We start from the raw sequence: 56,188 nt of genomic DNA, 5'->3' as shown, positions 1-56,188 counted from the left end.
CGCCAGCAGCCGCGACCGGGCGGCCGGATCAGGCCAGTGCGGTGTCGATCGCGGCCAGCATGGCCCGGCGCCGCAGCAGGAAATCCCACAGGCTGCCGCCCAGTTGCCGCCACAGCACCGCCGAGCGCAAGGCGGCCAGCAGCACCGCGCGGATTTCGGCGACCACCCCCGGCTGGCCCAGGTAATGCGGATTGCCCTGGACCATCACCCGCGGCCGCAGCTGGCTGACGGTATCGGCGTAGAGGCTGCCGAGCGCGGCCAGCACCTCCGGGTGCGTGCTGTCCAGGCGCCGGGCGTCGGGCGCCAGTGCGAGCAGGCCATCGTGCACGCGCCGGGCCATCGGGTCGCGGGAGAACCGGCGCTCCAGCTGCAGCACCGCCAGCGCCAGGCGCGGCAGCAGCGGGTCGCGGGCCTCGTTGCGAAAGTAGCTGCGCAGCAGCAGCAGCCCCGGACGCAGCGCGGCCTGCCCGCCATAGACGGCGGCCGGCGACTCGGCGTCGATCCGGAACACGCTGTCCAGCGCGGTGGCCAGGATGCCGGCATCGGCCTGGCCGGTGTCGGCGATCCGGCGCACCTGCGCCAGCGCCTGCACCAGGCCGGCCAGCGCCAGCATGCGGTGTTCGAGTGCGCTCATGCCTGTCCTGCGCGAAGTTGCATGGGAGTCCTCTCGTGGAGTCGGGTTTCCAGGGCCGCATCGGTGGCGGCGATGACTGCGCCGCCCAGGCAGCGTTCGCCGGCGTACAGCACCAGCGACTGTCCCGGCGTGACCGCGCGCTGGGGGCGGGCGAAGCGGACCGCGAGGCTGCCGTCGTCGCGCACCTGCACCCGGCAGGGCTCGTCGCGCTGCCGGTAGCGCACCTGCGCGGTGCAGGCCAGGGACGCCGTCGGGGGACACCCGGCGATCCAGTGCGCCGGCTCGGTCCACAGCGCGCTGGATTGCAGCCACGGACTGTCGTGCCCCTGGTCGACGTACAGCACGTTGGCCGCCACGTCCTTGCCGACGACGTACCACGGCGCCGCCTCGCGCCCGCGGATACCGCCCAACTGCAGGCCCTCGCGCTGACCCAGGGTGAAATAGAACACGCCCGCATGGGTGCCCAGCACGCGCCCCTGCGGGTCGCGGATCTCGCCCGGGCGAGCGGGCAGGTAGCGGGCGAGGAACGTGCGGAAATCGCGTTCGCCGATGAAGCAGATCCCAGTCGAATCCTTCTTGGCCGCGGTCGGCAGGCCGGCCTCGGCGGCCAGCCGGCGCACCTGGGGCTTGGCCAGCTCGCCGAGCGGGAAACGCGTGCCCGCCAGCTGCGCCTGGCCGAGCTGGTGCAGGAAATAGCTCTGGTCCTTGCCGCGATCCAGCGCCCGCAGCAGCTGCCAGCCGCCGTCGGCGTGCGTCACCCGGGCGTAGTGGCCGGTGGCGATGCCCTCCGCGCCCAGGGCGCGGGCGGCGTCGAGGAAATGCCGGAACTTGATCTCGCGGTTGCACAGCACGTCCGGGTTCGGGGTACGCCCGGCGGCGTATTCGGCGATGAAATGGGCGAACACGCCCTCCCAGTATTCCGCGGAAAAATCGCGGAAGTGCAACGGAATGCCGAGCTGCCCGCAGACCGCGACCGCGTCGCGGCGGTCGTCCCGGGCGCGGCAGTCGCCGCTGCCGTCGTCGGCCCAGTTGTCCATGAACAGCCCGGCGATCGGCTCGCCGGCGCGCTGCAGCAGCAGGGCCGCAACCGAGGAGTCGACCCCGCCCGACATGCCGACGATGGTGCGCGGCCCGCTCACGGCACCTGCCGCAGCAGCGACAGCGGCTGCCGGCGCCCGCCCAGGCAGTCGGCGACCGCCTGCCAGACCAGCGGGCTGCGGTGCCGCTCGCGCGCCGCCAGCAGGTCCGCCGGCGTCAGCCACAGCGCGCGCACGATGCCGGTGTCCAGCGGGCGGGTCGGGTCGTGCCGCAGCGGCTCGGCGGCGAAAGCAAAGCGCAGGTACTGGCGCTGCGTCTCCGGGGCCGTCCACTGGTAGGCGCCGACGAAGGCGGTCAGGCGCACGTCCCAGCCGGTCTCCTCGCGGGTCTCGCGCAGCGCCGCCTCGGCCAGGCTCTCGTCGGGTTCCAGGTGCCCGGCGGGCTGGTTGAGCACCAGCGCGCCGTCGCGCGCCCGTTCCTCCACGCACAACAGGCGGCCGTCGCGGACCACCACCGTGGCCACGGTCACGTCCGGCTGCCAGTAACGGCCTTCGCGATAGGTCATGCGGGCATTGTCCGTCGGCGGCCGCCGCGGCGTCCACGCCCCGTTCGTATAATCGACGCATGGGCACCCAACCAGGCAACGAACGCGACCACGGGGTGGTGGTCGAGACCAGCAAGCCGGAGGTGGCGCGGCCGCCGCTGTACTCGGTCCTGCTGCTGAACGACGACTACACGCCGATGGAATTCGTGGTCGACGTGCTGGTGCGCTTTTTCGGCATGAATCTCGACAAGGCGACCCAGATCATGCTCCACGTGCATACCCGCGGCCGCGGGGTGTGCGGGGTCTTCACCCGCGAGGTGGCCGAGTCCAAGGTGGCGCAGGTGAACGAATATTCAAGACTCAACCAGCATCCGTTGCTGTGCACGATGGAGAAGGCGTAGAAGGGCTTGAGCGGGGCCGTCGGCCGCCCCACATCAGCAGCAGTGCTTTCGGAGGCTCCCGCCCCATGTTCAGCAAGGATCTCGAATACAGCATCGGCCAGTGCTACAAGCGCGCCCGCGAGGCGCGCCACGAGTACATGACGGTCGAACACCTGCTGCTGGCGCTGCTCGACAACCCGTCCGCCGAGGCCGTGCTCAAGGCCAGCGGCGCCGATTTCCCGCGGCTGCGCGCCGATCTGGAGCAGGCGATCGACCGCTCGGTGGTCAAGCTCGACGCCGAGGACGGCCGCGACACCCAGCCCACGCTCGGTTTCCAGCGCGTGCTGCAGCGCGCGGTCTACCACGTGCAGTCCTCCGGCAAGAAGGAAGTCACCGGCGCCAACGTGCTGGTGGCGATCTTCGGCGAGAAGGACTCGCACGCGGTGTACTTCCTCAACCAGCAGGACGTGACCCGGCTGGACGCGGTCAACTACCTGTCGCACGGCATCGCCAAGCAGGGCGGCGAGGAGCCGCACGGCGCCGAGGACGGGGCGCACGCGGAAGGCGCGGAAGGCGAGGCCAAGGCCGACGCGCTGACCGAGTTCGCCAACGATCTCAACGCGCTGGCGCGCGAGGGCCGGATCGACCCGCTGGTCGGCCGCGTCGAAGAGATCGAGCGCACCATCCAGGTACTGTGCCGCCGGCGCAAGAACAATCCGCTGTACGTCGGCGAGGCCGGCGTCGGCAAGACCGCGCTGGCCGAGGGCCTGGCCAAGCGCATCGTCGAGGGCGATGTGCCCGAGGTGCTGGCCGATGCCACCATCTACGCGCTGGACCTGGGCGCGCTGGTCGCCGGCACCAAGTACCGCGGCGACTTCGAAAAGCGCCTGAAAGGCGTGCTGGCGGCGTTGAAGAAGATGCCCGGCGCGATCCTGTTCATCGACGAGATCCACACCATCATCGGCGCCGGTTCGGCCTCGGGCGGGACCATGGACGCGTCCAACCTGATCAAGCCGATGCTGGCGTCGGGCGAGCTGCGCTGCATCGGCTCGACCACCTACCAGGAATACCGCGGCATCTTCGAGAAGGACCGCGCGCTGGCGCGGCGCTTCCAGAAGATCGACATCGTCGAGCCGACCGTCGGCGAGACGGTGGAGATCCTGCACGGGCTCAAGCCCCGGTACGAGTCGCACCACGGCGTGACCTACGCCGACGAGGCGCTGCAGGCCGCGGTCGACCTGTCGGTCAAGCACATCGGCGACCGCCTGCTGCCGGACAAGGCGATCGACGTCATCGACGAGGCCGGCGCGCGGCAGCGGTTGTTGCCGCTGGATGTGCGCAAGAGCCTGATCGACGTCGAGGAAATCGAGATGATCGTGGCCAGGATGGCGCGGATCCCGGCCAAGCAGGTCAGCGCCTCCGACAAGGACGTGCTCGAGCACCTGGAGCGCAACCTGAAGATGGTGATCTTCGGCCAGGACCAGGCGATCGAGACCCTGACCGGCGCGATCAAGCTGGCGCGCTCGGGGTTGGCGAACCCGGAAAAGCCGATCGGCAACTTCCTGTTCGCCGGCCCCACCGGCGTCGGCAAGACCGAGGTCACCCGGCAGCTGGCGCTGCAGCTCGGCATCGAGCTGGTGCGCTTCGACATGAGCGAGTACATGGAGCCGCATTCGGTGTCGCGCCTGATCGGCGCGCCCCCGGGTTACGTCGGCTTCGACCAGGGCGGCCTGCTGACCGAGAAGATCGTCAAGACCCCGCACTGCGTGCTGCTGCTGGACGAGGTCGAGAAGGCGCACCCGGACATCTTCAACATCCTGCTGCAGGTGATGGACCGCGGCATCCTGACCGACACCAACGGCCGCGAGGCGAACTTCAAGAACGTGATCCTGGTGATGACCACCAACGCCGGCGCGGCGCAGGCGGCGCGGCGCTCGATCGGCTTCACCCAGCAGGACCATTCCAGCGACGCGATGGAGGTGATCCGTCGCGGCTTCAGCCCGGAGTTCCGCAACCGGCTGGATGCGGTGGTGCAGTTCCAGGCGCTGGGCATGGAACACATCCTGCGCGTGGTCGACAAGTTCCTGATCGAGCTGGAAGCGCAGCTGCACGAAAAGGGCGTGAGCCTGTCGGCGACGCCGGCGGCGCGCGACTGGCTGGCGCAGCACGGGTTCGACCCGCTGATGGGCGCGCGGCCGATGGCGCGGGTGATCCAGGACAAGGTCAAGCGCCCGCTGGCCGACGAGCTGCTGTTCGGCAAGCTGGTCGGCGGCGGCCGCGTCGGCATTGACGTCAAGGACGGCGAACTGGTGGTGGACGCCCAGGCCGAGCCGGAGAAGCTGTTGCCGGCGGTGGTGTGATCCGGACGCGGCTGCAGCCGTGCCCGGCGGACGAATGCCCCGGGCGCGCGGTGTCCGGTCGGGTGGCGGAGACGAAAAAAGGCGGCCACTGGCCGCCTTCTTTTCACGATCGCGCCCGCGCGTTCACTTCATGCGGTAGGTGATGCGTCCCTTGGTCAGGTCGTAGGGGGTCATCTCGACCTTGACCTTGTCGCCGGTCAGGATGCGGATGTAGTTCTTGCGCATCCGCCCGGAGATGTGGGCAATGATTTCGTGACCGTTCTCCAGTTTCACCCGGAACATGGTGTTCGGGAGGGTTTCGGAGACCGTGCCTTCGAATTCGATGACGTCGTCTTTCGCCATGTGTTTCCTGGGTGCCCGCGCGGGCTTGCAGGACGGGCCTGCGGGGTGGCTGGCGGGCGGATTGGCGCCCGAAAGTCCAACATTCTGACACGCGCGGGGGGCGCGCGCAAAACCGGACGTCAGCGGGCGAGCGCGGCGGCGGGCAGCTCGGCGAAGCGCCGGGTCCAGGGGCCGGGCGCTTCGGGCATCGCCACCAGGTCCGCGACCCGGCGCAGGAACCGCGCCCGCGCCCAGGCCTCCGCGCCCAGGCTGAGCAGGTGCGGGCTCTCGATCTGGGCATCGATCAACGGCCAGCCCCAGGCATGCAGGCACCGCCCCAGCGCGGCCAATGCCACCTTGGAGCCGCCGGAGCGCGCGCTGAACATGCTTTCGGCGAAAAACATGCGTCCGCAGGCGACTCCGTAGAGGCCGCCGACCAGGCGGGCGTCGTCGAACACCTCGATCGAATGCGCATGGCCGCGCCGGTGCAACTCGCAATAGGCCGCGCGCATCTCCCCCGTGATCCAGCTGCCGTGCTGGCCGCGGCGGGGCAGGTGCGCGCAGGCATCGATCACCGCCTCGAAGCCGGTGTCGGCGCGCACCACCCAGGACGAATGCCGCAGCGACCGCCGGAAGCGCGAGGACAGACGCACGCCGTCGCTGCGGAACACCAGGCGCGGGTCCGGCGTCCACCACAGGATCGGCTGTCCGTCCTCATACCAGGGAAAGATCCCGTGACGGTAGGCCTGCAGCAGGCGTGCGGGCGACAGGTCGCCGCCGACGGCGAGCAGCCCTGCGGGCGCGCGCAGGGCGCTTTCGGCGGGCGGGAACGGCGCCAGCGGGTCTGCGGGCAAGGTCGGCAGGCGGATGGCCATGGCGCGGATTGTAGGAGCGTGCCGCGGGCGGGCCGGTCCACGGGCTCAAGGGCCCGAGGTGGCCGGGTCGTCGTCTGCGCAAGGGCCGCGGCAACGATCCTAAGCCTCCATGCCGCTGCGGAACGGCGAATGCGCGGTCAGGGCCGCGGCATAGCGCCGCACCTCCCGCGCCTCCTGCGCGCACCAGGGCGCCAGCGCCGCGGCGAACGCCGGGTCGGCGATCCAGTGGCGGCTGCGCACCAGCGCCGGCAGGAAGCCGCGCGCCAGCTTGTGCTCGCCCTGCGCCCCCGGTTCGAAGCGCGTCAGCCCCTCGCGCAGGCAATAGTCGATGCCCTGGTAATAGCAAGTCTCGAAGTGCAGTCCGGGCACCCGGGCGCCGCCCGGAGCGTCGTCGTCCGCGCCCCAGTAGCGTCCGTACAGCGTGTCGCCGCCGCGCAGGCACAGCGCACCGGCGATGTCGCGGCCGTGGCGCGAGGCCAGCACCAGCACCAGCTGCCGCGGCAGCGCCCGCGCCAGATGCCGCAGGAACTCCAGCGTCAGGGTCGGCGTATTGCCGTATTCGGCGAAGGTGCGCAGGTAGAAGCGGTGCATGCCGGCCAGTTCGGCGTCGCTGGCGTCGCCGCCGTGGACGATGCGCAGGGCCACGCCGGCGCGCGCGACCCGGGCGCGCTCCTGGCGGATGTTCTTGCGATGCTTGTGGTCCAGCGCGGCCAGGAAATCGTCGAAATCGCGCCAACCGGCGGCGTTGCGCCAGTGGTATTGCACGTCGATCCGCGGCAGCCAGGCGGCGTCGAAGAGCGCGTCCTCGGACTCGTCGTGGAAGTTGACGTGCGCCGACGACAGCCCATGGTCGCGCGCGTACCCGGCCAGCGCCTGCAGCAGCGCGCGGCGCGCGGCGGCATCGCGGGCCAGCAGCCGCGGCCCGGTGACCGGGGTGTACGGCACCGCACACAGCAGCTTGGGGAAGTAGTCGCGTCCGTGCTGCGCATAGGCCCGTGCCCAGGCGTGGTCGAACACGAACTCGCCGTGCGAATTGGTTTTCAGGTACGTCGGCGCCGCCGCAAGCAGGCGCCCGCCTTCGCGCAGCACGAGATGACGTGGCGTCCAGCCGAGTCGCGCCTGCAGCACGCCGTACTGCTCCAGGCCGCAGAGGAAGGCGTGGGAGACGAACGGATTGCGGCCGTCGTGCAGCGCGTCCCACTGCGCGGCGGGGACCTGGTCCAGCGAGTCGAGCGTGTGGACGGTGGGCATGGGAGGAAAAACGCGAAAGTCCGCGCTAGTGGGAGGCGCCTGTGTCTGCAGGGCCTGCGTCACGCGCTGCCATCATGCGCTCCCGTCATGCGACCGTTGCCGCCGGTGGCGCGATCTTGCCGGTTACGGATCGTCCGGCATGGAAATCCCGGGTCGGGTGCTTGGGAACAAGGCCGATGCCGGCAGGGCATCGGCCGGGCGCGTTCACTCGCCCTTGTCGAGGAACTTCTCCGCGTCCAGCGCGGCCATGCAGCCGAAGCCGGCCGAGGTGATCGCCTGGCGATAGTGCTGGTCGGCGACGTCGCCGGCCGCGAACACGCCCGGCACCGAGGTCGCGGTGGCATCGCCGGACAGGCCCGAGCGGATCTCGATGTAGCCGTTGTGCATCGCCAGCTGGCCCTCGAACAGCGAGGTGTTGGGGGTGTGGCCGATGGCGACGAAGAACCCCTGGATGGCCAGCTCGCGGGTCGTGCCGTCCAGGGTCGACTTCACCCGCAGCCCGGTGACGCCGCTGTCGTCGCCCAGCACCTCGTCGGCCACGTGGTGCCAGACCGGTTCGATCTTCCCCGCCTGGATCTTGGCCTGCAGCTTGTCCTGCATGATCTTCTCCGCGCGCAGGGTGTCGCGGCGGTGCACCAGGTAGACCTTGCGCGCGATGTTGGCCAGGTACAGCGCTTCCTCCACCGCGGTGTTGCCGCCGCCGATCACGGCCACGTCCTGGTCCTTGAAGAAGAAACCGTCGCAGGTGGCGCAGGCGGAGACGCCGCGGCCCTTGAATTTTTCCTCCGACGGCAGCCCGAGGTACTTGGCGGTCGCGCCGGTGGCGATGATCAACGCGTCGGCGGTGTACTCGCCGCTGTCGCCCTTGAGCCGGAACGGACGTCGCGACAGGTCGGCGGTATGGATGTGGTCGAACACGACCTCGGTGCCGAAACGCTCCGCATGCGCCTGCATCCGCTCCATCAGCGCCGGCCCCATCAGCCCGTGCGCGTCGCCGGGCCAGTTGTCGACTTCGGTGGTGGTCGTCAGCTGCCCGCCCATTTGCAGGCCGGTGACGACGACCGGCTTGAGATTGGCGCGCGCCGCGTAGACGGCGGCGGTCCAGCCGGCGGGGCCGGAACCGAGGATCAGCAGGCTGCAATGCTTGGCGGAACTCATCGTGGATGGGGTCATGGGTATAATCGTCGGGAGAAATCGCGCTGCCGCCACGGGTGCGCGGCCCCCAATAGAGTGGCGGCCCGTGCCCGGCAAAACAAGGCGGGGCATCACGACGACGACACCCATCACACCCCGGCCGGCATGGCCGGCACCTTCATCCTGTTTGAGGCCAACGAAAATGCGGATCGGCGTACCCAAGGAAACCAAGACTCTCGAAGGGCGCGTCGCGCTCGTGCCGGCCGCCGCCGGCGACCTGGTCAAGCGCGGCCACGAGGTCTGGCTGGAATGCGGCGCCGGTGTCAAGAGCGGTTTCGGCGACGAGCAATACACCCGGCTGGGAGTGAAGATCGCCGCCGACGCGGCCGACGTGTACGCCAAAGGCGAGTTGATCGTGAAGGTCAAGGAGCCGATCGCCGGCGACCTGGCGCACCTGCGCCGCGACCACCTGCTGTTCTGCTACCTGCACCTGGCGGCCGAACCGGCCCTGACCCGCAAGCTGCTCGACATCGGCCTGACCGCGATCGCCTTCGAAACCGTGGAACTGCCCAACGGCGACCTGCCGCTGCTGGCGCCGATGTCGATCATCGCCGGCCGCATCGCCACCCAGATCGGCACCACGCTGCTGCACCAGCCGCAAGGCGGCAAGGGCAAGCTGCTCGGCGGCCTGCCGTCGACCGAGCGCGGCAAGGTGGTGGTGTTCGGCGCCGGCAAGGCCGGTGGCGCCGCCGCGGCGCTGGCCGCGGCCGCGGGCGCGAACGTGACCGTGTTCGAGATGCGCCAGGACCGCATGGACGAGATGATGCGGCTGGGCAACAACGTCACCGCGCTGTATCCCTACCACGACGTGGTCGCGCGCGAGGTCGCCGCGGCCGATCTGGTGGTCGGCGCGGTGCTGGTCACCGGCGCCAGGGCGCCGCACGTGCTGACCCGCGACATGCTCAAGGACATGGAGGACGGCAGCGTGGTGGTCGACATCGCCATCGACCAGGGCGGCTGCTTCGAGAGCTCGCGGCCGACCACCTGGAAGGAGCCGACCTTCGTGGAGGAGGGCGTGACCCACTTCTGCGTGACCAACATGCCCGGCGCGGTGCCGCAGACCTCCTCGCAGGCGATCTGCGCGGCGATCCTGCCGTGGGTCAACAAGCTGGCGTCCGGCGGCAACTGGCGCGACAACGCGGCGCTGGTCCGCGGCATCAACGTGGAAGGCGGCAAGCTGGTGCACCCGGCCCTGCAGGGCATGAAACCCTGACCCGCCGCGGCCGGGCACGGCGCTGGCGGCAGTCCCTGACGGCTTGTACCATCAAGCTATTAGGGGATTCTCTTAAGGCCTGATCGCACGTGGCACGCCCGCTCTCCGAACGCAGCAAAGGTACCCGCGCCGGCGCTAGGAAACCGCCGGCCGCGGGCAGCCCGCGCCGCCAGCGGCTGTGGCGCGACATCGCGCTGATCCTGATCGCGCCGCTGCTGCTGTACCTGCTGGCGAGTCTGTTCACGTTTTCGCCGCAGGATCCGGGCTGGTCGCATTCGGGCAGCGTCACCGCGCCGCTGCACAACCTCGGCGGTCGGGTCGGCGCGTGGCTGGCGGACGTGCTGCTGTACCTGACCGGCTACGTCGCCTTCCTGCTGCCGCTGGTACTGGGGCTGGTCGCCTGGATCGCGCTGTTCGGCCTGGACAGCGACGGCGATGGCGACGCCGACCTCGGCCCGGCGTTGCGGCTGGTCGGGATCGTCGGCTTCCTGGTGTCCGCGACCGGCCTGCTGCACCTGCGCCTGGGCGCGGTGGTGGACTTTTCCGCCGGCAGCGGCGGCATCCTCGGGCAGCTGGTGGGCCGCTCGCTGTACCGCGGCTTCGGCCCGGTCGGCGGCAACCTGTTCCTGCTGGCATTGCTGCTGGTGTCGGTCACGCTGGCGACCGGGCTGTCGTGGCTCGGGGTGATGGACCGGATCGGGCGCGCAGTGCTGGCGCTGGGACCGCTGTTCCGGCGCGGCAGCCAGCAGGCCAGCCAGTGGCAGCAGGCGCGGGCGATGCGCGAGGAGCGCGAGGAGGTGCGCAAGTTCGATTCCGAGCTGCGCGCCCGACGCGCGCCGGTGAAGATCGAACCGCCGGCGCCGACCCAGGTGGAAAAAAGCGACCGCGCCAAGCGCGAGCAGCAGATCCCGCTGTTCCACGTCGGCGACGGCTCCGGCATCCCGCCGCTGGCGCTGCTCGACGATCCCAAGCCGCAGGCCAAGGGCTACGACGAGCAGACCCTGGACACGCTGTCGCGGCAGATCGAGTTCAAGCTCAAGGATTTCCGCATCGACGCGCAGGTGGTCGGCGCCTATCCCGGGCCGGTGATCACGCGCTTCGAGGTCGAGCCGGCGCCCGGAGTCAAGGTCAGCCAGATCTCCTCGCTGGACAAGGACATCGCCCGCGGCCTCTCGGTCAAGGCGGTGCGCGTGGTCGACGTGATCCCGGGCAAGTCGGTGGTCGGGCTGGAGATCCCCAACACGCACCGCGAGATGATCTACCTCAGCGAGCTGCTGCGCTCGCGCGAATACGACAAGGCCGCCAGCGTGCTGACCCTGGCGCTGGGCAAGGACATCGGCGGCCGCCCGACCGTGGCCGACCTGGCGCGCATGCCGCATCTGCTGGTCGCCGGCACCACCGGCTCGGGCAAGTCGGTGGCGGTCAACGCGATGGTGCTGTCGCTGCTGTACAAGGCCAGCCCGCAGGACGTGCGGATGCTGATGATCGACCCGAAGATGCTGGAGCTCAGCGTCTATCAGGGCATTCCGCATCTGCTGGCGCCGGTGGTCACCGACATGAAGGAGGCCGCCAACGGCCTGCGCTGGTGCGTGGCGGAGATGGAGCGGCGCTACAAGCTGATGTCGGCGGTCGGCGTGCGCAACCTGTCGGGCTTCAACAAGAAGGTCCGCGACGCACAGGACGCCGGGCAGCCGCTGATGGACCCGCTGTTCAAGCCCAACGCCGAGTTGAACGAGGCGCCGCGGCCGCTGGAGGCGCTGCCGTTCATCGTCATCTTCATCGACGAATTCGCCGACATGATGATGATCGTCGGCAAGAAGGTCGAAGAGCTCATCGCGCGCCTGGCGCAGAAGTCGCGCGCCGCCGGCATCCACCTGATCCTGGCCACGCAGCGGCCGTCGGTGGACGTGATCACCGGCCTGATCAAGGCCAACATTCCCACCCGCATCGCCTTCCAGGTGTCGAGCAAGATCGACTCGCGCACGATCCTCGACCAGTCCGGCGCCGAAACCCTGCTCGGCCACGGCGACATGCTGTACCTGCCGCCGGGCACGGCGATGCCCGAGCGCATCCATGGCGCCTTCGTCAGCGACGACGAGGTGCATCGCGTGGTCGAGCACCTGAAGCAGTCCAGCGACGGCCCGCAGTACATGGACGGCGTGCTGGAGGAGGTGCAGTCGCTCGGCGACGGCGTGGTGGTCGGCGCCACCGGCCTGCCGGAGTCCAGCGGGGCAGGGGACGAGTCCGACCCGCTGTACGACGAGGCGGTGCGCATCGTCACCGAGACCCGGCGCGCCTCGATCTCCGGCGTGCAGCGGCGGCTGAAGATCGGCTACAACCGCGCCGCGCGCCTGATCGAGGCGATGGAGGCGGCCGGCGTCGTCACCCCGCCGGAGCACAACGGCGACCGCAGCGTGCTCGCGCCGCCGCCGCCCAAGTGAGCCTCGCGGCGCGCTTGACCCGTCACTGAACGCATGCCGCGGCCGGTGCGGCCGTGAGGCCGTGAGGCCGTATTCAGCCTGTACGTCGCAGACTCTGCGCCTGTCCTCTTCCCGGAGCTTTCCATGCGCTACGCCCGCCTGCCTGGTTTGGCCCTGGTCCTCGTCGTCGGCCTGGCGGCCGGCAGCGCCGACGCCGGCGCCCGCGACGACCTGGCCGCTTTCACCCGCGGACTGCAGGGCCTCCAGGGCCAGTTCGTGCAGCAGGTCTACGACGCCAACGGCAAACTCAAGGAATCCTCCAGCGGCCGCGTGGCGCTGTCGACGCCGCGGCTGTTCCGCTGGGAATACGTCAAGCCCTACGCGCAGTTGATCGTCGCCGACGGCCAGCGCGTATGGGTGTACGACCCCGACCTGCAGCAGGTCACCCGGCGCGCACAGGGCGCCGCCGAGCAGGACAGCCCGCTGGCCGCGCTGCTGGATCCCTCGCGGCTGGACCGCGACTACCTCGTGCGCGAAACCGGCACCGCCGACGGCCTGGCGTGGCTGTCGCTGCAGCCCAGGCAGCCGGACGGCGCCGGCTTCCAGTCCGCCCGCCTGGGCTTCGGCGCGCACGGCCTGGCCACGATGCAGGTGGTCGATGCGCTGGGACAGAAGACGCAGATCCGCTTCAGCCACTGGCAGCGCAACCCGGACTTCGCCGGCGGCACCTTCCGGTTCAGCCCGCCCAAGGGCGTGGACGTAGTCGGCGAAGGCTGAGCCGCGCAGCCGGGGACCGCGGTGGGCAACGGCAGGCGCGAGCCTGCCGTTTGCGTTGGTGTGGTTACCGGGCGTTCGCCAGTCGTGGTCGCGCCTGCCGGCTGCCGGAAGTCGCCGCCGCGCAAGCCTGCCGCGGCCGCTCTTGCTATCGTGGTGACCCGTCCCGTTTCCCGCTCCCGTGGCCCGGCGCAACGTTCCGCCTCCTGACGCTCCCGATCTGCTGCGCGCCGACCACGACGCCTTGCGGCCGCTGGCCGAGCGCATGCGTCCGCGCAACCTGGACGAGATGGTCGGCCAGCGCCGGTTGCTGGCGCCGGGTTCGGCGCTGCGTCGCGCGGTCGAGTCCGGGCGCGTGCATTCGATGATCCTGTGGGGGCCGCCGGGCTGCGGCAAGACCACGCTGGCGCTGCTGCTGGCCAGGTACGCCGACGCCGAGTTCCGCGCGATCTCGGCGGTGCTGTCGGGCCTGCCGGAAGTGCGGCAGGTGCTGGCCGAAGCCGGGCAGCGTTTTGCGCAAGGCCGGCGCACGGTGCTGTTCGTCGACGAGGTGCATCGCTTCAACAAGGCGCAGCAGGACGCTTTCCTGCCGCACATCGAGCGCGGCAGCATCCTGTTCGTCGGCGCCACCACCGAGAACCCCTCGTTCGAACTGAACTCCGCGCTGCTGTCGCGCTGTCGCGTGCACGTGCTCGAAGCGCTGGCGGTCGAGGACATCGTGCGCGCGCTGCGGCAGGCGCTGGACGACGCCGCACGCGGCCTCGGCGGCCGCGGCCTGCAGGTCGAGGACGCGCAGCTGGCGCTGATCGCGCAGGCCGCCGACGGCGACGTGCGGCGCGCGCTGACCCTGCTGGAAATCGCCGCCGAGCTGGCCGCGGAGGGCGGGGACCGCGGCGCGGCGGAAGCGGGCGGGGCCCGCATCACCGAGGCGACCCTGGCGCAGGTGCTGGCCGACCGCACCCGGCGTTTCGACAAGGGCGGCGAGCAGTTCTACGACCAGATCTCGGCGTTGCACAAATCCGTGCGCAGCACCAATCCCGATGCTGCGCTGTACTGGTTCGCGCGGATGCTCGATGGCGGCGCCGACCCCGCGTACCTGGCGCGGCGGATCACGCGGATGGCGGTCGAGGACATCGGCCTGGCCGATCCGCGCGCGCTGCCGATGGCGCTCGCGGCCTGGGACGCGTTCGAGCGCCTCGGCCGCCCGGAGGGCGACCTGGCACTGGCGCAGGTGGTGCTGTACCTGGCCAGCACCGCGAAATCGAACGCGGCCTACATGGCCCTGGGCGCCGCGCGCCGCGATGTCGAGCAATACGGCAGCCAGGACGTGCCGCTGCACATCCGCAACGCGCCGACGCAATTGCTCAAGCAGCTCGGCTACGGCAAGGGCTACCAGTACGACCACGACGCCGAGGGCGGCATCGCCCTGGACCAGACCGGGTTTCCCGACGCCATGGGCGAACGCGTGTACTACCGGCCGGTGGAACGCGGCCTGGAGCTGCGGCTCAAGGAAAAACTGGACGCGCTGCGGGCCGCCCGCGAGCGCGCACGGGCGGCCCGCGACGACGCGACCGGGGCGTGACCGGCGATCGGCGCGCCCCGGCCGCAGCCGTCAGAACGGCACCGACATGTACGACGCCGTCTGCACCTCGGTGTCGCCCGGCTGCGCGGCGAACTGCTTGCCGACCCAGCCGGCGAGCAGGACGGCGAAGACGGCGATGGCGATGACCGTGCCGGGCCGGTGGCGGGGTGCTTTCATCGTGGACTCCTGGATCTGCAGAGGGGGGAGGGTGCGAGCGGCGCGCAGTCTCGCCGTCGCGGTCATGCGGGGAAATGACCTGAATCAAGCGCTTGCGGGGCGCGCGGCCCGGATCGCCGCGGCGATGCGGAGAGATGATCTGGGTCAAGCGGCGGCCCGGAAAACCGCAATGCTCGCGGACGCGCCGGGCTGGCGGCGGTGAGTCCCAGGGGCGATCATCGGCCGATGAACGCAGCGGACGTGAACTGGGGTGGCTTCCTGGCGGTGGGCGTCGGCGCCGCCGTCGGGGCCTGGGCGCGCTGGGGGCTCGGGCACTGGTTCAACGCGACGTTGCCGCAATTGCCGCTGGGGACGCTGGCCGCCAACCTGATCGGCGGCTACCTGGTCGGCCTCGCGCTGGGCTGGTTCGCGCTCAACGAGGGCCTGCCGCCGGAACTGCGGCTGCTGCTGATCACCGGTTTTCTGGGCGGACTGACCACCTTCTCCACGTTTTCCGCCGAGGCCGTCGGCCTGCTGGCGCGGCAGCAGTACGCGTGGGCCATCGCCCATGTCGGCCTGCATCTGGGCGGCTCGCTGCTGGCGACGGCGCTGGGTTTCGCCAGCTGGCGGCTGATGAGGGCATAGCGATGCAGGACTGCGTGCGGTTGACGTTCTTCGTCGCCGAGAACCAGCGCCATGGCGGCCAGCCCGTGTACCAGTGGCTGCTGCGCCAGGCCGCCGACCTGGGCCTGCCGGGGGGCTCGGCGATGCGCGCGGTCGCCGGCTTCGGCCGCCACCGCATGCTGCACGAGGCGCATTTCTACGAGCTGGCCGGCGAACTGCCGATGGAAGTGATGTTCATGGCCAGCCACGAACAGGCGCAACGCCTCGTCGACGCCGCCGCAGCGGCGGGGCTGGCGCTGGTGTACTGCCTGGTTCCCGCGCAATCCGGCATCACCGGCGGCGACTGAACAGCGCCCGCGGCGCCCGTCGCCCGGCCGCCACCGTGGCGGCGGTTTGTTTGATGCAGGTCAATGGGCGGCAAGACGGGCGCGGCACAGTGCACGGACCGCGTTTCCGGGGTGCCGCCATGAGCCAGTTGCCGTTCCGCGATCGTTCCGATGCCGCCCGCCAGCTGGCGGCGGCGCTCGCGCCCTATCGCAAGTCGCGCCCGGTGGTGCTGGCGATCCCGCGGGGCGCGGTACCGATGGGGCGCATCGTCGCCGACGAACTGGACGGCGAGCTCGACGTGGTGCTGGTGCGCAAGCTCGGCGCTCCGGGCAACCCCGAATACGCGATCGGGGCGGTGGACGAGCAGGGCCGGGTGATGCTCAACCCGTACCCGGCCTGGATCGGTGCCGACGACGCCTATGTCGACCAGGAAGCGCAACGCCAGTTGGCGCTGATCCGCGAGCGCCGCCAGCGCTACCGCGGACATGCGGGCATTGCGCTGGGCGGACGCACGGTGATCGTGCTGGACGACGGCATCGCCACCGGCGCGACCATGCTGGCCGCCCTGAAGGCGGTGCGCGCGCAGGACCCGGCGCGGCTGGTGTGCGCCGTCCCGGTGGCGGCCCGCGACAGCCTGGCCCAGGTCGAACGGCTGGCCGACCACGTGGTGTGCCTGGCCACGCCGTCGCCCTTCATCGCCGTCGGCCAGCATTACCTCGACTTCCCCGGCGTCAGCGACGAGGACGTCGCCCGGATCCTGGCCCGGGACGAGGATGCCTTCCGCCCGACCGCGGCGTGGCCGGCGCGGATCCGCAGCCACGGCGTGGTCCTGGAAGGCGAGTTGGTGACGCCGATCCCGCCGCACGGGCTGGTGATCTTCGCCCACGGCAGCGGCAGCAGTCGGCGCAGCCCGCGCAACCGGCAGGTGGCCGCGGCCCTGCAGCGGCGGGGCCTGGCGACCCTGCTGTTCGACCTGCTGACGCCGCAGGAGGATCAGGACACGACGCTGCGCTTCGACATCCCGTTGCTCACGCAACGGCTGGAGGCGGCACTGGACTGGGTGCGGACGCAGGCCACGCATCGCGACCTGGCGATCGGCCTGTTCGGCGCCAGCACCGGCGCTGCAGCGGCGCTGGCGCTGGCCGCGGCGCGTCCGGCCGAGGTCGTCGCCGTGGTTTCGCGCGGCGGTCGTCCGGACCTGGCCGGCGAAGCGGCACTGACGAAGCTGCGGGCCCACGTACTGCTGATCGTCGGCGGCGCCGACACCGAGGTGCTGGCGCTCAACCGCGCGGCGCAGCTGGCGATGCGGCCCTGGGCGAACCTGGCCGTGGTGCCCGGCGCGACCCATCTGTTCGAGGAGCCCGGCGCCCTGGAGCGGGCGGCGGAGCTGGCGGGCGACTGGTTCGGGCAATGGCTGGACGATCGCGACGAGGCCGACCCGGCCCGCGGCACCGCGCCCGGCCACCGCCGGTCGGCACCGGGCCGTGCCGCCGACCGGATGCTCCGCCACTGACCGGACGGGACGCGACCGCCCGGTGGCGGCGGATCGCCGGCGGTGCGTCGCGTCGTCCCGGTTTCCGCGCACCGCCGGAGGTGGACATGAAGGCCATGGTCCTGCATGCGATCGGGCGGCCGCTGTCGCCGGAGGAACGCCCGGACCCGACCCCCGGACCCGGCGAACTCGTGCTGCGGGTGGAAGCGTGCGCGGTTTGCCGCACCGACCTGCACTTGGTCGACGGCGAGTTGCCCGATCCGCCGTTGCCGATCGTGCCCGGGCACGAAATCGTCGGCGTCGTCGAGGCGCTGGGCGAGGGCGTCGTGGCCCCGCGGCCCGGGACCCGGGCCGGCGTCGCCTGGCTGGGCCACGCCTGCGGCAGTTGCGCGTATTGCGCCACCGAGCGCGAGAACCTCTGCGACCGGCCGCAGTTCACCGGCTATACCCGCGACGGCGGCTTCGCCACGCACGTGCGCGCCGATGCGGCCTTCGTCCTGCCGCTGGCCGGCTTCGCCGACCCGGTCGCGGCGGCGCCGCTGCTGTGCGCCGGCGCGATCGGCTGGCGTGCGCTGCGCCTGGCCGGAATCGCGCGGCGGGTGGGCCTGTACGGCTTCGGCGCCGCAGCCCATTTGCTGACGCAGGTCTGCTGCTGGCAAGGCCGCGAGGTGTACGCCTTCACCCGTCCCAGCGACGAGCCGGCGCAGGCCCATGCGCGCGCGCTCGGCGCCGTCTGGGCCGGGAGTTCGGAAGAGCTGCCGCCGCAACCGCTCGACAGCGCGATCCTGTTCGCGCCGGTGGGTGCGCTGGTGCCGCGGGCGCTGGCGGCCACGCGCAAGGGCGGCCGGGTGGTGTGCGCGGGAATCCACATGAGCGACATCCCGGGGTTCGCCTACCGCTTGCTGTGGCAGGAGCGGCAACTGCTGTCGGTCGCCAACCTGACCCGGCGCGACGCCCGCGAATTCCTCGACCTCGCGCGGCGCGCCGGCGTCCGCAGCACGACCACCGTCTACCGGCTGGCCGCCGCGAACCGGGCACTGGCGGACCTGCGCGAAGGGCGCTTCCAGGGTGCGGCGGTGCTGGTGCCGGGAGGGTGATCCGGGCGCTTGCCGTCATCCCGGTACGGAGATCCGCGACTTCGAGATCACGCAACTTCGAGATCACGCGACTTCGAGATCACGCGACTTCGATCCATCGCAGAACGGCAACACCGGATGGACGGACTCCGTCTGCCGAAAGCCCCGCCTTTGCGGGGACGACGATCGCAGCGGATATTCGGGCATGCAGGGGCCGTGAGGCGTCAGGAGCGCAGGCCGCGCTCAGTGCGCGGCCGGATGCGCCGTGGCGGCGAAACGCTGCAGGCTGTCGCGATGCGCGCTCGCCTCCATGTGCTCGGCGTCCAGTACCAGGGTCGCCTTGGGCGCGTGCCGGCAGAACTCCTCCAGCTCGGCGAACGCACCCTCCGCGCCGCGGCCGCCTTCGGTGCAGAAGAACGCCACTTCCGGCGCCAGCGCGCCGTAGCGGTGCGCGTAAGTGCGCATCGGCGCGGCGATCCGGCCCGCCCAGACCGGTCCGCCCAGCACCAGCAGGTCGTAGTCGAGCGGATCGCGCTGCACCGGTTCGATCGGCGGTTCGCGGCGGGCGAGGGTGTCGACCATGGCGCGCAGCACGCCGCCGACGCCGCGGCGGGCGCGAGGCTCGTGGATCTCCTCGCAGTCGGCGCCCATGGCCGTGCGCAGTTCGTCGGCGATCTTGCGGGTGTTGCCGGTCATTGAGTAGTACGCGATCAGGGTTCGCCGGGCCATGGCCGATCCTCCGTCGTCAGGGGTTGCGCAGCCGCATTTCGCGCACCTGTCCGCGGGCGAGCGCATAGCCGAGATCGTGCAGTTGCTTGCCGATCGCGGCGTAGATGTCGTCGGCGGCGACGATGCCGGCCAGCCCGCCGGCGTCGTCGAGCACCGGCAGGCGGCGCACGCCGCGCTCGTGCATGGTGTGGATGGCGTCGAACAGGCCGTCGCCTTCCCTGCACGTCGCCACATCGGCGGTCATCACGTCGCCCACGGTCAGGACGTCGAGATCGATGCCGACGGCCACCACCGACAACACGATGTCGCGGTCGGTCAGGATCCCGCCCGGGGCGCGACTGCCGTCCGCTCCGGTCACCACCAGGGTGCCGACATGCTGGCTGCGCATGATCGTGGCCGCCTCGCGCAGCGACGCTTCGGCATCGATCTGGACGACGTCCCGGGTACAGATGTCGGCGATCCGCATGTCGGGCCTCGTTCCTGCCTGCGTTGCCGGCAGCATCGCCGGCTCCGCGGCCACCGGGTTGACGTGGGTCAACAAACCGCGCCGCCCGTTGGCAAGGCGGTGAGCGTCCGGGGTGCGAACCCCCACGGTCGGCGGGCTTGATCGGGATCAACATCGCCGCCGCCGTGGCGCGGACACTCCCGCTGGGTTCGTGCGGGAGCACCGCGTGAACGTGCAGGCCACCCACAAACCGACAAGGACAGGCGTCACGCCATCGGCACCGGCGGATGCGGGGCAGGCCCGGTGGGAATCCTGCGGGCAGGCGCGTCCCGGATTCGTCGACACGGCGGGAGCGCCATTGTCCGCATCCGGCCGCGGCGTGGGCACCGCGGGCGTGCGATGAGCCGGGCGACCCAGCCGCGGCTCGACCGGCACCGTCGGACCCGGCCTGCGGGATCGGCGGCGGCCATGCGGCCTGACGTCCCCGCGTCGCAGCGGCTGCCGGGGCAGGGCGCGCTGCTCGCCTTCCTGTGCCGGCCGGAAAACTACCCCGAGTCCACGCCTGCGGTGGAGGTGCTTGAGACGCACATGTCGTGGGTCTTCCTCACCCGACGCCATGCCTACAAGTTGAAGAAACCCTTCCGCCGCGGCCGCATCGACTACACCACCGTGGCGGCGCGCCGCCGGAGCTGCCTGCGCGAGTTGCGTCTGAACCGGCGTCTGGCGCCCGACGTGTACCTGGATGTCGTGGCGCTGACCATCGATGGCAGCGGCCGGCTGGCGTTGGGCGGGGCGGGGGAGCGCATCGACTGGCTGCTGCGGATGCGGCGCCTGCCGGCCGAACAGAGCCTGGAACGCCGGCTGCTCGCGCGGCAGGCGGGGGCGGACGCGGCGCGCCGGATCGTCGCGCGGCTGGTCTCGTTCTACGCCGGGGCGGCCCATGCCCGCTGGACCCCGGCCGGCTATCGCCGCCATCTGCTGTCCGCGGTCGCATCCGCTGCCCGCGACCTCGTGCGCCCCGCATACGGGCTGGCCCGTGCCGAGGCCGATACGGTCGCCGATGCACTGCGGGAGTTCGCCGCCCGGCACGGCGATCTGCTGGACGCACGGGTCCGCGGCGCGCGCATCGTCGAGGGCCATGGCGACCTGCGCCCGGAGCACATCTACCTGAGCGATCCGCCGACGATCATCGACTGCATCGAGTTCGATCGCGGCTTGCGCCTGCGCGATCCGGTCGACGAGCTGGCATTCCTGGCCATGGAATGCGACCGCCTCGGCTGCCCCGACTTCGATGCCTGGCTGTTCGACGCCCACGCCGACCTCGCGGGCGACCGCCCGCCGCGCCCGCTGGTCGAATTCCACAAGGGTCACAGCGCCTTCGTGCGCGCGGCGATCGCGATCGCGCATCTGGACGATCCCGACACCGGGCCCCGGGCGCACTGGACCGCGCGCGCCCGCGCCTACCTGCAGCAGGCACGGGGTTATCTCGCCCAGGCCCGGGGGATGCACGAACGAACGGGGGCTTGATGCCATCCCCGTGAGGCGGGGTTTGCGGCGGACCCATGACCGTCGACCCGGCGTCCCCGCCCCCGCGGCCGGGAGTCGTGGCATTGCCGTCCTTCGACAAACGGGGCCGGCTCGCGCGGCGATGACAACGACTATCCGGGGCGATCCCCGCTCTCCGCGGCCACCTCGTCGGGCGACGCCGGCAGGCCGTGCCGACGGGCGATCGCCTGCGCGAACAGCGTCGCACTGGCGAGCACCTCGACCCGGGCGGCCGCGGCGCTGCCGCAGAGCCGGAACGGCGGCACGCTGTCGGTCACCAAAATGCGGTCGAGCGACGGATCTGCCAGCACCTGCGGGGCGGCGCCGACGAACAGGCCGTGGCTGGCGGCAGCGAACACCCGCCGCGCGCCGGCCGCGCGCGCGGCCGCGGCCGTCCGCAGCAACGTGGTGCCGGTGCCGATCAGGTCGTCGACGATCACCACGTCGCGTCCGCCGACATCGGCGAACAGCGCCGAGCCGGACACCACCCCGGCGCTGCGACGTTTTTCCATCAGCCCCAGTTCGACCGGGCGCCCCAGCGCCTGTGCCAGCGCTTGCCGGAACGCGTCGGCGCGCTTGAGCCCGCCGGCGTCGGGCGAGAGCACGGTCGCCTCCTGCGCGCCCAGCCACTGCGCCAGGCGCGCGACCAGCAGCGGCCGCGCCTCCAGCACTTCGGTCCGGCAACGGAACGCATTCTCGAAGGCCGCGGGATTGTGCACGTCGAGCACCAGCACGCCGTCCACGCCGACCGCCTCGAACAACTGCGCCACGTAACGCAGCGTGATCGGATCGAACGGCTTGGTGCGGCGGTCCTTGCGTGCATAGCACAGGTAGGGCAGCACCGCGGTGACCCGCGCGGCGCCGTGGTCGCGCAGGGCGGCGAGGAAGAACAGTAACCGGCACAGCTTGTCGTTCGGGCTGCTCTCCGCATCGTCGTGCAGGGAATGGAGCACGTAAGCGTCGGCGCCGCGGACGCTCTGCAGCGGACGGGTCTTGTGCTCGCCGTCCTCGAAGTCGCGCTCCTCGTGCCGGCCCGGGGCGAGCCCCAGCGTCGCGGCAACCGCCCGGGCCTGGGGCTGGCTTGCGCCCAGCCCGAACAGCAGCAGCGCCGGCATGGCGGCCGTGCCTCGTCGCTACGCGACCGGCAGGGCGGCGCGAGCCGGCGCGCGCCCCAAGCGCGGCACCAGGGAACGGGGCAGGGCACGGTCGCGTCCTGCGCCCGGCCCGGCCGCGGACGTTGCCGTCGCCGCGGCGGGAGCCTCAGGCATGCGGGCCGGGACCGGGCGGGCGACCATGCAGCCGCACCGGCAGGTAGTCGAAGATGCGCTCCGGCTCCGCGGTGGTCAGGTCCCTGGGGATTTCGGCGACCACGCGCGCGCGCACCTGGTCGTCCAGGGCTGCGGTCAGCGTGCCGAGGAACTGCGCGGGCGCGATCAGCACCAGATCCTCGTACTGGTGGTCGACGCGGCCGTGCTCCAGTACCGCATCCAGCTGGCGGGCGAAGTGTTCGGCGGTTTTCTCCCGTTGCGTCGTCTGCGGCTCGATCGCGTGGCGGCCGGGGCCGAAACGGTCGTGCGTGCGCGGTGGCCGCTCGCCGGACAGCTCGCGGCCGGCGGCCCGGCCTTCGGCATTGAGGAAGTCGCCGATCTCGTCGAGCCCGCGGCCGCCCTGATGCAGGCCGAACAGCCGCGCGCGGGCGCGATCGGCAACCAGGACCCAGGTGGACATGGCAAGCCTCGCGGAGGGATCCGGAAGCCGCAGTGTCGGGGCTCGCCGTGCCGGCATGTTGACCTTGGTCAATTCGCGGGTCGACGCCGCGGTGCGGACACGTGCAGCGGTCTTCAGTCGTCGTCTGCGAAGTGCCCCCGTGCCGGCAGCTTCGCCACCGCGACAAGCGAACGCCGGCCGGATCGTGTTCTGCCTGTGGAACATATGCGCAGGTTTTCGCGCCACAGGAGGCCGCGCAGCCGCTCGGGACTGATCCGGTCGCCATCGGGCGACACCAGCACGCGGCCGGCCATGCGCCAGCCGGCCCAGGGACCGTACAACGGCGTGATGTTGTGAATCACGCGCGCGTATTGGGCATGTGCGCAGGCGTTGGGCCGTTGCGTCTGGTCGTCGGGCCAGCAAGGCGGGCGGTCCATCATGGGGTTCCTTTGCGGTCATGGTGGCGGCGGCAGGGTTCCACCGTGCAGCTGCCGGCTCGATGATATTTCGCATAATGCCTATTATGTCATTTCCGACTGTGGGTGGGTGGCGGTCCGCTGGCCGGGCTGTACCATCCGCAGCACGATGCGATCGTTCCGCCGCCACCGCCTGCGTGCCCGCCTGTCGCTGCTGGCGATGGTGGCGCTGCTGTGGTCGCAGTTGGCGATGGCGGCGCATCCCGGCTGCCTCGCCATCCCCGCGGCGTCCGAACCTGCGGTTGCCATGGCCAGCCACGGCTGCGAGCAGGAAGCACCGCCGCACCAGGAACCCCTCTGCCAATCCCACTGCAGCCAGGGCGAGTTGAGCAGCGATGTCGCCCGGGTCCCGCCGGTACTGCCGTTGCCGGTCATGCCGGCACAGTCTTTCGTGGCCGTGATCGCTGCCCCGCAGGCGGCCGCCGTGCTGCCTGACGCCGTCGACGGCCCGCCACCCGTTTCCTGGCACCGCCCGACCGCCCATCCGGCGGCTCTCCTGCTGATCTGATGCCCGAGCCTCCGCTGCCCGCGCCGGTGCGCGGGTGGCGCTGCGTGCTCGCGCCGTGCCCGCACGGCCTGTCCCTCGCCCCTTGAACCGCTGACGCGCCGCGCCAGCGGGCTTCATGGACACCCGACATGGCATCCATAGCGTACCTGCGGTCGACCCGGGATCCGTTCCGTCGTCCTGCCGCCATCCATTCCCACTTCGATCCGCGACGGCCGCGCTCGATTGTGCTCGGCGTGCTGCTGGCCTGCGTCTGGGCGCTGCCACCGGCCTGGGCGCAGTCGCCGCCGCCCGGGCGCGACGTCGCCTCGGTGCACGTCTGGCTGCGCGAGCACAACCCGGAACTGCGCGCGCTCGCCGCCGAAGCGGAAGCGGCGCGCGCGCGCATCCAGCCGGCCGGGGCGCTCCCGGATCCTGCGGCCTCGATCGCCTTCCGCGAACTGGATCCCGGCCGCCCCTGGCGCGTCCCGGGCGCGGACCGCGCGGTCGACTATGCGCTGCGGCAACGGTTTCCCCTGTGGGGCAAGCGCGGACTGGCGCGCACCGCCACACGGCAGCAAGCCGACGCCGCTGAGCTGGATCGCGATGCCGTCGTCCGCGACCTGCTGGCGCAAGCGGAGGCAGCCTACGTGCGCTACTGGCATGCCGACCGGGCCGTCGCGGTGCTGGATCGTCGCCTGGCCTTGTTGCGACAGGTGGAGGAGATCGCGGGCGTGCGCTACGCGCTGGGCCTGGCCGCGCAGCAGGATGCGATCCGGGCCCAGGTCGAGCAGACCCGCATGCAGCGCGAACGCATCGAGCGGCTCGCGCGCCAGCGCGAGGCCGTCGCCATGCTCAATGCCGTGCTCGCCCGCCCCGCCGACGCCCCGCTGGCACCCCCCGCCGGCCCGCCGGTTCTGCCCGTCCGCAGCGACGGGCTGGCCGGCGCGTTGCGCGACCTGCAACGCGGCGGGCATCCCGCGGTGCTGGCGCAGCAGGCCCGCGCGCAGGCGGCGCGCACCGAGGTGGAGCTGCAACGTCGCAATCGCTATCCCGACGTGACCCTCGGGATCGGCGCGATGCAGCGCGAGGACGGGCTGGACAGCATGGAGCTGATGCTGGAGGTGGAGATCCCCTTCCAGCAACGCGCCCGCCGCGAACGCGAGCGTGAATCGCGGCTGCGGGAAGAGGCCGCGCTCGCCCGGGTCGAGGCCACCCGCAACGCGCTCGCGGGCGAGGTGGCCAGCGCCTGGACACAGTGGAGCAGCGCCCGCGAGCGCCGCGAGCTCACCGAAAACACGCTGTTGCCGCAGGCCGACGCCGCGTTCCAGTCCGCGCTCGCCAGCTACCAGGTCGGCGAAGTCGACTTCGGCACGCTGCTGGAAGCGCTCGACCAATGGCAGGGCGCCGACCTGGATCGGGTCGACGCGCTGCGCGACGAACTGCTGGGCGCCGCCGCCGTGCGCGCCATCGAAGGAGACACGCCATGACCCGCCCCCAGACCCTGTCGCTGGCGGTCGCCGCCGTCCTGGCCGCGCTCGCCGCCGGCTGGATGCTCGGCCGTGCCGATCGCGGGGATGCACCCGCCGCCCCGGCGTCGACCGCTCCAGCCAACGAACGCAAGCCGCTGTACTACCGCAACCCGATGGGCCTGCCGGACACCTCGCCGGTGCCGAAGAAGGATGCGATGGGGATGGACTACATCCCCGTCTACGCCGATGACGCCGCCCCCGCGGCTGCGGGCACCGTCGTCGTGTCGCCGCAGAAGCTCCAGACCCTGGGCGTGCGCACCGAACCGGTGCGGCGCTCCGCGCTGGCGAGCCTGGTGCGCGCCAGCGGCACGGTCGAGGTCGATGAAACCCGCCAGTACGCCATCGCTCCGCGCTTCGAGGGCTGGGTGGCGACGCTCTACGCCAACCAGACCGGCATGCGGGTGCGCGCCGGGCAGCCGTTGCTGGCGGTGTACAGCCCGCAGCTCGCGGCCGCGCAGCAGGAGTACCGTCTCGCCGACGCGGCGGCGCAGCGGCTGGCGTCGTCCGACCCCGCCAGCGCCGCCTCGATGCTGCGCCTGCGCGACGCCGCGCGTGCGCGCCTGCGCAACTGGGAAGTCGACGGCGCGCACCGCGCCCGCCGCAGCCAGCACGGCGGCAACGACACGCTCGTCCTGACCTCACCCGCCGATGCGACCGTGATCGAAAAGCCCGTCGTGCAGGGCGCGCGCTTCGAAGCGGGCGAAACCATCCTGCGCCTGGCCGACCTGTCCGTCGTCTGGGTGCAGGCGAAGGTGCCGGCGGCACAGGCCACCGCGATCGCGGTCGGGCAGCCGGCGCGGTTCGAATCGACCACCCTGCCCGGCCGCCGCTTCGACGGCGAAGTGAAGTTCGTGCAGCCGCTGGTCGATGCCGCCACCCGCACGGTCGACGTGCGCATCGTCTTCCCCAACCCCGACGGCGACCTGCGCCCGGGCCTGTACGGCACGGTGTGGCTGGAGCAGCCGGTCGCGGCGCCGGTACTGAGCGTGCCGCGCTCGGCGGTGCTGGACAGCGGCACGCGGCAGCTGGTCCTGGTGCAGACCGGGCCCGGCCGCTTCGCTCCGCGCGCAGTGACGACCGGCCGCCGCGCCGGCGAGCGCGTCGAAATCCTCGCGGGACTCGCGCAGGGCGAGGAGGTCGTCGTCGCCGCCAACTTCCTGATCGATGCCGAAAGCAACCTGCAGTCGGCACTGCAGGGGCTGGGCGGCGACCACGCGGGGCACGCGATGCCTGCGGCCGCTGCGCCGGGCGCCGCCACGGATGCGGCCGCGGAGAAGGACGCCGGCGGCGACCACGGAAATCCAGGGGCATCGGCACGGCCTCCCGGTACCGGTCGCCCGGCGTCGGCGTCGCACAGCAATCCCGGAAAGCCGGTCGTGACGCCCGCAGCCGTGCCCCACGACGGTCATGGCGCGGATGCCGCGACGGAGCCTGCCGCGCCACAGGATCCGCATGCCGACCATGGCACGAGTGCCGCGATGGCGCCCGTCGCACCACGGGGCCCGCATGCCGGCCACGGCGCGACAGACCCGCATGCCGGGCATGGCGCGATCGACCCGCACGCCGGCCACGGCGCGATGTCCGGACCGGCGCCGACCGGGGATCGCGACCCGCACGAGGGCCACTGACATGCTTGCCCGCCTCATCCAGTGGTCGGCGCGCAATGTTTTCCTGGTGCTGGTGCTGGCGCTGGCCGTGGTCGCCGGCGGCATCTACGCGGTGCTGCACACGCCGCTGGACGCGCAGCCCGACCTGTCCGACGTGCAGGTCATCGTCTTCACCGAAGTGCCCGGCCAGGCGCCGCAGGTGGTCGAGGACCAGGTCACCTACCCGCTCGCCAGCGCGCTGCTGACGGTGCCCAGGTCGAAGGTCGTCCGCGGCTTCTCGTTTTTCGGCGCCTCGTTCGTGTACGTGATCTTCGAGGACGGCACCGACCTGTACTGGGCGCGGTCGCGGGTGCTGGAGAACCTCAGCGTCGCCTCGAAGAACCTGCCGGCCGGGATCGCGCCGACGCTCGGGCCCGACGCCACCGGCGTGGGCTGGGTCTACCAGTACGTGCTGCAAAGCGGCCGGCATTCGCTGGACGAGTTGCGCGCGCTGCAGGACTGGTTCGTGCGCTACCAGCTCACCACCGCGCCCGGCGTTGCCGAGGTCGCCAGCGTCGGCGGGTTCGTGCGCCAGTATTCGGTCACGGTCGATCCGGTGCGGCTGCGCGAGTACGGCATCCCGCTGCGCCGCGTGTCCGAAGTCGTCGCCGGCAGCAACCGCGACGTCGGCGGCCGCGTGATCGAGATGGCCGAGACCGAGTACATGCTGCGCGGGCGCGGCTACCTGCGCGGCACCGGCGACATCGAAAACCTCGTCCTGCGCGCCGAGGACGGCGCTTCAGTGCGCATCGGCGACGTCGCCCGGGTCGAGCTGGTGCCGGACGAACGCCGCGGCCTGGCCGATCTCGATGGCGAAGGCGACGTGGTCGCCGGCATCGCCGTCGCCCGTTACGGCGAGAACGCGCTGGCAGTGATCCGCGGGCTGAAGGACAGGATCGCCGAGATCTCGCGCGGCCTGCCGGAAGGCGTGAGCATCCAGGCGGTCTACGACCGCTCCGACCTGATCCAGCGCGCCATCGGGACGCTGCGCACGACGCTGCTCGAGGAGAGCCTGATCGTCGCCCTGGTGTGCCTGGTGTTCCTGTTCCACGCGCGCAGCGCGCTGGTGGCGATCGTGATGCTGCCGCTCGGCGTGCTGATCGCCTTCATCGCCATGCGTCTGCTCGGCATGAATTCCAACATCATGAGCCTGGGCGGGATCGCGATCGCGATCGGCGCGATGGTGGACGCGGCGATCGTGATGGTCGAGAACGCGCACAAGCACATCGAACGCGACGACGGCTCGCGCAGCCGCGCGCAGCTGATCGTCGACGCCTGCCGCGAGGTCGGTCCTGCGCTGTTCTTCAGCCTGATGATCATCACCGTCTCGTTCCTGCCGGTGTTCGCGCTGGAGGCGCAGGAGGGGCGGATGTTCAAGCCGCTGGCGTTCACCAAGACCTTCGCCATGGCGGGTGCGGCGCTGCTGTCGGTCACGCTGGTGCCGGTGCTGATGCTGCTGTTCGTGCGCGGCAAGCTCGTTCCCGAGCAACAGAATCCGGTAAACCGCTTCCTGATCGCGGTCTATCGCCCGGTGATCGACGTGGTGCTGCGGCACAAGCCCGCTACCCTCGCGATCGCGCTGCTGGCGCTGCTGGCGAGCGTCTGGCCGGCCGCGCGCCTGGGCAGCGAGTTCATGCCCACGCTCAACGAGGGGACGCTGCTGTACATGCCGGCGTCGCTACCCGGCATGTCGGTGACCCGGGCCTCGGCGCTGCTGCAGCAGCAGGACCGGATCATCAAGGGCTTCCCGGAGGTGGCATCGGTGTTCGGCAAGGCCGGCCGCGCCGCGACCGCGACCGATCCCGCGCCGCTGGAGATGTTCGAGACCGTCATCAACCTCAAGCCGGAGGACCAATGGCGCAAGGGCATGACCGTCGACAAGCTGATCGCCGAGATGGACGCGGCCCTGCAGTTCCCGGGTGTCGCCAATTCCTGGACGATGCCGATCAAGGCGCGCACCGACATGCTCGCGACCGGCATCCGCACGCCGGTGGGAATCAAGGTCTTCGGCCGCGACCTGCAGCAGATGGAGGACCTGGCACGGCAGATCGAGGCGGTGGTCCGCAAGGTGCCGGGCACCTCCAGCGCCTACGCCGAGCGGCTGACCGGCGGCTACTACCTCGACATCGACCCGGACCTCGAGGGTCTGGCGCAGTACGGCATTCCGGCCGGCGAACTGCAGGACGTGGTTGCCATGGCGCTGGGCGGCGAAACGGTGACGACGATGGTCGAAGGCCGCGAGCGCTTCGGCGTCATCGTCCGCTACCCGCGCGAGCTGCGCGACGACCCGCAGCGCATCGCCGCCCAGGTGCTGGTGGCGACCCCGGACGGCGCGCAGGTGCCGCTGGGCGAACTGGCCCGCGTGCAGGTACGCAAGGGCGCGCCGAGCATTCGCACCGAGAATGCGATGCTCTCGGCCTACATCTACGTCGATACCCGCGAGGGCGACCTCGGCCGCTACGTGCACCAGGCGCAGCAGGCGGTCGCGCACGAGGTCGCCTTCCCGGCCAGCACCTACGCCACCTGGAGCGGCCAGTACGAATACATGCAGCGGGCGGCGGCGAAGATGCGGATCGTCGTCCCGGTGACGCTGGCGATCATCTTCCTGCTGCTGTACCTGAACTTCCGCCGGGTGACCGAATCGCTGATCGTGATGCTGTCGGTGCCGTTCGCCCTGGTCGGTGGCGCCTGGCTGCTGTGGCTGCTGGACTACAACCTCAGCGTCGCGGTCGCGGTCGGCTTCATCGCCCTCGCCGGCGTCGCCGCGGAAACGGGTGTGGTGATGCTGATCTACCTCGACCACGCGCTGCAGGCGCGGGCCGCACAACGGCAGGCGGAAGGCGCGGCGCTGACCGACCGCGACCTGCACGAGGCCATCGTCGAGGGTGCGGTGGAGCGCGTGCGGCCGAAGATGATGACCGTGGTCGCGATCATGGCCGGCCTGCTGCCGATCATGTGGAGCACCGGCGCCGGCTCGGAAGTGATGCGCCGGATCGCCGCGCCGATGGTGGGCGGCATGGTGTCGTCGACGCTGCTGACGCTGGTCGTGATTCCCGCGCTGTACGCGCTGGTGAAGCGGCGCACGCTGGCACGCGGGCGGTTGCGGCCGCAGCCGCCCGGTTCCGCGGGGCAGCCATGACGCCGGGTTCCGACCCTGCGGTGGCCCGGATGGCGCCCCCAGGCGACCTGCCGCAAGGTCCGCGCTTGCGCGCCGGCATCGGCCATCCCGCCACGTTGTCGCCGGAACTCGCGGCGGTACCGACGTCCGGCGGCCCGGCGCGCGACGCCGCCAGGGCGCCGAAACCCCGGGGGCGCCCGACCCCGCATTCGATGACAACGTCCCTTGTTTCCAAGAAGGAGAGATCCATGAACATCCGCCCTGCCCTGCTCCTGTCCGCGGCAATCGCCCTCGCTCCGACCGCCTGCGCGCCGGATGCGGAGCGCGGGGCCATTACGGTGCCGGCCGCTACCACCGCGCCTGCACCGGCACCTGCCACGACCTCGACGCCGATGTTTCCGGCGGCACCCGCACCGACATCCGCGGACGCGCCGGCGGTGGCAACCGCGACAGCGGTGGCGCCCCCCGCGACCGCGCCTGCCCTGCCCGCGTCGCCGGCCGCGCTGCCCCTGCTGGTCGTCCACAAGACGCCCACCTGCGGCTGCTGCGGGGCGTGGGTGGAGCACATGCGCCAGGCCGGCTTCACGGTCGAGGTGCACGACGCGGACAATCTCGAGCCGGTCAAGCGGCGGCTGGGCGTGCCCTACGGCAAGGGCTCCTGCCACACCGCCGAAATCGACGGTTATCTGGTCGAGGGCCACGTCCCGGCCGCCGACGTGAAGCGGCTGCTCGCGCAGCGCCCGCAGGCCCGGGGGCTGGTGTTGCCGGGCATGCCGATCGGCTCGCCCGGGATGGAGCTGCCCGACGGCCGGAGCGAGCCGTACACGGTCGAACTGGTCGCCCGCGACGGCACCGTCACGGCGTTCGCCCGGCATTGACGGGCCGGCCAAAGTCGTCCGCGGCGTTCCGCTCGTGGCCCGAAGCGTTACGCCAGCCAGGATGCTTGACTCTGGATCAAGGTCCAGGCTGTAGGCTGTCGCCCATCCGCGCGAACGCCACGAGGAACCCCATGCGAATCGGTGAATTGGCCCAACGCACTGGCGTCGCCGTCGACACCGTGCGCTTCTACGAGCGACAAGGCCTGCTGCCGCCGCCGCTGCGGCGCGCCTCCGGTTACCGCAGCTACGCCGTGGCCGATGTCGCGCGCCTGCGTTTCGTGCGCCGAGCCAAGGCGCTCGGCTTCACCCTGGAAGAGATTCGCGGGTTGCTGGCGCTGTCGGATCGCCGCCAGGACGACATGGGCGGCCTGAAGGCGGCCGCAGCCGACAAGCTGGCCGACGTCGAACGCCGGCTGCAGGAGCTCACGCGCATCCGCGACGGGCTGCGCACCCTGATCGCGTCCTGCCCCGGGCACGGCGCCCTGGCGCAGTGCCCGATCCTGCACGCGCTGGACACGGAATCGGAGCCGACATGAACATGAATGCACCCTCGCACTCCCACGGACACGACCCGCACCGGCACGACTCCGCGCCCGCGGCAGGAACGTCCGCCGCGACGCCGCTGGCGACCGATCCGGTCTGCGGCATGCAGGTGGACCCGGCCAGGACGCCGCACCACGCCGCGCACGCGGGCCACGACTACCACTTCTGCGCGGCACGCTGTCGCGAGCGCTTCCTTGCCGCTCCGGAAAAATACGTCGCCGCGCCGGGCGCCGCCGCCGCGGCCGCCGCGGACCAGGTCGCCGCGCCCGCGGGCACGATCTACACCTGCCCGATGCACCCGCAGATCCGCCAGGACCACCCCGGCACCTGCCCGATCTGCGGCATGGCGCTGGAGCCGGAACTGCCGTCGCTGGAGGACGAGGACAACCCGGAACTGCGCGACTTCTCGCGCCGCTTCTGGTGGACGCTGCCGCTGACCGCGGTGGTGCTGGTGCTGGCGATGTTCGGCCAGCGCCTGCCGTGGCTGCCGATCGGCACGCGCACGTGGCTGGAGCTGCTGCTGGCGACGCCGATGGTGCTGTGGGCCGGCGCGCCGTTCTTCGTGCGCTGGCGGCAATCGCTGCACAACCGCAGCCCGAACATGTGGACCCTGATCGGCACCGGCGTGGCGGCCGCCTACGGCTACAGCGTGGTGGCCACGCTCGCGCCCGACCTGTTCCCGGCCTCGTTCCACGAGCACGGCCGCGTCGGCGTGTATTTCGAGGCCGCGGCGGTGATCGTGTCGCTGACCCTGCTCGGCCAGTTGCTGGAACTGCGCGCCCGCTCCAAAACCTCGGCCGCGATCAAGGGCCTGCTCGGCCTGTCGCCGAAGACCGCGCGCCGGATCGAAGCGGACGGCAGCGAGGAGGACATCCCGCTGGCCCACGTCCACGTCGGCGACCGCCTGCGGGTACGGCCGGGGGAGAAGGTGCCGGTCGACGGCGACGTCGTCGAGGGCCGCTCCAGCGTCGACGAGGCGATGCTCACCGGCGAGCCGATGCCCGTTGCCAAGACGGTCGGCGATACCGTCATCGGCGCCACCATGAACGGCACCGGCGCGCTGGTGATCCGCGCCACCCGCGTCGGCGCCGACACGGTGCTGGCGCAGATCGTGCAACTGGTCGCGCAGGCGCAGCGCTCGCGCGCGCCGATGCAGCGGATGGCCGACCAGGTCGCGTACTGGTTCGTGCTGGCAGTGCTGGCCGTGGCCGTGGCCACGTTTTTCGCCTGGGGGCTGTTCGGGCCGGAGCCGTCGTGGACCTATGCGGTGCTAAACGCCGTCTCGGTGCTGATCATTGCCTGCCCCTGTGCGCTGGGCCTGGCCACGCCGATGTCGATCATGGTCGCCAGCGGCCGCGCCGCGCAGGCCGGGGTGCTGTTCCGCGACGCCGAGGCGATCGAACGCCTGCGCGGCATCGACACCCTGATCGTCGACAAGACCGGCACCCTGACCGCTGGCCACCCGGCGTTTGCTGCCGTGCTCGCCACCGAAGGCCACGACGAAAGCGACGTCCTGCGGCTTGCCGCCAGTCTCGACCAGGGCAGCGAGCACCCGCTCGCCGAGGCGATCGTCGCCGAAGCGCGTCGGCGCGGACTGGCGCTGGATCCGGTTGCCGAATTCGACTCGGTCACCGGCCTGGGCGTGCGCGGCCGGGTCGGCGGCCACATGCTGGCCCTGGGCAACACCGCGTTGATGGCCGAAATCGGCGTCGACGTCGGCAGCCTGCACGCCGCCACCGAACATCTGCGCCAGCAGGGCGCGAGCGTGATGCACCTGGCCGTCGACGGCCGCCTCGCCGGTGCGATCGCCGTTGCCGACCCGATCAAGCCCACCGCCCGACCCGCGCTCGACGCCCTGCACGCGGCCGGCCTGCGCATCGTGATGGCGACCGGCGACGGCCCCACCACCGCACACGGCGTGGCGCGCACGCTCGGCATCGACGAGGTGCATGGCGAGGTGCGGCCGCAGGACAAGGTCGCGCTGGTGCGCCGACTGCAATCCGAAGGCCACCGCGTGGCGATGGCCGGCGACGGCATCAACGACGCGCCGGCGCTGGCCGCCGCCGATGTCGGCATCGCCATGGGTACCGGCACCGACATCGCCATGTCCAGCGCGCAGGTGACGCTGGTCAAGGGCGACCTGCGCGGCATCCTGCGCGCGCGGGCGATCTCGCAGGCCACGGTCGCCAACATGAAGCAGAACCTGGGCTTCGCGTTCCTCTACAACGCCGCCGGCGTGCCGCTCGCGGCGGGCGTGCTGTATCCGCTCGGCGGCCCGCTGCTGAGCCCGATGATCGCGGCACTGGCGATGAGCCTGAGCTCGGTGTCGGTGGTCGGCAACGCGTTGCGGCTGTCGCGCACGCCGCTGCCGGAGACCGGGCCTGCGGCAGCGGCCGCCGCCCGCTCCCCGTAGCCGGCGACTCGCTCAGCGCGAGCTGCCGTGTGCGGCGACGGCCGCCTCGGCCTCGCCGCGCGCCAGCAGGGTCGTGGCCACGCGGTCGGCGGTGTCCGCGCCCATCAACCCGTGCGCGAAACGGAAACTCGCGGTCTCGTAGTAACGCACGGCTTCGGCCTCCAGCGCGGCATCGACCGCAACCGCGGGCTGGGCGCGGTCGTCGGTGTAGTCCGGTAGGACTTCGCGCACCGCACGGTTCGGGCCCAGTTCCAGCAGCCGGTCGCGCCTGAGGTAACCCAACTGCTGGTAGTTGCCGATGAAGGCGCGCTCGCGCCCGGGCTCCAGCGCGAACACGTCCTGGCCGTAGAAACGGCTGGGGTAGTCGAAGCCCAGCAGCCCGAGGACCGTCGGCGGGATATCGATCTGGCTCAGCATCCGCGCCACATGCGCCGGCGCGATGTGCGCCGGCGAGTAGATCCACAGCGGGATGTGGTAGCGGAACGTCGGCAGCGTGGCGATCCCGCCGCTGGACGCGCAGTGGTCGGCGGTGATCACGAACACGGTGTCGGTGAACCAAGGCTTGCGGCGCGCGCGCTCAATGAAATCGCCGAGCGCCCAGTCGGTGTAGGCCACCGCGCTGGCGCGCTGGCCCTGCGGGTAATCCACACTCCCCTGCGGGAACGTGTAGGGACGATGGTTGGAGGTGGTCATGATGTGGGCGAAGAACGGCTGGCCGCCCGCCTGCAGGCGATCGAACTCCGCCAGCGCCAGCGTGTACAGGTCCTCGTCGGCCACGCCCCAGATATTGGCGTGATGGATGTTTTCATCCGGGATGCTTTCGCGGTCCCGGACTTGGTAGCCGTTGTGGGCGAAGAAGTAATTCATGTTGTCGAACGCGCCGTAGCCGCCGTACAGGAACTCCGACACGTAGCCCTGGCGATTGAACACGCTGGCCAGGCTGAACAGATCCTCGTTGTGCGGCCGCTTGACGATCGATTCGCCCGGTGTCGGCGGCACCGACAGCGACAGCGCTTCCAGCCCGCGCACGGTGCGGGTGCCGGTGGCGTAGAGATTGTCGAACACCAGGCTTTGCCGACCCAGGGCATCCAGCCGCGGCGTCAGGTCGAGATTGCCGCCGAAACCTTTCGAGAAGCTCGCCGACAGGCTCTCGACGCTGACCAGCACCACGTTGAGCCGGCGCAGCGGGCGATGGGCGTGGATCCGGCGGGTGACGTCGTAGGGGTTGTCGCTGAGAAACGTACTGTCCGGCGACTGCAGCTGCGTGTGCAGCCCTTCGAACGCCTCGCGGCTGGGCTGGCTGCGGTAGAACCGTGCGTAATCGATGCTGGCGCTGCGATAAGCAGCGAAGAACTGGTAGATGCCGTTGCCGGCGAGCGCATTCACGTATTCGTTGTCGGAGCGGTTCTTCATGTCGGCATCGACCAGCGCGGTGCCGAGCACGGTGGCGGCCAGCCAGGCCAGCGTGACCAGTCCGCGGCGGCCGAAGCGCATGTTGTCGTCCGCCTGCGGCAGCAGCCAGCGCCGTCCTCGCCAGCATGCGATGCAAGTCGCCACGAACAGCGCTGTCAGGATCGCCGGCACCGGGTAGGACTCGCGGATGTTGCCGATCACCTCGGTGGTGTAGACGAGGTAGTCGACGGCGATGAAGTTGAAACGGGTCTGGAATTCCTCCCAGAACGTCCATTCCGCAACCGCGATGAACAGGCAGCCAGCCACCAGCAGCCCGCCCAGCAGCGCCACCGACCAGCGCCCGAGGGGGGCGGCGAACCAGCGCCGCGGCAGCAGCCACAGCAGCAGCACCAGCGGCCAGGCGAAATAGACGAAGGTCAGCAGGTCGTAGCCCAGGCCGATGCCGAACACGGCCAGCCAGTGGCCAGGGGTCGGCGGCACCCCGGCGCCTGCCCGCAGCAGCAGCGCCAGTCGGGTGAGTGCGGAGACTGCGAGGAATACCGCCGACAGCCAGGCCAGCGGGCGGTAGCGCGGGGCAAGCGGGCGCAGCGGCATCGGGCGATCCCATCGGCATCGGCGCGCGCGGCGCAGCCGTCACTCAGCTTGGCGGGCACGTGATGAATGGTCAAGCCGTTCAAGCCGAAGGAGCCGGAGGCACAACTACAGGCGGCACGGGCGCATCGGCGGATTGCGCGCTGGTCGCGACCGTGCGCAGGCCGCCGAACTGCTGCTCGAGGCGGTGCGTGTCCTGCCGTCGCGCAGTCGGTGCCGATGCTGAACGACAGTCTGCCGCGACTCTTGCCCCCGCGCTGCTTGACGCACCGCGGGCGTGCCGGATAGACTGCGCCGCTTTCCAGCGCGTGGGGCCATAGCTCAGCTGGGAGAGCGCTTGCATGGCATGCAAGAGGTCGCCGGTTCGATCCCGGCTGGCTCCACCAATCCGCCGGACCGCGTCACCGGAATCCGTCCCCATCGTCTAGAGGCCTAGGACACCACCCTTTCACGGTGGACACCGGGGTTCGAATCCCCGTGGGGACGCCATCCGCAATCAGGCAACGGGCTCGACCAAGGTCGGGCCCGTCGCTTTTTGCAGGGTGGCCACGCCGTGGCCGCCTTCGGCCAGATAGCGCAGCCATTTGCCGAGGAAGGTGTTCATGCGCAGGCGGTGGTCCAGCACCCGCGCCGGCGGCGGGAACATGCCGAGCACATCCTGCCAGCGGCGGCCGACGTAGCAGTGGGTCGCCTCGACCTGGCGCGCGTCGCGGTACAGGCGCAGGTAGGCGGACGGGTCCGGTTCGCCGGTGACCGGGTCGCGCAATGCGTAGGTCAGGCGCAGCTCGCTGGTGTAGGCGTGCTGCGCGAGCACGTCCAGGCGCAGGTCGAGGCCGTCGCCGATCCGCGAGAAATAATGTCCCGGCGCCAGATCGCCCGGCTCGAACAGGCGCACCAGCAGGTCGTGGTTCTCCGCATACAGCCCCATCAGCCAGCCGAAACGGCCGATCGTGGGGATGCGCGCAACGCGGGAAAGCACCGGAGCCATGGCCCGATCCTACACGCGAAAATCCGGCCCCGGCAGCATTGACGGATCGCGCGTGCCGGCCTACGGTGGCGATCTGCGTGGAGTCGATTTTCGCGCCGCAATCGCGGCCGCAACGCGGCTCAGAACATCTCCCGGCCGAGCCCCAGCACTTCCAGGATGCGGCTGGCGATTTCCTCGATCGAGGCGTGCGTGGTGCTCAGCATCTGGATGCCTTCGGCGCGCAGCAGCGCCTCGGCCGCGACCACCTCGTGCTTGCAGGTATCCAGCTGCGCATAGCGCGAATTGGGGCGCCGCTCCTGGCGGATCTGCTGCAGCCGCACCGGGTCGATGGTGAGGCCGAACAGCTTGCTGCGATACGGCCGCAGCTTGGCCGGCAGGCGGTCGGAATCCAGGTCCTCCTCGGTCAGCGGATAGTTGGCCGCGCGCACGCCGTGATGCAGCGCCAGGTAGACGCAGGTCGGGGTCTTGCCGGCGCGCGACACCCCGACCAGGATCACGTCGGCCTCGCTGTAGTCCATGCTGACCCCGTCGTCGTGCGCCAGCGCGTAGTTCATGGCGTTGATGCGGCGGTGATAGCTGTCGAAATCGACCATGCCGTGGGCACGTCCGACCTGCGACTGGCGCTGCATGCCCAGCTCGCGCTCCAGCGGCTCGATGAACGGCGCGAACACGTCCAGCATCAGCGCGCCGCTTTCGGCCAGCACGGCGTTGAGCGCCGGATCGACGCAGGAATTCACCACCACCGGGCGGTAGCCGGACTGCTCGCCGGCGCGGCGGATTTCCATGGCCGCGACCTGCGCCTTCTCCAGCGTGTCCACGAACGGGATACGGTCGGTGACGAAGCGGATGTTGGCGAACTGGGTCAGCAGGCTGTGGCCGATGGTCTCGGCGGTGATGCCGGTGCCGTCGGAGACGTAGAACACCGGGCGCAGGTTGGACATGGGGGCTCCAGGGCGGGCGGCGAGCGCCGCGGCGGATCGGGTTGCTAAAATAGCCGCTGGACCGGGCAATTGTCCGGCCTTCCCCCGCAAATCCCGCTTCGCCCCCCCTGGATTCGACCCCCTGGAGTTCCGCCTTGAGCGTTCCCGCTTCGATCAGCAATGTCCTGTGGCTGCACGACCTGCGCCTGACCGACCTCGCCCAGGTGGGCGGCAAGAATTCCTCGCTCGGCGAGATGATCGGCGAGCTCTCCGGGTTGGGGGTCTCGGTACCCGGCGGCTTCGCCACCACCGCCGACGCGTTCAAGGCCTTCATCGCCCACAACACCCTGCACCAGCGGATCTACGACCGGCTTGGCAGCCTCGATGTCGAGGACGTCCCGGCATTGACCGCGGCCGGCGCCGAAATCCGCGGCTGGGTCATCGACGCCCCGCTGCAGCCGGAACTGGACCGCGAGATCCGCGTGGCCTACGCAAAGTTGTGCGCCGACAACGGTGGCGGCGAGGTCGCCGTGGCGGTGCGCTCCTCGGCCACCGCCGAGGACCTGCCGGACGCCAGCTTCGCCGGCCAGCAGGAGACCTTCCTCAACGTCACCGGCGCCGACGACGTGGTGCACAAGGTGAAGGAAGTCTTCGCCAGCCTCTACAACGACCGCGCCATCGCCTACCGCGTGCACCACGGCTTCAAGCACGAGGACGTGTTCCTGTCCGCCGGGGTGCAGCTGATGGTGCGTTCGGACGCCGGCGCCTCCGGCGTGCTGTTCACCCTGGACACCGAGTCCGGCTTCCGCGACGTGGTGTTCATCACCGCCAGCTACGGCCTGGGCGAGATGGTCGTGCAGGGCGCGGTCAACCCCGACGAGTTCTACGTCTACAAGCCGACCCTGCGCCAGGGCAAGTCGGCGATCCTGCGCCGCTCGCTGGGCGCCAAGCAGATGCGGATGGTGTATTCGGACCGGCCCGGGGAGCGCGTGCGCACCGAGGAAACTCCGGCCGATGCGCGTGCCCGTTTCTCGATCGGCGACGCCGACGTGCACGAGCTGGCGAAGCAGGCGCTGGTGATCGAGGAACATTACGGCCGCCCCATGGACATCGAGTGGGGCAAGGACGGCATCACCGGCAAGCTCTACATCCTGCAGGCGCGCCCGGAAACGGTGAAGTCGCGCGGCCACGCCACCCAGATCGAGCGCTACACGCTGCAGCAGCGCGGCGAGGTGCTCGCCCAGGGCCGTGCCATCGGCCAGAAGATCGGCAGCGGCACGGCGCGCGTGGTGCGCTCGCTGGAGGACATGAATCGCGTGCAGCCGGGCGACGTGCTGGTGGCCGACATGACCGATCCGGACTGGGAACCGGTGATGAAGCGGGCTTCGGCGATCGTGACCAACCGCGGCGGCCGCACCTGCCACGCCGCGATCATCGCCCGCGAGCTCGGCGTGCCGGCAGTGGTCGGTACCGGGGATGCCCTGGACACGATCGCCGACGGCGCCACGGTCACGGTCAGCTGCGCCGAGGGCGACACCGGCTTCATCTACGCCGGCGCCCTGCCCTTCGAACGCGCCACCACCGACCTGGGCAACATGCCGCCGGCGCCGCTGAAGATCATGATGAACGTGGCCAACCCCGACCGCGCCTTCGATTTCGGCATGCTGCCCAACGCCGGCATCGGCCTGGCGCGGCTGGAGATGATCATCGCCAGCCACATCGGCGTGCACCCCAAGGCGCTGCTGGAATACGACACCCAGGACGCGGCGACCAAGGCGAAGATCGACGCGAAGATCGCCGGTTACGCCAGTCCCGTCGATTTCTACGTCGACCGCTTGGCCGAAGGCATCGCCACCATCACCGCCTCGGTCGCGCCCAAACCGGTGATCGTGCGGCTGTCGGACTTCAAGTCCAACGAATACGCCAACCTGCTCGGCGGTGCAAAGTACGAGCCGCACGAGGAGAACCCGATGATCGGCTTCCGCGGCGCCAGCCGCTACGTCGATCCCTCGTTCAAGGACGCCTTCGCGCTGGAATGCCGCGCGGTGCTCAAGGTCCGCAACGAGATGGGCCTGGACAACCTGTGGGTGATGATCCCGTTCGTGCGCACGCTCGGCGAGGGTCGCAGGGTGATCGAGGTACTGGCCGAGAACGGCCTGCGCCAGGGCGAAGGCGGGCTGAAGATCATCATGATGTGCGAGGTGCCGTCCAACGCCTTGCTGGCCGACGAGTTCCTCGACATCTTCGACGGCTTCTCGATCGGCTCCAACGACCTGACCCAGCTCACCCTGGGCCTGGACCGCGATTCGGCGATCGTCGCCGGGCTGTTCGACGAACGCGACCCGGCGGTCAAGAAGCTGCTGTCGATGGCGATCTCCACCGCGCGCGCGCGCGGCAAGTACGTCGGCATCTGCGGCCAGGGTCCCAGCGACCATCCGGACCTGGCGCAGTGGCTGATGGAACAGGGGATCGAGTCGGTGTCGCTGAATCCGGACACCGTCGTGGACACCTGGCTGCGACTGGCCAAGGCGAAGGCCGGTTGACTCCGGAGGTGGCCATGCCGCTGGCAGGCGGACACTCTCGCGCGCCTGTTCCCGCGGCCATCTCCGCCGCTGACCCGGGACGCGGGCGCCGCAGGATGCCGCCATGGCGCCCCGTGGAGGACTCGACATGGACCTGACCGCTTTCCTGGAACAGCTTCCCTTCAAGGGCGTCCTGCTGACCTGGGGCACGAAACTGGCGATCGCCCTGCTGATCTTCGTGATCGGGCGCCGCGTCGCCATCTGGATCGCGCAGGTCATCCAGCGTGCGCTGACGCGGGCCGAGGTCGAACCCACCTCGGCACTGTTCCTGCAGAAGGTCGCCTACGTGATCCTGCTGGTGGTGCTGGTGCTGGCGGCGTTGCAGGTGATCGGCATCCCGATGACCTCGATGATCGCGGTGCTCGGCGCCGCCGGTCTCGCCATCGGCCTGGCGCTGAAGGATTCGCTGTCCAACATCGCCTCGGGGGTGATGCTGGTGTCGCTGAAGCCGTTCCGAGTCGGCGACGTGGTCACCATCGCCGGGGAAACCGGCAAGGTCGAACAGGTCAGCATCTTCCAGACCCGTCTGCGCGGCGGCGACAATCAGACCATCGTCCTGCCCAACAGCCTGATCACGGCCGACGCGATCATCAACCTGACGCCGGACACGATGCGCCGGATCGAGCTGGTCGTCGGCATCGGCTACCAGGACGACATCGGCGCCGCGCGGACTGCGGCATTGGCGGTCATGCACGCCGACCCGCGGGTGCTCGCCGACCCGGCCCCGGACGTGCTGGTGTACGCGTTGGCCGACAGCAGCGTGAACCTCGGCATCCGCTGCCACGTGCGCAACGACGACCATTTCGCCGCCCGGTGCGAACTGACCGAACGCATCAAGCAGGCTTTCGACGCGGCCGGCATCAGCATCCCGTTCCCGCAGCGCGACGTGCACCTGTTCCCGCGTCCCGCCGGCGATGCCGACGCGCCCGCGCCGCAATCGGGGGAAAGCGGCCGCATGGCCGGCGCGTCCGGCAACCCCGGACTACGGCCCGCTGCCGACGCGGAATGACCGTCAGGCGCCGCCCTGCGGCAGGCCGCCGAACACGCCCATCGGCTGCCGGTAGTGGCGCAGCTCGGCGATCGAATCGTGGACGTCGCTCAGCGCGGTGTGCGCAGCCTCCTTGCTGACTTCGGCCAGGACCTGCGGGGCCCAGCGCCGCGCCAGTTCCTTGAGCGTGCTGACGTCGAGATTGCGGTAGTGGAAATACCGTTCCAGCATCGGCATCTGCCGGTGCAGGAAGCGGCGGTCCTGGCAGATCGAGTTGCCGCACATCGGCGAGGCGTTGGCCGGCACCCACTGCGCCAGGAACGCCAGCGTGCGGGCCTCGGCTTCGGCCATCGACACGCCCTCCTCCAGCACCCGTCGCCACAGTCCGGTCTTGGCGTGCTGGCGGCGATTCCAGTCGTCCATCGCCTCCAGTGCCGACAGTGGATGCGCGATCGCCAGTTCCGGGCCTTCGGCCAGCACGTTGAGCTGGGAATCGGTGACCACGGTGGCGATTTCCAGGATCGAATCGCGATCGGTGTCGAGCCCGGTCATCTCCAGGTCGATCCAGATCAGGCGTCCTTCGCTGTTTCCGTTCGGGCTGTGGGCCATGCGCTCGCGGTCGGTGTCCAGGGTCCCGGCATCATACCGCCGCCTCCATGCGCGGCTACCGCGGCTCAAAGCGGCGGCTTGCCGCGCTTGCGGCGGAAGTAGTCGCGCAGACGGGCACCGGCTTCCCCGGCCAGCACCCCGCCCTGCACCGCCATGCGGTGGTTGTGGCGCGGGTCGGCGAGCAGGTCGAACACGCTGCCGGCGGCGCCGGTCTTGGGGTCGGCGGCGCCGTAGACCAGGCGCGCGATGCGCGCATGGACCATCGCCATCGCGCACATCGCGCAGGGTTCCAGGGTCACGTACAGCGTGGCGCCGAGCAGCCGGTGGTTGCCCAGGCGCCGGCCGGCCTGGCGCAAGGCGACGATCTCGGCGTGCGCGGTCGGGTCGTGCTCGGTGATGTTGCGGTTCCAGCCTTCGCCCAGGACCTCGCCGTCGGCCGAGACCAGCACGGCGCCGACCGGAATCTCGTCGTCCTCGTGCTCGGCGCGCTGCGCGAGCGCGAGCGCATGCCGCATCCAGCGTGCGTCGTCGGTCGCCATCGAATCAGGATCCGTCACGCGCGCTCCCAGGCTTGGTCCGATCTCATTGCCGCCATCCATGCGTCATGACTTCGGCTTCGGAGCGCCCGGCCGCCACGGCCGCTCGGCAGCGCGCTGCAGGCCGAGGCCCGCAAGCAGACAGGCCGCCTACTCCCATTCGATGGTCGCGGGGGGCTTGCCACTGATGTCATAAACAACGCGAGAAATACCACGCAATTCATTGATTATTCTATTTGAAACCTTGCCGAGAAACTCGTACGGCAACTGCGCCCAGTGCGCGGTCATGAAATCGACGGTTTCCACCGCACGCAATGCGATCACCCATTCGTAGGCGCGCGCGTCGCCGACCACTCCGACCGATTTCACCGGCAGGAACACCGCGAACGCCTGGCTGACCTGGTCGTACAGTCCAGCGGCGCGCAATTCCTCAATGAAGACATGGTCCGCCCTGGCCAGCAGATCCGCATATTCCGGCCGCACCTCGCCGAGGATGCGCACGCCCAGGCCCGGGCCCGGGAACGGATGCCGGTAGACCATCTCGCGCGGCAGCCCCAGTTCCACGCCCAGCCGCCGGACCTCGTCCTTGAACAGCTCGCGCAGCGGCTCCACCAGCCCGAGCTTCATGTGCTCGGGCAGGCCGCCGACGTTGTGGTGGCTCTTGATCACGTGGGCCTTGCCGGTGCGGCTGCCGGCCGACTCGATCACGTCGGGATAGATGGTGCCCTGTGCCAGCCAGCGGGCGTTGGCGAGCTTGCCGGCCTCCTCGTCGAAGATCTCGACGAACAGGTTGCCGATGACCTTGCGCTTGGCTTCCGGATCGGTGACGCCTGCCAGCGCCTTGAAGTAGCGCTCGGCGGCGTCGACGCGGATCACCTTCACGCCCAGGTGCTCGGCGAAAGTCGCCATCACCTGGTCACCCTCGTTGAAGCGCAGCAGGCCGGTGTCGACGAACACGCAGGTCAGCTGCTCGCCGATCGCCTTGTGCAGCAGCGCGGCGACCACCGAGGAATCCACCCCGCCGGACAGGCCGAGGATCACCTCGTCGCTGCCGACCTTCGCGCGCACACGCGCGATCTGGTCCTCGATGATGTGCTCGGGCGTCCACAACGTGGCGCAGCCGCAGATGTCGACCACGAAGCGGCGCAGCAGCGCCTGCCCCGATTTGGTATGCGTCACCTCGGGATGGAACTGCACGCCGTACCAGCGCCTGGCCTCGTTGGCCATCGCCGCCACCGGGATGCGCTCGGTGCGCGCGGTGACGGTGAAGCCGGGCGGCGCGACCGCGACGTGGTCGCCGTGGCTCATCCACACGTCCAGCCGCGGCGGCGAGCCCGGCCGGTCCTGCAACCCGTCCAGCAGCGCGTCCGGCGCCACCAGCTCCACCTGGGCGTGGCCGAATTCGCGCTGGTCGGCGGCCGCGGTGGCGCCGCCCAGCTGCGCGGCCAGGGTCTGCATGCCGTAGCAGATGCCCAGGATCGGCACCCCGGCGTCGAACACCTGCTGCGGCGCGCGCGGCGCGCCGGCGACGGTGGTGGATTCCGGGCCGCCGGACAGGATGATGCCCTTGGCGCCGAAGCCGGCGATCTGCGCCGGATCGTGGTCCCAGGCCCAGATCTCGCAGTACACGCCCAGCTCGCGGATGCGGCGCGCGATCAGCTGCGTGTACTGCGCACCGAAGTCGAGGACCAGGATCTTGTCGGAATGGATGTCGTCGCGCTGCGGGTCGGTCATGGGGCCGGAGTCGGGCTGGGGCGGGATCGGAAGCGGCTGCGGCGGACGCTGGAGCCCGGGGCGCGAATCCCCGGCCCCGCGCCGGCGTCAGCTCATCCGGTAGTTGGGCGGTTCCTTGGTGATCTGCACGTCGTGGACGTGGCTTTCGCGGGTGCCGGCCGTGGTGACCTTGACGAAAGAAGGCTTGCGGCGCATCTCCTCGATGGTCGCGCAGCCGACGTACCCCATCGCCGCGCGCAAGCCGCCCGCGAGCTGATGGACTACGCCACCCAGCGGGCCGCGGTACGGCACCCGGCCCTCGATGCCCTCGGGCACCAGCTTGTCCGGGTCGGAGGCTTCCTGGAAATAGCGGTCCTTGCTGCCCTTCTCCATCGCCGCCAGCGAGCCCATGCCGCGATAGCTCTTGTAGCTGCGGCCCTGGAACAGCTCGCTCTCGCCCGGTGATTCCTCGGTGCCGGCGAACAGGCCGCCGACCATCACCGCGGAGGCGCCGGCGACGATCGCCTTGCCGATGTCGCCGGAGTAACGGATGCCGCCGTCGGCGATCAGCGGGATGCGGTCGGCCAGCGCCTCGGCCACCATCGACACCGCGGTGATCTGCGGCACGCCGACCCCGGCCACGATCCGGGTGGTGCAGATCGAACCCGGGCCGACGCCGACCTTGACCGCGTCCGCGCCGGCATCCATCAGCGCCAATGCGGCATCGCCGGTGACGATGTTGCCGCCGACCACCTGCAGTTGCGGGAAGCGCTGCTTGGTCCAGGCGACGCGCTCGATCACGCCCTGCGAGTGCCCGTGCGCGGTGTCGACGATGACCACGTCCACGCCCGCGGCGACCAGCGCCTCGATGCGGCGCTCGGTGTCGCCGCCGACCCCGACCGCGGCGCCGACCAGCAGGCGCTCGTGGCTGTCGTAGGCGGCGTTGGGGTTGTCCTGCTTCTTCTGGATGTCCTTGACCGTGATCAGCCCGCGCAGCTCGAAACCGTCGTTGACCACCAGCACCTTCTCGATCCGGTGCTTGTGCAGCAGGCCGAGCACCTCGTCGTCGGAGGCGCCCTCCTTCACCGTGACCAGCTTGTCGCGCTTGGTCATGATGTGGCGCACCGGATCGTCGAGCTTCTTCTCGAAGCGCATGTCGCGGCCGGTGACCAGGCCGACCAGATGGCCGTCGCTGTCGACCACCGGCACCCCGGAGATGTTGCGCGCGCGGGTGAGCTTGAGCACCTCGCCGATGGTGGTCTCGGGGCCGACGGTGAACGGGTCCTTGATCACCCCGGCCTCGAAGCTCTTGACCCGCGCGACTTCCGCGGCCTGGCGCTCCAGCGGCATGTTCTTGTGGATGATGCCGATGCCGCCGAGCTGGGCCATGGCGATCGCCAGGCGCGCCTCGGTCACGGTGTCCATGGCCGCAGACACGATCGGCAGGTTCAGGCGCAGGTTGCGGGTCAGGCGCGTGGCCAGCGAGACGTCCCGGGGCAGGACCGTGGAGTGCGCGGGGACGAGGGAGACGTCGTCGAAGGTGAGCGCTTCAGCCTGGATGCGGAGCATGGCCGGTCCGGAGTGGATGAAGCGCGTCATTGTAGCGCGCAAGGGCGCCATTCGCTTGGCGCCCGTTTGCGGCGCGCGCTCGTGCGCGGGCTGGCCCGGCCGTGCGGGCTTGCACGGGCGCGCCACCCGCGCGGCCGCGCTTACGCCGGATCCGCGGCTTCCGCGGCTTCCAGGGTGTTCTGCATCAGCGTGGCCACGGTCATCGGCCCCACCCCGCCCGGGACCGGCGTGATCCAGCTGGCCCGCTGCGCCGCCGCGGCGAAGCCGACATCGCCGACCAGGCGGCCGTCGTCCAGGCGGTTGATGCCGACGTCGATCACCACCGCGCCCGGCTTGACCCATTCGCCCGGAATCAGCGCCGGGCGCCCGACCGCCACCACCAGGATGTCGGCGCCGCGCACGGACGCTTCCAGCACCGCGGGCGGGGTGAACTTGTGGCAGCAGGTGGTGGTGCAGCCGGCGATCAGCAGTTCCAGCGCCATCGGCCGGCCGACGTGGTTGCTGACGCCGACGATGGTGGCGCTCTGCCCGCGCACCGGGCGGTCGGTATACGCCAGCAGCGTGGTGATGCCGCGCGGGGTACACGGGCGCAGGCCAAACTGGCGCAACGCCAGGTGGCCGACATTCTCGGGATGGAAGCCGTCGACGTCCTTGCGCGGATCCACGCGATGGATCAGCGCGGCAGGATCGCGGCGATCGGGCAGCGGCAACTGCACCAGGATGCCGTGGACCTGCGGGTCGGCGTTCAGTCGATCGATCAGCGCCAGCAGTTCCGCGTCGTCGGTGTCCGCGGGCAGATCGAAGTCGAAGGCGCGGATGCCGACCTTCTCCGCCGCACGGCGCTTGTTGCGCACGTACACCGCCGAGGCCGGATCGTTGCCCACCAGCACCACCGCCAGCCCGGGACGGGAGCGGCCGGCGGCCAGGCGGGCGTCGACCCGCAGCTTGAGCGAGTCCAGCAGGTCTTCGGCGATGCGCTTGCCGTCGAGGATGCGTGCGGTCATGGTCCGTTCTTGTGGTGTGCGGTCAGGGCCGGCGATGCGGCAGGAGCGCCGCGCCAGGCGCGGCAATCGGCGCTAGGCTGTGGCGCCGGTTGCCCGACAGCTGCCCGGGCCCGGCAATTATCCCCCATCCGCGCGCAGGGCCGCCGCCATGACCGAGTCCGACCACGAAACAACCCAGATCGAGGCCGCCGTATTCCGGCGTCTGCTGCAGCATCTGATGCGCGACCACCCGGAAGTGCAGAACATCGAGCTGATGGCGCTCGCCGGCTTCTGCCGCAATTGCCTGGCCGACTGGTACCGGGAAGCGGCGCAGGCCCGTGGCATCGCCATGACCCGCGACGAGGCGCGCGCGGCGGTCTACGGCGAACCGGCTGCGCAGTGGAAAGCCCGGCACCAGCGCGAGGCCACGGCCGAGCAGCTGGCGGCGTTGGCGGCAGCGCAACGCGGGCGCGACGCCCGGTGAACGCGATGCGGGCGCCGCGCACTAGGGCGTGCGCGGACAGCGCGGGATACCGGCGCCGAGCACGCAGTGGACGCAGCATTGTCCCGGCGACACGGGCGCTGGCGGCAGCGGCAGCCGCACGGCCGGTAATGGCGACAGCGGCTTGAGCTTGAGCAGCGCCACCCAGTTCTGGCGGTTGAAACTGCAGGCGTCTTCATTGTCCGGCGCGCAGCCCACGGGCGTGCCCTGCGGCAACGACCAGAACCGGCCGCGGCGGTTGAGCGGCAGCATGCGCAAGGTGACGCCCTGCAGGACGTTGCCGCCGACCAGATACAGGCGGTCGGGTGCCGGACTGATGGCCACGGCGATGTCGCAGTGCATGGCCAGTCCGGCGTCGGCGTTATCCGCCAGGAACGCCAGCAACCCGGCATGGTCGACGACTGCGGTACTGCCGCGCACATAGCACAGCAGGTCGCCGGGCGCCGGGATGGCCGCAACCGGATCGACCAGCGTGTAGGGGCTGCGGTCGGGACGCCGGTAGGCGTCGCGGACGTAATCGATGTGGCTGGCCGAGGGACGGAATCCCGGCACCCCCGCCTGCAGCAGCACGTAGGAGACGAACGCCGCCGACCACGGCTTGTCGACCAGGAACGCGCGGCACGCCGGCGACGAATCGCCTGCGTCGGTGGCGTAGCCGCACGTGGCCGCGCCGGCGGCGCCGCGCATGCCCCACAACAGGCCGCTGCCGCGCCAGTAGTCGACGACCCGCTTCCAGGCCGGCGTCACGCCGTCGCGCAGGCGGGCGGTCTCGGCTTCGGCCACGGTCATGCTGGCCAGGCGCCCGCGGCCATCGATGAAGGGGCTGTGCCAGAGTGCGTTCTCGCGGCAGGCGATCGCGGCGATGCGCGCGGCCAGACTGTCCGCGGGCGCCGGCTGCGACGATCCGCAGTCGCCGGCGGCCGCGGCGTCGCCCGCAGCGAGGGCCAGCGCGGCCAGCAGCAACAGCGCCGGGATGGAGCGATGCGGACGGGCGAACGCCATCGGATCCCCTTGCGGAGCAACCCGCGCGCGACGGGCGCCGGGCGCGGCTAATGACCGGAGCAGAACCTCGCGTAGTCAATATAGCCGGGGAACGGCGTCCCGGCCGCGCACACCGGACAAGCCGGATCCGGCGCCAGGCGGGTTTCGCGGAACCGCATCGCCAGCGCGTCGAAATGCAGCAGGCGCCCGGCCAGCGGTTCGCCCAGGTCCAGCAGCAGCTTCAGCGCCTCGGTCGCCTGCAGCATGCCGATCACCCCCGGCAGCACGCCCAGCACGCCGGCCTCGCTGCAGTTGGGCGCGGCGTCCGGCGGTGGTGGTTCCGGGAACAGGCAGCGATAGCACGGCGCCTGGCCGCGCCGGCGACCGGCGTCGAACACGCTCACCTGCCCTTCGAAGCGGTGCACCGCGCCATAGACCAGCGGTTTTCCCAGCTTCACGCAGGCGTCGTTGAGCAGGTAACGCACCGGGAAGTTGTCGGCGCCGTCGACGACCACGTCCACGCCCTCGAGCATGCGCTCGACGTTGGCGCTGTCGACGCGTTCGGCGAGCGGCTCGATCCGGATTTCGGGATTCAGCGCCGACAGCGCGGTCGCGGCGGAAGCGACCTTGGCCACGCCGATGCGCGCCTCGGTATGCAGGATCTGCCGCTGCAGGTTGCTGCGCTCGACCACGTCGTCGTCGGCGATGCGCAGCGCGCCGACGCCTGCGGCGGCCAGGTAGTACGCGGCCGGCGAACCCAGGCCGCCGGCACCGAGCAGCAGCACGCGCGCGGCCTGCAATCGCCGTTGCCCGGCAAGGCCGATTTCCGGCAGGCGCAGGTGGCGCGAGTAACGCTCGCCGAAGTCGGCATCGATGTCCGGCCGCAGCATCGGCAGCGCGGCCGACGCCCAGGCGTCGGTGCCACCGGCGACCGAGGCCACGTTGCGGTAGCCGCGGGCTGCGAGCGCCTGCGCCGCCAGCTGCGAGCGGCGCCCACTCTGGCAGATCAGCAGGACCTCGGCGTCCGGGTCGGGCAGGTGCCGTGCCGGCGTGGCCTCCAGCGCCTCGCGGACGATGCTGCGGGCACCTCGCGCCATGCCCAGGGCGCATTCGTGCTCGGCACGCACGTCGATCAGCACGGCTCCGGCCTGCAACCGGGCCAGGGCCTGCGCGGGCGTGAGTTCGCGGATGCTCATGCCGCCATTATCCGCCGGTTGCCGTGGCCGGCAGCAGGCGCCTGCCCGGCGCGACGGGCAGCCGGTTCATCTGGGCGTGACGCCCGCCGCCTGCAGGTCGTCGGGCGTATTGAGATTGCCGAAACGCACCCCGGCGCAACGCGCGCACGCCATGCCGAGCCCGGCCTGGAGCGCATGCACGGCCAGTGCGCCGGCCTGCAGCGCGCGCGGCGCGGCGGCACGCAACGCCGCGACGCGCCACAACGCGACCAGCGGTTGCGGGCCGTCGTCGTCGGCGGCAAAGGCGCCATTGGCACTGGCCGCGGCACGCAGCGTCGGCAACAGGCACGCGTCGACCTCCACCAGGTCCACCGGCAGCGTCAGCAGCCACGGGCTGGCGCAGGCCTGTGCCAGCGCCTCCAGCCCCGCGAGCGGCCCGCCCGCGGGGGCGCGATCGGCGACCACCTGCAGACCATGCGCGGCGTAGCGCCCGGGGTCGGTGTTGGCGCTGACCAGTACGGCGCCGACCACGTCGGCGAAGCGCCGCTGCCAGCGCAGCACCTGCGGCACCCCTTCGCGCGTCAGCCAGGCCTTGTCGCAACCGCCCAACCGCGTGCCGCGTCCCCCGGCAAGGATGCCCAGGGTGAGGTCGCGCGATGCGCTGCTCGCCTGGCCGGCCACGCTCACTTCCCGCGCTTGACGTGCCGGATCAGGCGCTGTTTTTTCGCGACCTGGCGCTCGCTGAGGACGTTCTTCCTGTCCTTGTACGGATTCTCGCCTTCCTTGAACACGAAGCGCACCGGCGTGCCGACCAGCTTGAAGCGCTTGCGGAAGAAATTCTCGAGGTAGCGGCGGTAGCTGTCCGGCAGCGCGCGCAGGCGGTTGCCATGGACCACGAAGGTCGGCGGGTTCTCGCCGCCGGGATGGGCGAAGCGCAGCTTGGGCGCGTGTCCGCGCACGATCGGCGGCGGATGCGCCTCGACCGCCGCCTCCAGCGCCCGCGTCACCTCGGCGGTGCCGAACTGGCGCATGGCCGAGGCGTGCGCGCGGTGGATCGCGCGGAACAGCTCGCGCAGGCCGGAGCCGTGCAGCGCGGAAATGCGCACCGCCTCGGCCCAGTCGACAAACGCCAGCTTGCGCGCCAGCAGCGCCTGGGTCTGCTGGCGCTGGTAGTCGCTCTGTCCGTCCCACTTGTTGACCGCCACCACCAGCGCGCGCCCGGCGTCGAGCACCGCGCCGAGCACGCCGGCGTCCTGCTCGGTCACGCCCTCGCCGGCATCGAGCAGGATCACCGCGACCTGGCAGTGTTCGATCGCCTGCAGGGTCTTGACGATCGAGAACTTCTCCACCGCCTCCTCGACCCTGGACTTGCGCCGCAGGCCGGCGGTATCCACCAGCCGGTACTTGCGGCCGTCGCGCTCGATGTCCACCGCGATCGAGTCGCGGGTGGTGCCGGGCACGTCGGAGGCGATCATCCGCTCCTCGCCGAGGATGCGGTTGACCAGGGTCGACTTGCCGACGTTGGGGCGGCCGACGAAGGCGATGCGGATGCGCTCGGGATCCTCGTCCAGGATCGGCGCATCGCCGTCGCCGGGCAGCACCTGCAGCACCCGCGCCAGCAACCCGTCCAGGCCCTGGCGGTGCGCCGAGGACACGCCGAACATGTCCTTGATGCCGTAGCGCGCGAACTCGCCGAGCGCCGCCTGCGCATCGATGCCGTCGGTCTTGTTGACCACCAGGTACACCGGCTTGGCGGTCTTGCGCAGCCAGGCCAGGACCGCGTCGTCGAGGGCGGAGGCGCCTTCGCGGCCGTCGACCACGAACAGGATCAGGTCGGCCTCTTCGGCCGCGGCGCGCGACTGCCGTGCGGTGGCGCCGGCCAGCCCTTCCTCGCTGCCGGCGATGCCGCCGGTGTCCACCAGCACGAATGGGCGCACAGGGTCCTGGCGGCACACGCCGTAGTTGCGGTCGCGGGTGACGCCGGGCGCGTCGTGCACCAGGGCGTCGCGGGTGCGGGTCAACGCGTTGAACAGCGTCGACTTGCCGACGTTGGGGCGACCGACCAGGGCGACCAGGGGCAACATGGCTGCAGGCGGGGTTGCGGGCATGACGGGATCCATCAAACGCGCGACCCCGGGCAACAACCTCGCCCGGGGTCGCGCAGGGCCTGCCGTTGGCGGTTACTGTCCCAGGCGCCAGGCACTGATCTCGCCACCGGTGCTCTGCACCACCAGGATGCCGTCGGCCACGACCGGTGCGGCGCGGATCGGGTCGCCGGCGGCGTCGACGCGGGCGGCGAAGGCGCCGTCGTCGAGCTTGAGCCAGTGCAGGTAGCCTTCGTAGTCGCCGACCACGGCGTAGTCGCCCTGCAGCGTCGGCGCGGTGACGTTGCGGCGCGCGAGTGCGGCCTGTTGCCACAGCGCGGCGCCGCTGGCCTTGTCCAGGCCCCAGACGGTACCGTCGGGATCGGTAACCACGACGCGGTCCGCGGACACCGCGACCTGTCCCGGACCGCCGGCGTCGTGCGCCCACAGCGGACGCCCGCTGGGGCCGTCGATGGCCATGGTCTGCTTCTTGTAGCTGGTGGCGAACAGCACGGTGCCGTCGAGCACCGGGGTGCCGTCGATGTCGGCCATGCGGTCGAGCTCGCTGCGGCCTTCGGCGGCGGCCACCGTCTGTTCCCACAGCAGGCGGCCGTCGGCCAGCGCCAGCGCCGACAGCGTGCCGTCGTCGTTGCCGACGAAAGCCAGCCCCGGCCCCAGCAGCGGCGAACCGTTGCCGCGCACGCTGAGAGTCGGGGTCTCGCGCTCCCAGAACCAGCGACGCTCGCCGCTGGCCGCGTCGAAGGCGGTAACGCGGCCATCGTTGGAGCGCACCAGCACCAGCCCCTGCCCGACCGCCGGCGCGGCGACCACCTCGCTGCCGACCTTCGCGGTCCATTTCTGCGCACCGGTGGCGGCGTCGAGCGCGAGCACGTCGCCTTCCAGACTGCCGACCGCCACCAGGCCGTCGCCGGCGCCGGGGCCGCCGGACAGCGGCAGCTCGCTCTCGTGCTGCCAGAGTGCAGCGCCGGTCTGCAGGTCGAAGGCACGCACGCCCCCTTCCACGGCCGCGGCATAAACATGGCCGTCGGCGACCGCCGGGCCCTGGCGCGCACCGAGCCGGCCCTCGCCCTTGCCGGCTCGGGCCGACCACAGCTTCTGGGCCTTCGCCGAGGGCGCGAATTCGGTGAGCTCGGCGGGCTTCAGGGTCTCGCCGCGCTTGCCGCCGAACCAGCCCTTGACGGTGCTGCAACCGCCCAGCGCAACCGCGCAGACGAGCAGCAGGGCCAGGCTCGCGCCAGACCTGCCGGACGGAGTACGCGATGCGGAACGCAGGTGTGCTGGCTTCATCAACTACGGGCCTCGGGCTGGGCCGGCGCACCGCCGACCTCGGAGAGTTTGAGTTCGATCACGTTGCGCTGCGGCGAGCCGACTTCCAGCCCGGTCAGCGCCTGGCTGTAGGCGGCCTGCGCCTGCGGTTTCTGGCCCAGTGCGCTGAAAGCGTCACCGCGCACCTGCAGGGTTTCCGGGTCGCGGCTGTCGCCGGGCAGCAGCGCCAGCGCCTCCTTCGCCTTGCCGGCATCGATCAGCAGCCGCGCCAGGCGTTGCTCGACGATCGCGGCCGTTTCCGCTCCGTCGGGCTTGGCCGCGCGCAGCGTGGCGATGGCGGCGTCGCGCTGGCCGGCCGCGAGTTGCGCCTCGGCCAGCGCCAGCGCGGCGAGCGTGTCGTAGGTACCGGCTGGCAGCGCCTCGACCTGCGCCTGCGCTTGCGCGAGCTTGCCGGACTGCAGGGTGTCGATCAGGGCCTGGTACTGGGTGCCGGCCTGCATGCTCTGCTGGACCCGCTGCGCCTGCCACCAGCGCCAACCCCAGATCAGGAGCAGGCCCAGCGCCAGACCGCCGATCAGGCCCGCGGCGTTGTCGCGCAGCCAGGTACGGACCCGTTCGCCCTGTTCGTGTTCGTCGAGAAGATCGTCGATTGCCATGCGGCTGCCATGCTGCCTGTTGGCCGGCGCAGTCGGCTGCGACCGGTGGGGTGGACTGGCTCGGCCTCATGCCCCGTGGTCGGGGCCGGCGCCGGGTCAGTCGGCGGCAGGCGCGAGGGATCCGTCAGAGGATACCGTAAAGCGCGCGACATTCGCGCGCAGGTAGGGGGTCAGGTCTGCCGGCCGGCCATGGCTGCGCACGTCCACGACGTTGGCGTCGCCCAGCACTACCCTGCCTACTTCGTCCACGTCGTAGCTGCGTTGCTCGCCGGCACGCAGCAGCGACTGCTCCAGGGTACGGCCGTCGCGGGCGACGATCTCGACCCAGCTGTCCCCGCGCAGGCGCAGCGACAGCGCCGGGGCTGCCGGCGCCGGCAGCGGCGCCAGCGATGCCACCAGCGGGCGCGCCTGGTCGACGGCATCGCGCGTGCCGGCGTCGCCGAAAGCGGGCACATCCAGCGGCGCGGCGTCGTGCGCGACGCTGCCCAGGTGCGGGCGCGTGGCCAGCCAGACGGGAATCGCGATCGCGATCGTCATCACCACGTAGACCAGGCGGCGTGCGGCCTGCTCGGCAAAGTGCTGCAACGGCCGGGTGTAGGTGCGCGGCACCAGCTTCGGCGGCTCCACCGGGGCGACGCCGGAGGCCTCGAACATCGGCGCCGTGGTCAAACCCAGCAGACGCGAATAGCTGCGCAACTGGCCGCGGACGAACACCGGCGCGCCGAGGCGGCTCCAGTCCTCGACTTCCAGCGACTGCACCACGCGCAGCGGCATCTTCAGGCGTGCGGCGACATCGGCCTGGCTGAGACCGGCCGCCTCGCGGGCCTTGCGCAACCGGGCGCCGCAACCGCGGTCGCCCTCGGGCACTCCGTTTCCGGACTGCGTGGGATTCGCCTGCATTATCGCTGCCCCAATTCCCCCGACGGCCCCGGCGTTTGCGGGAATTCCGTCCTGATCCGTTGAACATAGCGAGCGGCCGCGGCAGTGTCGCCGAGTTTCTGCTCGATCTGTGACGCAAGTCGCAACACGTCCGGCGTGGCTGGTGCAGCCGCCAGCCGGCGTTCGGAGAACGCGCGCGCCTGCAGGTAGTCGCCGGCGCGGTATTCGAGCGCCGCCAATGCAGCCAGCGCGGTCGGATTGGCGGGATCGTACTGCAGCCCGCGGCGCAGGTCGCGTTCGGCGCGCGCGGTCTGCCCCGCCGTCAGCGCGCAGGAACCGGCGTTGGCCAGGGCCACGGCCGGCGTGCGGTAGCCGGGGTCGGCCAGCGCGCGGTCGAACAGAGGTAGCGACTCGGCGACCCGGCCGTTGCCGCACAGCCAGGCGCCGTAGTTGCTGAGCACCGCGCCGCGCGTCGGCGCCAGTTCCACGGCCCGGGCGTAATGGCCGCCGGCGCGGGCAGCATCGCCGCGGCGCTCGGCGACCACCGCCAGCAGCGTATGCGCGTCGGCCGAAGCCGGGTCGGCCTTGAGTGCGGCCTCGGCCTCGGCCTCGGCCTGGTCGAGCTGGCCGCTGCGCAGCCGCTGCTCGGCCAGCGCCACCCGCTCCATCGCCGCGATCCGCTTCTGGTCCTGGGGGTCCTCGCGCACGTTGTATTCGGGCGCGACCCGGGTGTATTCGCCGCGCTCGAGCTTGGGTTTGATGAAGGTCAGGCGCGAGCAGCCCGCGGCCACCACGCACACCAGCACGGCGCAGGCGATCGCCCTATGCGGCCGCATGTCCCGCTCCTGCCTCGGCGTCGAGGCCCTGGGCGACGAGTTGCCGCCGGAACTCGGCCTGGCGGCGGGTCCGGTCCAGCACCTGGCCCTTGAGCTGGCCGCAGGCGGCGTCGATGTCGTCGCCGCGGGTGCGTCGCACCGGCGCGATCAGGCCGGCTTCGTTCAGCAGCTTCTGGAAGGCGCGGATCGCGCCTTCGTCGGGGCGTTCGAAGCGCGTGCCCGGGAACGGGTTGAACGGGATCAGGTTGACCTTGGCCGCGTCCTTCATCTGCACCCGGCGCTCGAATGCGTGCATCAGCCCGACCAGCCCGCGCGCATGCTCGGGCTGGTCGTTGACGCCCTGCATCAGGGTGTATTCGAAGGTTACCGAGGTGCCGGGCCGGCGCTGCGCATAGCGCACGCAGGCGTCCATCAGCACGGCGATCGGGTACTTGCGGTTGATCGGCATCAGCTCGCTGCGCAGCTCGTCGAACGGCGCATGCAGCGAGACCGCCAGCGACACGTCGCTGACCTCGCCGAGCTTGTCGATCTGCGGCACCATGCCCGCAGTGGACAGGGTGACGCGCTTGTTGGCCAGGCCGTAGCCGAGATCGTCGCGCATGATGCTCATCGCGCGCACGACGTTGTCGAAGTTGGCCAGCGGCTCGCCCATGCCCATCATCACCACGTTGGTCAGCTTGCGCTGCTGGTGCGGGACATTGCCCAGGTGGCGCGCGGCGACCCACACCTGGCCGATGATCTCGGCGGTGGTCAGGTTGCGGTTGAAGCCCTGGGTCGCGGTCGAGCAGAACCGGCAGTTCAGGGCGCAACCGACCTGGCTGGATACGCACAGGGTGCCGCGGCCCTTGTCGGGGATGAACACCGCCTCGATCGCGTTCTTCGGGTCCATGCCGAGCAGCCACTTGTGGGTGCCGTCGGCGGAGGGCTTGTCGAGCAGGACCGTCGGCGCCCGCACCTCGGCATGTTGTTCGAGCTTGGCGCGCAGGGCCTTGCCCAGGTCGGTCATCTGCCCGAAATCGGTGACGTAGCGGTGATGGATCCATTTCATCACCTGGTGCGCGCGGTAGCGCTTCTCGCCCAGGACCCGCTCGAAGAAATCCTCGAGCGCGGCGCGGTCGA

51 protein-coding genes and 2 tRNA genes (1 of these 53 only partly in view) are annotated in these 56,188 nt (G+C 71.1%); 23 read left to right on the top strand and 30 right to left on the bottom strand.

Translation table 11 applies throughout. The annotated features are described in order from the left end of the window. Positions 1 to 28: 28 nt before the first annotated feature. From hflD to D0Y53_RS05755, 3 genes are read right to left on the bottom strand one after another with little or no spacing between them, the layout of a single operon-like run. Positions 29 to 634, bottom strand: coding sequence for a high frequency lysogenization protein HflD (gene hflD / locus D0Y53_RS05765; RefSeq protein ID WP_117202251.1), 606 nt, complete (start codon positions 632 to 634; stop codon positions 29 to 31). Further along, positions 631 to 1,773, bottom strand: a complete 1,143-nt coding sequence (mnmA, locus tag D0Y53_RS05760; RefSeq protein WP_117202250.1) for a tRNA 2-thiouridine(34) synthase MnmA — start codon at positions 1,771 to 1,773, stop codon at positions 631 to 633. The genes hflD and mnmA overlap by 4 nt, the downstream gene beginning before the upstream one ends. Then, positions 1,770 to 2,237 carry an NUDIX hydrolase gene (locus tag D0Y53_RS05755; protein WP_117202249.1) on the bottom strand — a complete coding sequence of 156 codons (468 nt, stop codon included), beginning with the start codon at positions 2,235 to 2,237 and terminating at the stop codon, positions 1,770 to 1,772. The genes mnmA and D0Y53_RS05755 overlap by 4 nt, the downstream gene beginning before the upstream one ends. A gap of 59 nt (positions 2,238 to 2,296) precedes the next feature. On the opposite strand from D0Y53_RS05755, the gene clpS reads away from it, so the two are divergent. Both clpS and clpA read left to right on the top strand, forming a co-directional pair. Then, positions 2,297 to 2,617, top strand: a complete 321-nt coding sequence (gene clpS, locus D0Y53_RS05750; protein ID WP_117202248.1) for an ATP-dependent Clp protease adapter ClpS — start codon at positions 2,297 to 2,299, stop codon at positions 2,615 to 2,617. Positions 2,618 to 2,682: 65 nt separating this feature from the next. Next, entirely contained in the window at positions 2,683 to 4,956 is a 2,274-nt protein-coding gene (gene clpA, locus D0Y53_RS05745; RefSeq protein WP_117202247.1) for an ATP-dependent Clp protease ATP-binding subunit ClpA, read from the top strand. A gap of 123 nt (positions 4,957 to 5,079) precedes the next feature. Here clpA and infA read toward each other — a convergent pair whose 3' ends face one another. The 4 genes from infA to trxB form a co-directional block, all read right to left on the bottom strand. After that, entirely contained in the window at positions 5,080 to 5,298 is a 219-nt protein-coding gene (gene infA, locus D0Y53_RS05740) for a translation initiation factor IF-1 (RefSeq protein WP_117202246.1), read from the bottom strand. A gap of 119 nt (positions 5,299 to 5,417) precedes the next feature. Then, entirely contained in the window at positions 5,418 to 6,152 is a 735-nt protein-coding gene (aat, locus tag D0Y53_RS05735) for a leucyl/phenylalanyl-tRNA--protein transferase (protein ID WP_117202245.1), read from the bottom strand. A 99-nt stretch (positions 6,153 to 6,251) separates the two neighbouring features. Further along, the gene (locus tag D0Y53_RS05730) at positions 6,252 to 7,403 is read right to left on the bottom strand and encodes a GNAT family N-acetyltransferase (RefSeq protein ID WP_117202244.1); all 1,152 of its coding nucleotides are present in this window, start codon (positions 7,401 to 7,403) and stop codon (positions 6,252 to 6,254) included. A gap of 204 nt (positions 7,404 to 7,607) precedes the next feature. Further along, the gene (gene trxB / locus D0Y53_RS05725) at positions 7,608 to 8,576 is read right to left on the bottom strand and encodes a thioredoxin-disulfide reductase (protein WP_117202243.1); all 969 of its coding nucleotides are present in this window, start codon (positions 8,574 to 8,576) and stop codon (positions 7,608 to 7,610) included. 163 nt (positions 8,577 to 8,739) lie between these two features. Between trxB and ald the strand changes: the two genes are divergently transcribed. The 4 genes from ald (at position 8,740) to D0Y53_RS05705 (ending at position 14,586) form a co-directional block, all read left to right on the top strand. Then, positions 8,740 to 9,810, top strand: a complete 1,071-nt coding sequence (ald, locus tag D0Y53_RS05720) for an alanine dehydrogenase (RefSeq protein WP_117202242.1) — start codon at positions 8,740 to 8,742, stop codon at positions 9,808 to 9,810. Between the two features lie 89 nt (positions 9,811 to 9,899). Next, positions 9,900 to 12,251, top strand: a complete 2,352-nt coding sequence (locus D0Y53_RS05715) for a DNA translocase FtsK (protein ID WP_117202241.1) — start codon at positions 9,900 to 9,902, stop codon at positions 12,249 to 12,251. A 123-nt stretch (positions 12,252 to 12,374) separates the two neighbouring features. Further along, on the top strand, positions 12,375 to 13,007 hold the full coding sequence (gene lolA, locus D0Y53_RS05710; protein ID WP_117202240.1) for an outer membrane lipoprotein periplasmic chaperone LolA: 633 nt from the start codon (positions 12,375 to 12,377) through the stop codon (positions 13,005 to 13,007). A gap of 178 nt (positions 13,008 to 13,185) precedes the next feature. Further along, entirely contained in the window at positions 13,186 to 14,586 is a 1,401-nt protein-coding gene (locus D0Y53_RS05705; RefSeq protein ID WP_117202239.1) for a replication-associated recombination protein A, read from the top strand. A 30-nt stretch (positions 14,587 to 14,616) separates the two neighbouring features. Here D0Y53_RS05705 and D0Y53_RS12840 read toward each other — a convergent pair whose 3' ends face one another. Continuing rightward, positions 14,617 to 14,763 carry a hypothetical protein gene (locus tag D0Y53_RS12840; protein WP_158550586.1) on the bottom strand — a complete coding sequence of 49 codons (147 nt, stop codon included), beginning with the start codon at positions 14,761 to 14,763 and terminating at the stop codon, positions 14,617 to 14,619. Between the two features lie 225 nt (positions 14,764 to 14,988). On the opposite strand from D0Y53_RS12840, the gene crcB reads away from it, so the two are divergent. The 4 genes from crcB to D0Y53_RS05680 all read left to right on the top strand — a co-directional run bounded on the left by crcB (position 14,989) and on the right by D0Y53_RS05680 (position 18,282). After that, on the top strand, positions 14,989 to 15,387 hold the full coding sequence (gene crcB, locus D0Y53_RS05695) for a fluoride efflux transporter CrcB (protein ID WP_386724106.1): 399 nt from the start codon (positions 14,989 to 14,991) through the stop codon (positions 15,385 to 15,387). 2 nt (positions 15,388 to 15,389) lie between these two features. Continuing rightward, positions 15,390 to 15,713, top strand: coding sequence for a DUF190 domain-containing protein (locus D0Y53_RS05690; RefSeq protein ID WP_117202237.1), 324 nt, complete (start codon positions 15,390 to 15,392; stop codon positions 15,711 to 15,713). A 119-nt stretch (positions 15,714 to 15,832) separates the two neighbouring features. After that, positions 15,833 to 17,206, top strand: coding sequence for an alpha/beta family hydrolase (locus D0Y53_RS05685; RefSeq protein ID WP_117202236.1), 1,374 nt, complete (start codon positions 15,833 to 15,835; stop codon positions 17,204 to 17,206). An 86-nt stretch (positions 17,207 to 17,292) separates the two neighbouring features. Further along, entirely contained in the window at positions 17,293 to 18,282 is a 990-nt protein-coding gene (locus D0Y53_RS05680; protein ID WP_117202235.1) for a zinc-dependent alcohol dehydrogenase family protein, read from the top strand. A gap of 222 nt (positions 18,283 to 18,504) precedes the next feature. On the opposite strand, the gene D0Y53_RS05675 is transcribed toward D0Y53_RS05680, so the two are convergent. Both D0Y53_RS05675 and D0Y53_RS05670 read right to left on the bottom strand, forming a co-directional pair. Then, the gene (locus D0Y53_RS05675) at positions 18,505 to 18,990 is read right to left on the bottom strand and encodes a flavodoxin family protein (protein WP_158550585.1); all 486 of its coding nucleotides are present in this window, start codon (positions 18,988 to 18,990) and stop codon (positions 18,505 to 18,507) included. 16 nt (positions 18,991 to 19,006) lie between these two features. Further along, positions 19,007 to 19,528 (bottom strand): CBS domain-containing protein, encoded by a 522-nt coding sequence (locus tag D0Y53_RS05670; protein ID WP_233511674.1) that lies wholly within the window; start codon positions 19,526 to 19,528, stop codon positions 19,007 to 19,009. A 210-nt stretch (positions 19,529 to 19,738) separates the two neighbouring features. Between D0Y53_RS05670 and D0Y53_RS05665 the strand changes: the two genes are divergently transcribed. Then, a complete protein-coding gene (locus D0Y53_RS05665) occupies positions 19,739 to 20,962 on the top strand; it encodes a hypothetical protein (RefSeq protein ID WP_147319012.1) in 1,224 nt (407 codons plus the stop codon). Positions 20,963 to 21,093: 131 nt separating this feature from the next. On the opposite strand, the gene D0Y53_RS05660 is transcribed toward D0Y53_RS05665, so the two are convergent. The 3 genes from D0Y53_RS05660 to D0Y53_RS05650 form a co-directional block, all read right to left on the bottom strand. Beyond that, positions 21,094 to 22,095: a ribose-phosphate diphosphokinase gene (locus D0Y53_RS05660; RefSeq protein WP_117202231.1), complete on the bottom strand. Its 1,002-nt coding sequence runs from the start codon at positions 22,093 to 22,095 to the stop codon at positions 21,094 to 21,096. A gap of 145 nt (positions 22,096 to 22,240) precedes the next feature. Continuing rightward, on the bottom strand, positions 22,241 to 22,708 hold the full coding sequence (locus D0Y53_RS05655) for a host attachment protein (protein WP_158550583.1): 468 nt from the start codon (positions 22,706 to 22,708) through the stop codon (positions 22,241 to 22,243). A 113-nt stretch (positions 22,709 to 22,821) separates the two neighbouring features. Next, a complete protein-coding gene (locus tag D0Y53_RS05650) occupies positions 22,822 to 23,127 on the bottom strand; it encodes a DUF3653 domain-containing protein (protein ID WP_117202229.1) in 306 nt (101 codons plus the stop codon). 145 nt (positions 23,128 to 23,272) lie between these two features. Here D0Y53_RS05650 and D0Y53_RS05645 point away from each other — a divergent pair, with 145 nt between their 5' ends. From D0Y53_RS05645 to D0Y53_RS05610, 7 genes are all read left to right on the top strand, one after another. Continuing rightward, entirely contained in the window at positions 23,273 to 23,671 is a 399-nt protein-coding gene (locus tag D0Y53_RS05645) for a hypothetical protein (protein ID WP_158550581.1), read from the top strand. 128 nt (positions 23,672 to 23,799) lie between these two features. Then, positions 23,800 to 25,137 (top strand): TolC family protein, encoded by a 1,338-nt coding sequence (locus tag D0Y53_RS05640; RefSeq protein WP_117202227.1) that lies wholly within the window; start codon positions 23,800 to 23,802, stop codon positions 25,135 to 25,137. Then, positions 25,134 to 26,807 carry an efflux RND transporter periplasmic adaptor subunit gene (locus D0Y53_RS05635; protein WP_233511673.1) on the top strand — a complete coding sequence of 558 codons (1,674 nt, stop codon included), beginning with the start codon at positions 25,134 to 25,136 and terminating at the stop codon, positions 26,805 to 26,807. The genes D0Y53_RS05640 and D0Y53_RS05635 overlap by 4 nt, the downstream gene beginning before the upstream one ends. A gap of 1 nt (position 26,808) precedes the next feature. Continuing rightward, positions 26,809 to 29,964 (top strand): efflux RND transporter permease subunit, encoded by a 3,156-nt coding sequence (locus D0Y53_RS05625; protein ID WP_117202226.1) that lies wholly within the window; start codon positions 26,809 to 26,811, stop codon positions 29,962 to 29,964. 371 nt (positions 29,965 to 30,335) lie between these two features. Beyond that, the gene (locus tag D0Y53_RS05620; protein WP_199492006.1) at positions 30,336 to 30,821 is read left to right on the top strand and encodes a DUF411 domain-containing protein; all 486 of its coding nucleotides are present in this window, start codon (positions 30,336 to 30,338) and stop codon (positions 30,819 to 30,821) included. A 131-nt stretch (positions 30,822 to 30,952) separates the two neighbouring features. Further along, positions 30,953 to 31,357, top strand: coding sequence for a heavy metal-responsive transcriptional regulator (locus D0Y53_RS05615; RefSeq protein ID WP_117202225.1), 405 nt, complete (start codon positions 30,953 to 30,955; stop codon positions 31,355 to 31,357). Positions 31,358 to 31,359: 2 nt separating this feature from the next. After that, positions 31,360 to 33,777 carry a heavy metal translocating P-type ATPase gene (locus D0Y53_RS05610; RefSeq protein WP_117202224.1) on the top strand — a complete coding sequence of 806 codons (2,418 nt, stop codon included), beginning with the start codon at positions 31,360 to 31,362 and terminating at the stop codon, positions 33,775 to 33,777. Between the two features lie 12 nt (positions 33,778 to 33,789). Here D0Y53_RS05610 and D0Y53_RS05605 read toward each other — a convergent pair whose 3' ends face one another. Then, complete coding sequence (locus D0Y53_RS05605; protein WP_117202223.1) at positions 33,790 to 35,784, bottom strand: LTA synthase family protein; 1,995 nt, start codon at positions 35,782 to 35,784, stop codon at positions 33,790 to 33,792. A 307-nt stretch (positions 35,785 to 36,091) separates the two neighbouring features. On the opposite strand from D0Y53_RS05605, the gene D0Y53_RS05600 reads away from it, so the two are divergent. Next, positions 36,092 to 36,167, top strand: a tRNA-Ala gene (locus tag D0Y53_RS05600). Between the two features lie 27 nt (positions 36,168 to 36,194). Beyond that, a tRNA-Glu gene (locus tag D0Y53_RS05595) sits at positions 36,195 to 36,270 on the top strand. Between the two features lie 7 nt (positions 36,271 to 36,277). On the opposite strand, the gene D0Y53_RS05590 is transcribed toward D0Y53_RS05595, so the two are convergent. Both D0Y53_RS05590 and ppsR read right to left on the bottom strand, forming a co-directional pair. Then, entirely contained in the window at positions 36,278 to 36,769 is a 492-nt protein-coding gene (locus D0Y53_RS05590) for a DUF1249 domain-containing protein (protein ID WP_117202222.1), read from the bottom strand. A gap of 119 nt (positions 36,770 to 36,888) precedes the next feature. Further along, complete coding sequence (ppsR, locus tag D0Y53_RS05585; protein WP_117202221.1) at positions 36,889 to 37,710, bottom strand: posphoenolpyruvate synthetase regulatory kinase/phosphorylase PpsR; 822 nt, start codon at positions 37,708 to 37,710, stop codon at positions 36,889 to 36,891. A 152-nt stretch (positions 37,711 to 37,862) separates the two neighbouring features. Between ppsR and ppsA the strand changes: the two genes are divergently transcribed. Then, entirely contained in the window at positions 37,863 to 40,232 is a 2,370-nt protein-coding gene (gene ppsA / locus D0Y53_RS05580) for a phosphoenolpyruvate synthase (RefSeq protein WP_117202329.1), read from the top strand. Positions 40,233 to 40,359: 127 nt separating this feature from the next. Next, the gene (locus D0Y53_RS05575) at positions 40,360 to 41,280 is read left to right on the top strand and encodes a mechanosensitive ion channel family protein (protein WP_233511672.1); all 921 of its coding nucleotides are present in this window, start codon (positions 40,360 to 40,362) and stop codon (positions 41,278 to 41,280) included. A 3-nt stretch (positions 41,281 to 41,283) separates the two neighbouring features. Here the strand turns inward: D0Y53_RS05575 and orn are convergent, their stop codons facing one another. From orn to folD, 5 genes are all read right to left on the bottom strand, one after another. Next, entirely contained in the window at positions 41,284 to 41,868 is a 585-nt protein-coding gene (gene orn / locus D0Y53_RS05570; protein ID WP_117202219.1) for an oligoribonuclease, read from the bottom strand. Positions 41,869 to 41,933: 65 nt separating this feature from the next. Beyond that, complete coding sequence (tadA, locus tag D0Y53_RS05565) at positions 41,934 to 42,407, bottom strand: tRNA adenosine(34) deaminase TadA (protein WP_117202218.1); 474 nt, start codon at positions 42,405 to 42,407, stop codon at positions 41,934 to 41,936. Positions 42,408 to 42,554: 147 nt separating this feature from the next. Continuing rightward, positions 42,555 to 44,138: a glutamine-hydrolyzing GMP synthase gene (gene guaA / locus D0Y53_RS05560; RefSeq protein WP_117202217.1), complete on the bottom strand. Its 1,584-nt coding sequence runs from the start codon at positions 44,136 to 44,138 to the stop codon at positions 42,555 to 42,557. Between the two features lie 87 nt (positions 44,139 to 44,225). After that, positions 44,226 to 45,686 carry an IMP dehydrogenase gene (gene guaB / locus D0Y53_RS05555; protein WP_117202216.1) on the bottom strand — a complete coding sequence of 487 codons (1,461 nt, stop codon included), beginning with the start codon at positions 45,684 to 45,686 and terminating at the stop codon, positions 44,226 to 44,228. 140 nt (positions 45,687 to 45,826) lie between these two features. Continuing rightward, a complete protein-coding gene (gene folD, locus D0Y53_RS05550) occupies positions 45,827 to 46,690 on the bottom strand; it encodes a bifunctional methylenetetrahydrofolate dehydrogenase/methenyltetrahydrofolate cyclohydrolase FolD (RefSeq protein ID WP_117202215.1) in 864 nt (287 codons plus the stop codon). A gap of 148 nt (positions 46,691 to 46,838) precedes the next feature. On the opposite strand from folD, the gene D0Y53_RS05545 reads away from it, so the two are divergent. Continuing rightward, positions 46,839 to 47,153, top strand: a complete 315-nt coding sequence (locus D0Y53_RS05545) for a DUF1244 domain-containing protein (RefSeq protein ID WP_117202214.1) — start codon at positions 46,839 to 46,841, stop codon at positions 47,151 to 47,153. 21 nt (positions 47,154 to 47,174) lie between these two features. On the opposite strand, the gene D0Y53_RS05540 is transcribed toward D0Y53_RS05545, so the two are convergent. The 9 genes from D0Y53_RS05540 to rlmN all read right to left on the bottom strand — a co-directional run. Then, on the bottom strand, positions 47,175 to 48,173 hold the full coding sequence (locus D0Y53_RS05540) for a DUF2272 domain-containing protein (RefSeq protein WP_117202213.1): 999 nt from the start codon (positions 48,171 to 48,173) through the stop codon (positions 47,175 to 47,177). Positions 48,174 to 48,220: 47 nt separating this feature from the next. Then, entirely contained in the window at positions 48,221 to 49,348 is a 1,128-nt protein-coding gene (gene moeB / locus D0Y53_RS05535; RefSeq protein WP_117202212.1) for a molybdopterin-synthase adenylyltransferase MoeB, read from the bottom strand. A gap of 66 nt (positions 49,349 to 49,414) precedes the next feature. Next, positions 49,415 to 50,008 carry a molybdenum cofactor guanylyltransferase gene (gene mobA / locus D0Y53_RS05530; protein ID WP_117202211.1) on the bottom strand — a complete coding sequence of 198 codons (594 nt, stop codon included), beginning with the start codon at positions 50,006 to 50,008 and terminating at the stop codon, positions 49,415 to 49,417. Positions 50,009 to 50,010: 2 nt separating this feature from the next. Continuing rightward, positions 50,011 to 51,411: a ribosome biogenesis GTPase Der gene (gene der / locus D0Y53_RS05525; protein WP_117202210.1), complete on the bottom strand. Its 1,401-nt coding sequence runs from the start codon at positions 51,409 to 51,411 to the stop codon at positions 50,011 to 50,013. Positions 51,412 to 51,507: 96 nt separating this feature from the next. Further along, positions 51,508 to 52,719, bottom strand: a complete 1,212-nt coding sequence (gene bamB / locus D0Y53_RS05520) for an outer membrane protein assembly factor BamB (protein ID WP_117202209.1) — start codon at positions 52,717 to 52,719, stop codon at positions 51,508 to 51,510. Continuing rightward, positions 52,719 to 53,354 (bottom strand): YfgM family protein, encoded by a 636-nt coding sequence (locus tag D0Y53_RS05515; protein ID WP_117202208.1) that lies wholly within the window; start codon positions 53,352 to 53,354, stop codon positions 52,719 to 52,721. The genes bamB and D0Y53_RS05515 overlap by 1 nt, the downstream gene beginning before the upstream one ends. A 96-nt stretch (positions 53,355 to 53,450) precedes the next feature. Next, entirely contained in the window at positions 53,451 to 54,221 is a 771-nt protein-coding gene (locus tag D0Y53_RS05510; protein ID WP_386724118.1) for a helix-turn-helix domain-containing protein, read from the bottom strand. Between the two features lie 32 nt (positions 54,222 to 54,253). Then, positions 54,254 to 55,069: a type IV pilus biogenesis/stability protein PilW gene (gene pilW, locus D0Y53_RS05505; RefSeq protein ID WP_117202206.1), complete on the bottom strand. Its 816-nt coding sequence runs from the start codon at positions 55,067 to 55,069 to the stop codon at positions 54,254 to 54,256. Next, a protein-coding gene (rlmN, locus tag D0Y53_RS05500) for a dual-specificity RNA methyltransferase RlmN (RefSeq protein WP_117202328.1) crosses the window boundary here: on the bottom strand, positions 55,056 to 56,188 show its 3' portion. 64 nt of this gene lie beyond the right edge of the window; 1,133 of the gene's 1,197 nt are visible here — the last part of the coding sequence; its start codon lies off the right edge, out of view; it ends in the stop codon at positions 55,056 to 55,058. Before rlmN ends, pilW begins: the two co-directional genes overlap by 14 nt.

It is taken from the genome of Cognatiluteimonas weifangensis (assembly GCF_003416885.1).
Classification (GTDB): domain Bacteria; phylum Pseudomonadota; class Gammaproteobacteria; order Xanthomonadales; family Xanthomonadaceae; genus Cognatiluteimonas; species Cognatiluteimonas weifangensis.
This window is presented reverse-complemented; position numbering and strand designations above follow the sequence as displayed.

Coding starts and splice junctions, on each gene's coding strand:
- D0Y53_RS05590 (WP_117202222.1), bottom strand. CDS start 36,769: ATGGCTCCGGTGCTTTCCCGCGTTGCGCGCATCCCCACGATCGGCCGT.
- D0Y53_RS05635 (WP_233511673.1), top strand. CDS start 25,134: ATGACCCGCCCCCAGACCCTGTCGCTGGCGGTCGCCGCCGTCCTGGCC.
- bamB (WP_117202209.1), bottom strand. CDS start 52,719: ATGAAGCCAGCACACCTGCGTTCCGCATCGCGTACTCCGTCCGGCAGG.
- D0Y53_RS05660 (WP_117202231.1), bottom strand. CDS start 22,095: ATGCCGGCGCTGCTGCTGTTCGGGCTGGGCGCAAGCCAGCCCCAGGCC.
- D0Y53_RS05540 (WP_117202213.1), bottom strand. CDS start 48,173: ATGGCGTTCGCCCGTCCGCATCGCTCCATCCCGGCGCTGTTGCTGCTG.
- D0Y53_RS05640 (WP_117202227.1), top strand. CDS start 23,800: ATGGCATCCATAGCGTACCTGCGGTCGACCCGGGATCCGTTCCGTCGT.
- der (WP_117202210.1), bottom strand. CDS start 51,411: ATGTTGCCCCTGGTCGCCCTGGTCGGTCGCCCCAACGTCGGCAAGTCG.
- D0Y53_RS05605 (WP_117202223.1), bottom strand. CDS start 35,784: ATGCCGCTGCGCCCGCTTGCCCCGCGCTACCGCCCGCTGGCCTGGCTG.
- infA (WP_117202246.1), bottom strand. CDS start 5,298: ATGGCGAAAGACGACGTCATCGAATTCGAAGGCACGGTCTCCGAAACC.
- D0Y53_RS12840 (WP_158550586.1), bottom strand. CDS start 14,763: ATGAAAGCACCCCGCCACCGGCCCGGCACGGTCATCGCCATCGCCGTC.
- D0Y53_RS05685 (WP_117202236.1), top strand. CDS start 15,833: ATGAGCCAGTTGCCGTTCCGCGATCGTTCCGATGCCGCCCGCCAGCTG.
- D0Y53_RS05610 (WP_117202224.1), top strand. CDS start 31,360: ATGAATGCACCCTCGCACTCCCACGGACACGACCCGCACCGGCACGAC.
- D0Y53_RS05515 (WP_117202208.1), bottom strand. CDS start 53,354: ATGGCAATCGACGATCTTCTCGACGAACACGAACAGGGCGAACGGGTC.
- D0Y53_RS05655 (WP_158550583.1), bottom strand. CDS start 22,708: ATGTCCACCTGGGTCCTGGTTGCCGATCGCGCCCGCGCGCGGCTGTTC.
- D0Y53_RS05730 (WP_117202244.1), bottom strand. CDS start 7,403: ATGCCCACCGTCCACACGCTCGACTCGCTGGACCAGGTCCCCGCCGCG.
- D0Y53_RS05645 (WP_158550581.1), top strand. CDS start 23,273: ATGCGATCGTTCCGCCGCCACCGCCTGCGTGCCCGCCTGTCGCTGCTG.
- crcB (WP_386724106.1), top strand. CDS start 14,989: ATGAACGCAGCGGACGTGAACTGGGGTGGCTTCCTGGCGGTGGGCGTC.
- D0Y53_RS05675 (WP_158550585.1), bottom strand. CDS start 18,990: ATGGCCCGGCGAACCCTGATCGCGTACTACTCAATGACCGGCAACACC.
- ald (WP_117202242.1), top strand. CDS start 8,740: ATGCGGATCGGCGTACCCAAGGAAACCAAGACTCTCGAAGGGCGCGTC.
- moeB (WP_117202212.1), bottom strand. CDS start 49,348: ATGAGCATCCGCGAACTCACGCCCGCGCAGGCCCTGGCCCGGTTGCAG.
- folD (WP_117202215.1), bottom strand. CDS start 46,690: ATGACCGCACGCATCCTCGACGGCAAGCGCATCGCCGAAGACCTGCTG.
- clpA (WP_117202247.1), top strand. CDS start 2,683: ATGTTCAGCAAGGATCTCGAATACAGCATCGGCCAGTGCTACAAGCGC.
- clpS (WP_117202248.1), top strand. CDS start 2,297: ATGGGCACCCAACCAGGCAACGAACGCGACCACGGGGTGGTGGTCGAG.
- D0Y53_RS05615 (WP_117202225.1), top strand. CDS start 30,953: ATGCGAATCGGTGAATTGGCCCAACGCACTGGCGTCGCCGTCGACACC.
- trxB (WP_117202243.1), bottom strand. CDS start 8,576: ATGACCCCATCCACGATGAGTTCCGCCAAGCATTGCAGCCTGCTGATC.
- D0Y53_RS05575 (WP_233511672.1), top strand. CDS start 40,360: ATGGACCTGACCGCTTTCCTGGAACAGCTTCCCTTCAAGGGCGTCCTG.
- guaA (WP_117202217.1), bottom strand. CDS start 44,138: ATGACCGACCCGCAGCGCGACGACATCCATTCCGACAAGATCCTGGTC.
- D0Y53_RS05690 (WP_117202237.1), top strand. CDS start 15,390: ATGCAGGACTGCGTGCGGTTGACGTTCTTCGTCGCCGAGAACCAGCGC.
- pilW (WP_117202206.1), bottom strand. CDS start 55,069: ATGCGGCCGCATAGGGCGATCGCCTGCGCCGTGCTGGTGTGCGTGGTG.
- hflD (WP_117202251.1), bottom strand. CDS start 634: ATGAGCGCACTCGAACACCGCATGCTGGCGCTGGCCGGCCTGGTGCAG.
- lolA (WP_117202240.1), top strand. CDS start 12,375: ATGCGCTACGCCCGCCTGCCTGGTTTGGCCCTGGTCCTCGTCGTCGGC.
- tadA (WP_117202218.1), bottom strand. CDS start 42,407: ATGGCGACCGACGACGCACGCTGGATGCGGCATGCGCTCGCGCTCGCG.
- guaB (WP_117202216.1), bottom strand. CDS start 45,686: ATGCTCCGCATCCAGGCTGAAGCGCTCACCTTCGACGACGTCTCCCTC.
- D0Y53_RS05620 (WP_199492006.1), top strand. CDS start 30,336: ATGTTTCCGGCGGCACCCGCACCGACATCCGCGGACGCGCCGGCGGTG.
- orn (WP_117202219.1), bottom strand. CDS start 41,868: ATGGCCCACAGCCCGAACGGAAACAGCGAAGGACGCCTGATCTGGATC.
- D0Y53_RS05625 (WP_117202226.1), top strand. CDS start 26,809: ATGCTTGCCCGCCTCATCCAGTGGTCGGCGCGCAATGTTTTCCTGGTG.
- D0Y53_RS05680 (WP_117202235.1), top strand. CDS start 17,293: ATGAAGGCCATGGTCCTGCATGCGATCGGGCGGCCGCTGTCGCCGGAG.
- ppsR (WP_117202221.1), bottom strand. CDS start 37,710: ATGTCCAACCTGCGCCCGGTGTTCTACGTCTCCGACGGCACCGGCATC.
- D0Y53_RS05650 (WP_117202229.1), bottom strand. CDS start 23,127: ATGATGGACCGCCCGCCTTGCTGGCCCGACGACCAGACGCAACGGCCC.
- D0Y53_RS05755 (WP_117202249.1), bottom strand. CDS start 2,237: ATGACCTATCGCGAAGGCCGTTACTGGCAGCCGGACGTGACCGTGGCC.
- D0Y53_RS05545 (WP_117202214.1), top strand. CDS start 46,839: ATGACCGAGTCCGACCACGAAACAACCCAGATCGAGGCCGCCGTATTC.
- aat (WP_117202245.1), bottom strand. CDS start 6,152: ATGGCCATCCGCCTGCCGACCTTGCCCGCAGACCCGCTGGCGCCGTTC.